A 50,000-nucleotide genomic window follows, 5' to 3' on the forward strand; every position below is an offset into this window, starting at 1 on the left:
CCCGCCATTGCCATCGCTGACCTGGAGCACCACCGCATAGACATTCCCACCATCAAAGCTCGAGGGGGCTTCATAGTCGGGCGCGGTGATAAAGCTGAGCGCTCCTGTGGCGCTATCAACCGTGAACAGATCCTTATCCGCCCCACCGGCAATCGACCAGACGAGCGTATCGCCGCTATCGACATCACTGGCGCTGGCAATCATCACATTGCTGCGGTTCTCGGTGATGGTCACCGCATTGCTGCTGGTGATGACAGGCGCATCATTGGCATCTGTCACACTCACCGTGATCTGCTGCACCGTGCTGGTGGTGCCATCGCTCACCGTCACTTCCAGCTGATAGGCATTGTCCCCATCGTCATCGCCGGGCGCTTCATAATCAGGCGCCACCTTGAAGGACAGCGCTCCGGTGGTGGCATTGATCGTGAACAGATCGGCATCCACCCCGCCCGTCAGGCTGAAGGTCAGATCATCCCCTTCATCATCACTGGCCGTAATCGTCCCCACAGTCTTGGTGTTCTCCGCCAGGCTCAGACCCGATGGACCCGTCAGTACCGGCGCATCATTGACATCATTCACCGTCACCGTGACGCTCTGCTGCGTGGTCGTCACACCATCAGACACCGACACAATCACATCATAGACATTGTCCCCATCACTATCGGCCGGATTTTCAAAGTCCGGCGCCGCCTTGAAGGACAATTCACCAGCGGCATTGATCGTGAACAAGGCTCCATCTGCACCTCCTGCAATCGCATAGCTCAAACTATCGCCATCACTATCGCTGGCCACCACGCTCAGCACCGCTGTCGTGTTCTCATCCAGACTGACCGAACCACCGCTCGTAATCTCTGGCGCAGAGTTCCCGGAATCAGAACCCGTAACAGTCACAGAAATGTTTTGCTGGACGACATTTGTCCCATCGCTGACTTCTACGGTCAGGTCATAAATATTGTTGGCCCCGCTATCTTGGGGGTTTTCGGCATCAGGCGCATTTTTAAACGAGAGAACACCACTGGAGCTTATCGTGAAAAAGGCAGCATCAACGCCGCCCACGATCCTAAAGGTCAGGCCACCATTTTCCGGGTCACTCGCTGTAATCGTTCCTGCCAAAGTACTATTGCTAGCCATAGCCAAATTGGCGGAACTCGTGATGATCGGTGGTTCATCCGCATTTTCCACAGTCACTGTCATGGCGCCCGTGGTCGTTTTATTACCGTCGCTCACCGCGACCAAGAGCTGGTAAACATTGTTATTGTCATCATCAGTGGCATTTTCGAAATCAGGTACCGTGGCAAACGACACTTGGCCTGTTTGGCTATCGATCACGAATAGAGCAGCGTCTGCCCCTCCCACGATTGACCATGTCAGCGCATCCCCCTCAGGATCACTGGCGTTCAGTGCGAAGATGGCACTGGCATTTTCTGCCTGAGAATAACTAAGGCTGCCCGTTATGACCGGCGCACCATTTCCCTCTATAATGGATACATAGATCAACTGCTGATTGACGGCGTCACCATCAGAAATTTCGACAATTACTTCGAAAACCCCATCACCATCATCATCTCCCGTACTCCCAATTTGGGGTTCGGTCAGAAATGAGAGCATTCCTGTTTCGTTGTTGATCGAAAAAAAGCGTTGATCGTCCCCTCCGATAATAGTCCAGAAGATTTGGTCCCCATCAACATCTTCAGCCGACACGATGCCAACATCCAACTCCCCTGAGCGCGCATCCATTTCTTCGCCGATAACAAAGTCAGGTGCATGATTCACAACAGCAGGAGAGGCCACAGCAGCGGCGGTGGCAAAACCACCTTCGCTTTCATTCTGATTGGAGGTTCCAGCGCTTAGCAGGCCGGCTCCTGCTCCACCGGTAACCAGCCCAGCAAGGCCCAGGTCAAATCCGCCAGAAGTTGAGGCTTGGCTAATCACCTCAGCATTACCCAAATAGCTTTGGGTTACAAAAAGCTGGCGGCCATCAATGTCAAATTGCCCGGAAGGAATTCTCAAAACATCGCCATTGACCAGAGTCACCTGCACCGAACCGTCGGCGAGCTTATGAAACTCAGCCACGCCTTCCATTGCCTGCAAATGCTCTCCATCACCTTGAGATGATGATGCGGTAGCCTTGCCTGCAACCCCTGCAGCCATCGCTGCCAGAGCAGATGAAATACCTTTTAAGGACCGACGCTTTTTGGTGGACATGCGAGAAGCTCCTATGAACGGGACGTTTCCGTTATTAAGCTCTACAGGTCCTTCAAATTAGCACTCAAAACAACCAAGTAAGTTAACTTATACGTACAATGCATTTAAGTATTTTTACTTAAAAAGTATGATTTCTATCAAAAATATTACAGCAGAATAGATTCCATCTGAATTTACGAAACTTGATCTCAACATATTACTCTCTTCAGCATTCGCCCTTGACGCATGTTCATTCGAGATGATGGAGGCTCAAGCATGGCGCTCATAAAGGTGGAAGGTGTGCTGATTGAGCGTCGCTTCCAAAACTTCAGCTTTCTGTGAACAGCTACAGCCTGCTCACCCCATGCGGGCAAACTGACTTGAAATAACCCACCAACTTCCACCGACCATGAGGCAAAGGATTAACCCGGTGAAGAGGATCAACTGCAGATCATCCCGGTGTGATTTCTTCAAATCAATGTGAAGAAAATAGCGGAAGTGACATAGTATCTGGACCAGAGCGAGCATCGCAATGCCTGGAAGGAGCCATGTGGTGGGCACAGGGCGGTACAGTATCAGCGCGAAACTAGCTAGGGTTAGTAAGGCAGCGCTCATGAAGCCGCGCACAACATCGTGAAATTCTTTAGAGGGGCTTTCACCTCCACTGAGAGGGGCTTTCTCATCGTGCATCACACGGCTCCATAAAGGAAAACGAAGGTCAAGATCGCTACCCACACAATATCGAGCATATGCCAGAACAACGCCAACCGCATAATGCGAAGCCGGACGAGATCTTCCAGCGCTTTGATCCGCATCTGAAACAGCAGGATTATCATCCACACAATACCGGCGGAAACATGCAGCGCATGACAGCCAAGTAGCGTGAAATGGGCTGACAAAAAACCGCTACGCTGCGGCACTACGCCTTCGGCAGCCAGTTTTGCGAAATCCCTGATCTCCATGCCCACAAAGGCGCACCCTAATAGAGCCGTTACCACTAACCAGATGACCAGCCGGCTTTGCCGGGAACTGTATTTTTGCGCCAGCGATGCCATCGCAAATGTGCAACTGGACAGGAGCAACAGAGCGGTTTCAATACCCGCGCTTGTTAAGTCAGTTATATCTTGAGGCCAGGGGCCACCAGCAATGCCGTGAAGGCTCATCGCGCTATAGGTGACCAGCAACAAGGCGAACAGCACCAGATCGCTCATCAGGAACACCCAAAAGCCGAACATAATCGGTTCAGCTTCCATATGCTGTTCTGGATCAGACTGGCCGATGTTAATTCCGGGGTGAAGGATCTTTTCTGTGGTCATTGCAGTGCTTTTGCCCGGCCAAGATTGGTGGGACGGCATTCATCAAAACGATCGACAGGTGCAATCGACCGGGCAAGACTGAGCCATTCCTCATGAGCGTCTCGCACATCATCTGCCGGAATAATACGTGTGGTTTCGACCTCTAAGCTGCGTAGGATGACACAAGCCCAAATTGCCAGAAATCCCGCCAAGGCAGCCCACCAAATGTGCCATGTAAGCGCGAAGGCGCATATAAAGCCGGCGACGCCAATCAGCGCAGGCAGGGCGGTGCGGCAGGGGACTGCAATGTCCTCATAATTTTCAGGGGAAATATACGCACGCGCTTCACGCTTCATGGCGGTGAAGGCTTCAGTATCTTCAATTTTTGGCAGGACTGCAAAGTTATATTCTGGCGGTGGGCAAGGAGACCACCATTCAAGGCTGTGCCCATCCCACGGATCACCAGCAGGCACGGCCAGCTCACGCCTTTTCCTGAGGCTGACATAGAATTGGACACCCAAAGCGATCGCACCACAAAGAATCAGCCCGGACCCGACCCATGCAGCCGTCATCCACATTTGGAATTCTGGTTGAAAGGTTTGCGCAGTGCGCCGCATCGCCCCCATCAAACCCAATACGTAGAGGGGCGAAAAGGCGATGATGAAGCCACTGCTCCAACAGGCCCAGGAAATCCGCCCCCATCGCTCATCCAGCCGAAAGCCGGATACTTTGGGAAACCAGTACATATACCCGGCAATCATGCCAAACAGAGTTCCGGGGATAAGCATATTGTGAAAATGGGCCACTAGAAACAGCGAATTATGGACGCTGAAATCAACCGGCGGGTTAGCCAATAGAATGCCCGAAAGCCCGCCCAGCACAAAGCAGAACAGGAAGGTGACAGCAAACAACATAGGTGCCGTCAGCCTGACCTGGCCGCGATACATGGTCAACAGCCAATCATAGACTTTTACCCCTGTCGGGATACCGATCAACATCGTCGCGATGCCAAACACCGCATTGACATTGGCACCCTGTCCCATCGTGTAAAAGTGATGGAGCCAAACCGTAAAGCTCAACACAGCGATGGACATGACAGCAATGACCATCGACTTATAGCCATACAGCCGTTTGCCAGAAAAGGTCGAGATAACTTCCGACCATACGCCGAATGCCGGCAGGATCAGAATATACACTTCGGGGTGCCCAAACAGCCAGAACATGTTGGCGTAATTCATCATATTGCCGCCCATGCCGTTGGTGAAGAAGTGGAACCCGCAATAGCGATCAAGGGCCAACATGGCGGTGGACAATGTCAGTGGAGGCATCGCAAAGATCATCAGGATAGATGTACATAATGCAGTCCAGCAGAACAGTGTCATGCGGTAGAGATGCATCCCCGGAGCGCGTTCTTTATACAAGGTCACCGCAAAGTTGATGCCTGTCAGCGTTGTTCCCAGTGACGCGAGAGTCACTGCCCAGATCCAGTAATCCACGCCTTCACCTGGAGAGAACGCCAATTCTGTATAGGGTGGATAGCCGCTCCACCCACCGGTGGAAAATTCACCGACCACAAGGCTGACCATCACCAGTGCCGCGCCTGCAGCCGTCAACCACAGCCCCACCGCATTCATAAAAGGAAATGTCAGGTCACGTGCACCAATTTGCAGCGGCATCACATAATTAATGATACCGGACAAAAACGGCATAGCCATGAAAAAGACCATGATCGAACCATGCGTCGAGAACAATTGCGCGAAATGGTCAGCGCCGACGATACCACTCGCATTCACCGCAAATGCCTGTTGGGTGCGCATTACCACTGCTTCGATCACTGCCCGGGCCAGCATCACAAATGCGGTAACAATATACATGATCCCGATCTTCTTGTGATCGAGGCTAGTAATCCACTCTTGCCATAGCCACCGCCAGCGCCGGGTTAGTGTCAACAATCCTGCCACCACCACGACACCCAGGATCGCGATTGAGGCGGCACCAGTTGCGATAATATTGGCTTTAGGGGGAAAGTCCGACCAACTCAAAAGGCCAAACAGCCAGTAGGTAAGGTCGTGTCCTGTCAAAAGCCTGCGCCTGCCATATGTCCACCGTGATGATATTTGTTAATGATCTCATCAAACAGGCCGTCAGAAATACCACCGAAATAGAGTGGTGAAGCAACCGTGGCAGGTTTGGCAAGACGGGCATAGTCGGCGCTATCTAACACCGGGTGAGCACGAGCCTTCGTCAACCACGCACGATAACCTGCTTCATTGCGCGCCTTTAAAACAAAGCTCTGTTCGGGGAAATGCGTCCCGTTGAACTGTGTGTTGAGCCCGCGATAGTCTCCGGTCTGGTCAGCGCTAAGATGCATCTGCGTTTTCATCCCTGCCATGGCATAAATCTGCCCGCCAAGACGCGGCACCATAAATGACATCATGGGGCCATCAGATGTAATTGTGAAAGCAACCTCACGCCCTGCTGGAATCACCAGCTCATTTACTGAAGCGACGTGCTCGTTGGGATAAATGAAGAGAAATTTCCAATCGAGGGCGACAACCTGCACTTCGATGGGGGCAGGCCCGGCCTTATCCAACCGTCGATAGGGATCGATCTGATGAACTGTGCCCCAAAGGGAATAGGCAAGCACACCCACGATGATGACTGGCACGCCCCAGATGAGAATTTCCATCGGCCACGAAAATTCCCAATCAGGGCGATAATCCTTGCGATTACGTGAAAGGCGATAGCGCCACAGAATCCAAGGCAAAGCCAAAAATACAGGCACAATCACTATCAACACCAGCAGCGTGGTCTGTAAAAGGTGGTCTCGCTGAATGTGCGCAACCTTGCCAGCTGCTGCGAGAATCCCGTCTTGATGAGAAGCGCAACCGGCCAGAATAACCGGCAGGAAAGAGAGCAATGCAAGGCGGATGCGGGGGATCACATCCTTTCCTTAACACCACTTGCGATTAGCAACCAGTTCGGAAAATAGGCGGTGACAAAGCCCGCTATCATGGCGAGTTGCATAGCAAACCAGAACAAAGGCATAGCTACATCGACTTGCGCTCCCAGCACGGTCTTAAACAACCAGAAATGGGCCACCGCCATCACTCCATACATGCCTATCTGCCAAGAGGTGAGGGATAGGGCATCAGCTTTTATGGCAGCGGTTATTCCTGCCTTGACGGAAAGGTCGCGCATCGGCGCGATCGCGAAATACTGGAAAGCGATTCCGATGCTGAAAGCCATGATAAAATCAAACGTCCAGGTCGCGTAAATCTCTTCGCCAAACAGCCAGCCTAACCCGAAAAAACTCAAAATTCCTGGTTGATAATGTGCCAGGGTTTCCGCGATCATATCCGCCAAGGCACATCCCGCCCCGCAGTGAAGAGCTCCTTTAGCAACACTCACGGCAAAAGGTTGTTCGCTATGCCCCCCTCCCCTTGTGAAGCGGTAATAAAACCAGACAACCAGAAGGCTTCCAAACAATGCACATAGCGGCCAGACGAACTTCATCACTGCCATTTTGGGCGGAGCACGAAACATGGCAATGATCATCCACAACGCCGACATCGCGCCCAGCCCCAAGGAGGCCGACGACAGAGTGCTAAGCCAATAGGGTATCAATGCTCAGGCCTCCTCCCCAACAGCTCACCGTCAGCAACCAAACACAGGATGCCTCAATGAACAATACCAGATATGTCCCATTACGCAGAGCCAGCGCTCAAACGAGTTAATGACACAGACGTAAGGGGGGAACTGGAGCGGGTAGCGGGAATCGAACTCGGAATTGGAAGTGAAGAAATCCCGGGCTTTCGTGGATTTCCGCAAAAATTCTGGCCCCCATTTTGGCCCCCAAAATAATTGGCTGCAAAGGGAATCGATGGGATTCCCTGGGACTGCGCACTGCACCGTGGCCCCTAATCGGTCTCGCTGGAGCTAACACAGGGGTTTGATTGACCGAAGCGACCAATCTGCCGCGGCTAGCAATTTATCGGGCCAGCAGCGGTAATTTCATGCGCCACTCGTCAACGAGTTTCAATGGCCCGAGCCACCTCCCGAAGTCCAAAATTGCACAACTCTCTGCCCACTCGCGCCTGTGTCAAGATTTCTGTCGAATATTCAATGCCGTATGGCGCCTTGAGTTGGCAGCAACTCGGCGCAAACCCGCTCAACTCGTAGACGGGTGTATTGTACGCAAAGCGGTATTTCGATTTTAATTCAATAGGTTATATCCCGAATTCGCGGGGTACGGTGTGCCCGGTCAACCGGGTTTCTGACTGCGTGTTCGGGTCCGGTCTCACTGCGATCAATGGCCTGAGAGTTTTGATCTATTTTCCAGTGGATTGACGCGCCTTCTAGCGGCAACCGAGCGGAAAATTTTCTCAAGATGGTTCCAAAGTCAGGGCCCAAAATCACGCTCTGTTCCGAAATGGGGACCAAATAGCCAACATGCATATCCTACCAACCGTCGGACGCACGCAGCCACTTCCAACTGCTTGCTTGACCCTATCGAAGAATTGTTGAACTAGAAGCACATGCTCATAGCGAAACTGCCTGCGCTGAATCATTCCTCCTTTGGCGACGAGCGGTTTTGCGCGCGCAATTACCGCGCCCTGCTGCCCAATCAAAACGCTGCGCCCTAGTTCGGACACCACCCAGACAAACGACGCAGCCCCGCCGAGAAATCGACGGGGCTTTTTTGTACCCGGATCGAGAAAATGCTTCTGACAATCTCCACCACTCACAGGCCTGCTACCGACCTCGGCTTCCTCCTGATGAAGCATCCGGAGAACGTCCATTCGGTCGACCTGCCGTTCGGATCAGCGACTCTGTTCTACCCCGAGGCCGGGGAGGATCGATGCACCGCCGCGATTACTCTGGAGGTCGATCCGGTCGCACTGGTCAGGGGCAAGGCAAGCATTGAGGATCAGTACGTCAACGACCGACCTTATGCCGCGTCATCGCTGCTGTCGGTCGCCCTTGGCCGCCTTCTCAATACCGCAATGGGTGGTCGATCGAAGCTGCGTCAGGAGCTTGCTGATACCGCGATCCCGCTTGAATGTTCTATTACGCCGCTCCCGGCAAGGGGGTCGGCTGACCTTCTGGCGCGCATGTTCGAACCGTTGGGATACTCGGTCGAGGCAGAAGCAATTCCGGTCGATCCGGCGCATCCAGAGTGGGGGGCTAGCCCATACGTGTCGCTGAGCATCAAAGGCACGGTAAGGGTTCAGGACCTGCTTACGCACCTCTTCGTACTCATTCCGGTGCTGGACAATTCCAAGCACTATTACGTGGGCGAGGATGAGGTCAAAAAGCTGCTGCAAAAGGGTGGCGAATGGCTTGAGGCACATCCTGAGAAGGAACTCATCGTTCGTCGGTACCTGCTCGGGTTCCGGTCGCTCATGCGGTCAGCAACCGAGCAACTAGAGGAGCGGGTTGAGGCGGAAGAACCGGAGGAACACGCGTCGCGCGATGCAGAGGAAGAAAAGATCGAAAAGCCGATCCGCCTCAACACGCAGCGCATGGATTATCTGGCGGGTTTGATCCGCAATCTCGGAGCGTCGAGCGTACTCGATCTTGGTTGCGGAGAAGGTCGGTTGTTGCGCCAGCTTCTCACGATCAAGGGTCTCGACCGCATTGTTGGTGTCGAGGTCGCGCCGCGCGTTCTGGCAAAGGCAGGTGACCGGCTGAAGCTGGATCACATGCCCGACATCAAGCGCAAGCGGATTGAGCTGATGCAAGGCTCGCTCGTGTACCGCGACGATCGACTCAAGGGTTTCGACGCGGCCGCCCTTGTGGAGGTTATCGAGCACATCGATGCAGAGAGGTTGCCAGCACTGGAAGCGGCCTTGTTCGGTCACGCGCGACCGGCAAACGTGATCGTGACCACTCCCAATAGCGAATACAACGTCCTTTTCGAAGGGATGGAGCCAGGCACCATGCGGCATTCGGACCATCGGTTCGAGTGGACGCGTTCCGAATTCCACCACTGGGCGGAATCAGTTGCGAAGGCGTACGGCTACGAGGTCCGATACGAAGGCATTGGGAGCGAAGATCCAACTTATGGTCACCCGACACAGGTCGCCATCTTTTCACGCGTCGATGCGGTGAAGGATGCGGCATGAAGATCGAGATTCCAGAATTCGCGCTTGTCCTTCTGGTTGGCGCGTCAGGTATGGGCAAGTCGACCTTTGCGTCGAAGCACTTCCTGCCGACTGAGGTCGTATCTTCGGATCGCATGCGTGGTTGGATTGCCGATGACGAGACTGACCAGTCCGCCACCGGCGACGCCTTCGACGTGCTGCATTTCATTGTCGAGAAGCGGCTCAAGAACCGGCGGTTCACGGTCGTTGATGCCACCAGTGTACAACCGGAATCCCGCAAGAGCCTGGTCGCGCTTGCCCGCAAATGGCACGCCCTGGTCGTCGCCATTACCTTCGAACTGCCTGAAGAGGTCGCACTTGCTCGCAACGCCGAGCGTCCCGACCGCCAGTTTGGTGCAGGACCGGTCCGTCGACAGATGCTCAATCTGAAACGCTCCATCAAAAGCATGGGGCGCGAAGGCATCCGCTACGTGCATCGCTTGCGCTCCATCGAGCAGGTGGAGGCGGTCGAGATAACGCGGACGCGCCTTTGGACTGACCGCCGCGAAGACTCCGGACCGTTCGACATTATCGGTGACGTGCACGGTTGTGCCGATGAACTCGAGACCATCTTGGACCAGCTTGGCTATCAAGTTTCGTGGGATGGCAAGGACGTCCATGTAACTCCACCTGAAGGTCGTAGGGCGATCTTCGTTGGTGATCTCGTTGATCGTGGGCCGCGTTCACCTGACGTCCTGCGTATCGCGAAGCACATGGTGGACTCTGGCACTGCCTTGGCCGTGGTCGGAAACCACGATGACAAGCTGAAGCGCCATCTGTCTGGCCGCAACGTCAAACCGACGCATGGGCTTGCCGAAACCATCGAGCAGCTTGGTAGCGAGCCGCCGGAATTCTTGGCTGAGATGCGCGAGTGGCTCGACGGTCTTTTGAGTCACTACCTGCTCGACGATGGGAAGCTCGTCGTCGCCCATGCCGGTCTTAAGGAAGAAATGCAGGGCCGCGCCTCTGGCGCGATCCGCAGCTTCTGCATGTATGGCGAAACGACTGGCGAGGTGGATGAGTTTGGCCTTCCCGTCAGGTGGGACTGGGCATCCGAATACAAGGGTCGCGCCAAGGTCGTTTACGGTCACACACCTGTGCTCGAAGCGAACTGGGTCAACGGCACGATTTGTATCGACACCGGCTGCGTGTTCGGTGGCAAGCTTACTGCCCTTCGCTACCCCGAACTCGAACTGGTATCTGTCGATGCCGAGCAGACGTACTACGAGCCGATCCGGCCCCTCGACGGCCCCGCAGCCGATACCGGGAGTACACCTGCGCATCAGCTCAACATTGCGGACGTGCTGGGAAAGCAGGTCATCGAAACTGGCCTTTATGGTCATGTGACGGTGCGTGAAGACAACGCCGCTGCCGCGCTGGAGGTAATGACCCGGCACGCAGTCGATCCGCACTGGCTGATCCATCTGCCGCCGACCATGTCGCCAGCGGAAACGAGCGCACAGGAAGGATGGCTGGAGCGGCCGGAAGAAGCCTTTGCCTATTACGGCTCGAAAGGCGCACCAAAGCTTGTGCTCGAAGAAAAGCACATGGGCTCACGCGCGCTCATTTTGCTGTCGAAGACCCAGGAAAGCGCGGCCAAACGTTTTGGTGTTCACGATGGCTCGCGAGGAACCGTCGTAACCCGGACTGGTCGGCGCTTTTTCAACGATGCCGAATTGGAGGCGTCGGTTCTACACCGCGTGGACCAGGCGATGGAAATTTCGGGCCTATGGACCGAACTCGATACCGATTGGGTTCTATGGGACTGTGAGATCATGCCTTGGAGCATGAAGGCCGGTGCGCTTGTGCGCGGCCAATACGCGTCAGTCGGCGCAGCCGCCAACTCTGGTTTGTCTGCTCTCGATGCCGCTTTGCAGGCTGCAATCGCGCGTGGCGTGGATGTCAAAGACTTGGGCGCGCGAGTGTCCCAGCGCGTCGAAGACGCGGCGAACTATCGCGAAGCCTACAATCGGTATGTCCACCCGTTCGAGGGCATTGCAGACCTGAAGATCGCACCTTTCCATCTTCTGGCATCGGAGGGTCAGGTACATTCTGACAAAGATCATCTGTGGCACATGGGAATGGCTCACAGGCTGTGTGCGGCTGATGCGAACCTGCTTCTTGCAACCGAATATAGGGCTCTCGATCTGGACGATCCTGTTCAGGTCCAAGAGGCAATCGACTGGTGGGAAGCCATGACTGCCAAGGGTGGCGAAGGCATGGTGGTCAAGCCGCTCGACTTCATCGCTCGCGGTCGGCGCGGTCTTCTGCAACCTGCCATCAAGTGTCGGGGGCGCGAGTATCTGCGGATCATCTATGGCCCGCACTACGACCGACCAGGCAACATCGAGCGGCTGAGAAAACGAGGACTTGGCCAGAAACGGTCGATGGCATTGCGCGAATTCGCGTTGGGGATCGAGGCGCTTAAACGGTTCGTCGACCACGCTCCGCTCACGCGCGTGCACCAATGCGTGTTCGGAGTGCTAGCGATGGAGAGCGAACCGGTCGACCCGAGGCTGTGATCAGCTAGAGCTTGCCTTAAACGAATTGGATAGTTGGTCGAAAGAGAGTGCAGTTGCCAGCGCAGGTTGCCGGACAGAGCTTAGGCTGGGGGCCTATTTTCCGCCCCGTGACGCACACATTTGAAGCTATAGATCGACTGGTCATCGTCGCCCACGATGCAGATTTCCGCGTCATCACCAAGGTAGGCAATCGCTGTCTGCTCGGCCTTGTTGAGGTCCTGATATTCGTCAACGAGCAGGTGCTTGAATTCGGATCGCTCGGCCGCCGCTGGATTGTCCTTGAGGTAACGGACGAGGTACGGAATCAGCTCACCAATCAGCATTGCGTGGTGAAACTCGAGCCACGCGAGAAGGGCAGCCTGAAACGCCTTTTCCTCGTTAGTTTTTGCGAAGCCCGGCTCGTCGCCTTGGCTCTGCGCCCAAGCCGCCGTGTAGCCCTGAATCATCTTCTTCGCGGCGCGCTTTCCACCGCTCGCTTCCGCAATGTCGCTGACAAGAGCCTTTACCTCGAAGGAATTGAGCGAGCGCGGCGTTCGTCCCACGGCTTCGAGGACGTGCTTCCGCGAGAGAATGCGCATGGCGAGGCTGTGAAGGGTCTGACCTTCGAGCTCCTCGCAAGTCTTCGCTCTCGTCTGCAATGCAACGCTGGCCATAGCTTGATACCGCTTCGAGAATGGCTGCCCAACAGACAGCGCCCATCGGCATTGATTGCATCGCGTCTGCGTATTCACTTTCGCCTGCGGTTTTGGCCGCACTTTCCTTCGCAGCGTCGGCAGCGGCAATCGCAGCTTTTACCTCGGCGTCGCGGCTTGATTGTGTCGTGCACGAGCCCAGCGAAATCGAGAAGGTCGCGGCGATCGCCAAAATTAGCCCTCCGGACGATTGCATCATTCCCACGAGAACACCGTGCGCAAATTGCAGCCCTCTGGCGTCTCGCCTTCCTCGAACAGGCGCACCCGCTCAATTGCTTCGATCTGCTGCCGGGTGAAACGGTTAGGAGAAGTGAAATAGGCGGCTCCATGCCGCCCGTTCCAGATGGCTATCTGATAGCGGCCATCCGTTCGTCGCTGGGCAAACCGGGCTGGCCGGGCGTCAGTTTGCTCGGAGACGATCCGGCCTTTCGGACGGCTTGCCCAGCCAATTCCATTTACCTCAAGTGATCCGAACGCTCCTTCCCAGCGGAAGCTGCCGCCATGAATGCCCCCTTGCAAGGTTACAACTGTCTCACCCTCGATAAGGTCTATGATCGGCGAGTAACCACAAAAGCGCGCTGGGCCGGCAAGCTCACCCGCGAATGCAGGAGCAGCGATTGCGAAGATGAAAGCTGCAAGAGACGTGGTCAGCATTCTTACGCTCGAGACTCTTGCGCTCATCGTCACGCCTTGCTCTCGAAACGGACTTCGAGATTTGCAAAATGTTCCTCGTCTGCAAATCCGCTTCCGAGATCGTAGAGGTAAAGAGTAACCGGGCATGGTTGGCTTTCAGCCCATTTCACCGCTTCGGCGACAGAAACAGCTTCAAGTGCTTCATAATCGACGGTCTTTGCGGGATCGCTTTCTGGCGCTTGATCGGCATCCTCGCAGGAATTGTCATGTTCTGTTGCCTCCACAATCGCATTCACTTCACGCCAGCGATAGGGCTTCGTTCGTTTGTCTATGACATTCCAAAGCATTGGCTACGAATATCGGCTTATTGGGTGAACGACAATCGCAATGACCAATTGGCTCTCGCGCATTTTTCACCCGTTCGCGACCGGAGCCGGTCAGCAACAGCAAAAAGATTGCCGCGCCCTCGCAGCGGGCGGTCAGGTCGTCGCTCTCACGCAGCTTCGCGAGCTCGATCCCCACGCGCCCAAGCTCCTCAACCGTCAGGAACCGCTCGCATTGACGTTTGCGGTTCGGTCGGATCGACCGGCACGGGTTGGTATTCTCCAGCCGATACCCCCACGCCTCTGCACGATGTAGACGTTGCGCCCGCTGGGATAGTGACGAATGCCAAAGCCGTGCTCAATCCCGAGCCAGGTCGTCGTCCGTGCCTTGCCTTTGGGAACGAGCCTGAAGTTTACCGATGCGCCAACCTCGGCCAGCGCCTCTTCGACAATGCGCTTGAGGCTGGCGGCTGTCATGACCGCAGTCCGATCGCCTGTGCCAGCGAGCCAGAAATGCGCTCTGCGGCATCGCCGATCACGTCATCGGACAGATGCGCGTACTTCGCTGTTGTTTCCGGCAAGACGTGGCCAAGCAGCTTACCGATAGTGGCGAGTGGCACATTGTCCATGATCGCGGTCGAAGCGAAGCTGTGCCGTAGATCGTGGACGCGCAAATCGGGCATCGCGCAGCGTCGGCGCAGATTGTACCACCACGGCTCGATGTTGACCGGGTGCTTGCCCCGTGAGTTGACGAACACCAGCGCGTCGTCTTCACCGCGGTCAAATCCTGCCAATACCTTCAGCGCCTGTGAGTTGAGCCAGATGACTTTTGGTCCGGTCTTGCTGTCGGGCAGCACGAGCCGGGGCGGTTTCACCATTCCCCATCGAAGAAATCTGATCTCGCCCAACCGTGCGCCGGTGAACATCAGCAGCCGCACTATTGCAACCGGGATGGGATGCTCAGCCTCGGCCTTGCGCAAATCCGCACCCAAGCGGCGATACTCTGCAGGTGTGAGGTATCGCTCCATCTTCGGGCGCTTGAAGCGCGGCATTCCCCGGCAAGGGTTCGATCCCTTGCGGCGCATTCGAAGCGCTTCGGCATACTTCATGAGCGAGGCGAGAACCGGCACGGCGCGGTTGAAGCTCGGCCAAGCGAAATCCGGCGATGCTTGCCGCGATGACGCACGCGGACAAACCAGAAGTAATTGCCGCTCGGCCTGACACGCAGGCCGAACCCGGCAAGCTCGGTATCCCAGATGCAATATTAGGTCTCGCGAAGCGGCAGCTTGCGCCGCGCGAAATTACCATCGAGCAGTGCCCGGCGCCCGGGCTTTCGCCGCCTGGGGACCATATGGCAATCGTCACTAGCAAAACTGCCCTCAAAAGTCGCGGAGTTACCGTCATTTGCGGGGACCGGATGGCCTTCAACAGCATGCCTGCTGCCGAGCACCCCCAACATCTCACGCACTGATTTTACGGCATTTTTTCCCATACCATGGCAGTCTTACTGCGTACGGTGTGCTCATGTTTCAAGCTGCGGTGGACGACCCAGAAATGTGGGGCAAAATGCTTGCCGGACACCCATCGTTCTCAGGTGGATTTGCAGCCTTGTTGGCGTCTGAGGCTACTTTTGGGCCAAAAGGAGATTGTCCGGAGCACAATGGCATCGAAGGGAAAGCTGCCATTCCGGCGCATCGAATCTCCGATAAATCACTGCTGCATAGATCAGACTGACCAAGCAGATCTAAAACTGACAAGATAGATTCCGCAAAGAATAATGCGGTGTCAATTGAGCGTGGATGTTGGCGCCCCTAGCGCCGACGCAGCGGCGGCCCTATATTCGCTTAAGTTACGAAAATTGCGCGTTGTCGCCTTGATTGGGGGCCAGTTTTGAAGGCTGTATTTGTCCATGTTTCCGACATTCATTTCGGTCAGGAGAAGGATGGCGGCATGGTCGCATCGAACGACGATGCAAAAAGGTGCTTGATTGAGGACGCTCGGAATGAAGTGGCCAATTTCGGCGTCGAGGCGGCGGGGGTCATCGTCACCGGCGACATCGCCTATTCGGGCAAAGACGCGGAATACTCTGATGCGGGGAAATGGCTTGCCGAACTGACCGACGCGATCGGCTGCGCACGCACCGACGTGCAAATGGTGCCAGGTAATCACGATATCGACCGGAATGCGATTACGAATACGTTGGAGACCGTACTCTTCGCCTTTCACGCCGGGGGAGAGGCTTGGCTTGATCGCCACCTCGATCATGCCGATGACTGTAAGTCGCTTTATGAGCGGTTTGACGCCTACAAAGGTTTCGCCTTGGACTACAGGTGCGAACTCGATCTGAACGGCGGCATCTCTAAGAGCGCAAAGCTATATCTAGCAGAGGGTCGAGCAATCAGGTTCGTCCGTTTGAACTCTGCTCTCACTTGTTCCATGAAAGACAACAAGGGGAAGCTAATTCTCGGCGCGCGGCAGCGCATCCTGCCGGAGGAGGACGGCGTTGAGATCGTCGTCCTGTCGCATCATCCCCTCAGCTGGTTTCAGGATTCCGACAAAGCACGCGGCTTCCTTCGCGGTCGCGCCCGCATATTCATATCGGGTCATGAGCACTTCCCGCACTTGGATGTGCATCAGGTAGAGGAAGGGCGTGACCTCATGATGCTGGCCGCAGGGGCAACGGCGCCAGATGATTTTAAGAACGGCTTCACATACAAGTATAACATCTTAGCCTTCGAGTGGGACGAAGCACAGGACTCGCTTGCCGTGACCATAAATCCCCGAACCTGGGACGAAGGCATGGCGCGGTTTAAGCGAGACGACGAATTCATGGAAAACCGGGACGAACGGCAGGTCCTGGCGTCGCCGAACTTCAAGAAGGCCCCTCCGCCCGAAGTCCAGAAGGACGGTCATGCGCAGATCGTACCCGAGCTCGTTGAGGAACCGTCGGCACAACTTCCCGAAGCGAAAGGTGACGGCATAGCGGAAATCGACGAGGGTGTTGGGCCATCCTATTCGGCGGACGACCGCTATGTGGCGGAGAAGGAGATCGAACCGGTCGAGCCTTTGGATCCGGTGTCGGCAGAGCCCGAACCTACGCAGGACACTCGTGATCTTCAGATCCGATTCTTCCAACTGCTGGATGACGAACAACGGCGGGCGGCATTCGTCGCATTTGGCATAATACGACAAGCCCAAGGCAGGATGGACCACTCGATGGAACGGCGACTGTTCCGTCGGGCGGTCAGACAAGGAAGGGCCGACGAAATCGAGCGGATGCTCGCGTCGGCTGAGATTGAACGCAAGGGGGAAACTGCATGAGCAGAATGGCCAAGTACGCCCAGATCATCTGGCCGCAGCCGACGGATGATGATGTTTTGGCCCGCAATCACGCGGTCGAAACGCTCACGACTAGCCTCTCCAAACTCACTACTCGAGAGGCCGTAGAGGCAGCGGCTGCCATCGCCGCAAGCTTTGGCGGCGCCGAGTTGGGCACAAATCTTTCGCAGGAGGCGGAGAAGGCTATCAGTGATAGGAGCGCCGCGTTCGTCCTGAATGGAAATGAGCAACAGGCAGTGATCTGTTTGGCGGTCGCCGCGCGCGTGTTGGTGCAGGAGGCAACCATTGACGGCAATGGCTGGAGCCCCGCGGACGCGCTCGCCGCATCCCTATGGTCGGCGTTGACGTTTCAGGACCAGCACGAGCATCCCAAGATGGAGGAGCTGCGCAAGGATCTGATCGAGGCTTGCCGCGCTCGCGTCAGGCATGTCGCGCATACCGCCAGGCAGCGGCAAGAGGTTCCTGATGTCGGTACACTCACGATCCCTGAGAACGACGCCGCTGGCTCACGCGCTAACTCAGCCTACAGAAAGGCGACGGCCCCCGTGATCAAGGCTCTTAAGGAGAACCAGGATCTGGATAGGGAAGAACTGGACTTCTTGTGGTGGGTGCTCGGCGAATACAGCGGCCTACTTGCGGGTTCGCTTTCCGATCGCAAGCCGTACTGTCGCGCGATTGCGTCGGGTCTCGAGGGAGCAACGCTGCTGCGCAGGCTGCCCGGCGATGGCTTCCGCCATGCCGTACTCCGCAGGGTCGACGTGACCGAACGCGTTTCATTGAAGGCGCTGGTGGAGGCGCTCGGCGCTGAGCGGGAGGAACTCGGCAAATCGCTTGAAGGCCAGTGGGCCGTGCAACTACCGGCCGTCTTTCCCTTGGTGGCGACACTGGCTTCTAGCGAAATCGCCAGCACCTGCGCCCTCGAGTTAGATGCAAGGGACTGGGGTGCTCGGGCGCTTCTTGAGGCCTCTATCATCGCGATGGAGCGCCGGACAGCTGGAGCGGCGTAATGCGCGGACCCTGCCAGAATTCCAGCTGCACCTTCAACGCCACGAAGACCTGCGTGCTAGGCAATCCGCCGGACGATTGTGAGAACCGTCCTATACTCGATGAGGGAAATGACAAAGACAAAGAGAACGAAAAGGATGCGGACGACGGGGCGGTTGACGTAGAAGACGAGGACGACGCATCTAGAGCAGACGCAGTTCACGTCGGCACTCCGGTGCTGACAGAGCCCGATGACGGTCTGCGCAGCCTGCCCGCAAGTCGCACGCTGGGTGTAGCGCAGGTCAATGCCATAACGGAAAGCAGGCCTGCTTGTTTGGTGGGTATCGTCGGGCTTGCGGGTGCGGGCAAGACCGCCGCCTTGGTGAGCGCTTACCTCCTACTGTCCAACGGCTCCTTTAAGGGATTTTCCTATGCCGACAGCGACACGCTGCGGGCGTTCGAGGAAATCACGCGAGCCAGCCGCACGTGGCAGAAGGGGAATCCACCCGAGCAGATCACAGTCCACACAACGCTTTCGAATGATCGCGAAGCGGGCTTCCTCCACCTCCGCCTCCGCCGCGATGAGGATGATCGCATATTTGATATGTTGCTGCCCGACCTGCCGGGCGAGTGGTCGCGCTTGCTCATCGACCGTGACGATACCGAACGTTTTGCATTTCTTGGGGCTTCGAGCGTGATCTGGATCATGGTGGACGGCCGACAGTTCGCCAACGCGGGACGAGTTGCGCATGCGAGATACCGGGCGAAACTCCTGATCGAAAGGTTGGCGAACCTGCTGAAAGAGACCCGTCCCCATCTGATTGTCGTGCCGACATGGCAAGACAAGGTGGCGTTCCCTCAGGCCGAGGCAGAGATCCTTCTCGAATGCGGTAGGAGCTTCGGTTTCGAGGTCGATATCGCCCCCATCGCCTCATTTTCCTGGAACGATGACATCGTTCCGGGTGAAGGCGTAGCCGAACTCTTCAACATGACCCTGACAGCAGGACCGCCTCCGCCTGACTTCTGGCCGGACACTGACCCCGCTTCAAATGATCGGAAGTTGGCATCTTACCGGAGGGATGTATGAAGAATGGATCGATCATTCTTGTGGGGGGACCAGCCTCGGGCAAGACGAACTACATCGCCCGGCTCTGGCTAGCCTTCGCCGCGAGGAAGGGTAAACTCCGGGCGAAGAACCTGCCGGCCAACATAGAATATGTGAATCAAGCGGTGGCGTATCTCCAGGCTCGCCAATTCGCTCCGCGCAGCGACACCAACATGGACGAGAGCGGGCGGCGCGACTTCAGCATCGAGGTCTGCGGCGAGGATGGTACAGGCGAGGTTCGAAATCTGACCGTCCCAGACATCACAGGCGAACTTTGGTCCCGGGCAATCAAGACCTACGAGTTGCCAAAGGACTGGATGGAGGCGCTTGAAGACTCGTCCTCGGCTATTCTGTTCGTACGCGCGCATTCGAAATTCAATCTGCAGCCCATGGATTGGGTCACGGCGCGCGAGATCCTCCAAGGCCATGAGGACGAGGATGACGACGACCTTGACGACGACGACGACACTTACGGTGACGATGAGGATGAGGACGGCGAGCCGATAGAGACCGCTAGGTCGCCAAAGGCGACTGTGCAGGAGGATGCGGAGGTGGAAACCGTCGTCGTCGCCGTGCCGCCGATGGAGGCCGAACCCGGTACCAAGCAGGCCGATGATGGAGATCAGTCTAATGTGGTACAGAAGCGGGATGTGCTCCCGGCGCAGGTCGGCTTCTGTGAACTCCTGCGCTACCTGGAGCTTCTGCTCCGCAAGCGGCCTGACGGCAGTAAGCCGCGCGTCGCGGTGGTGGTGACGGCCTGGGACATGCTCGACGGTGACGCGACGGCCGCCAGCCCGATGCAGTATCTTGAAAACGAGTTCCCCATGCTGGCAGGCAGGATCAAAACGCCCGGACGGCTGGACATCGAGTTGTTCGGAATGTCGATCGTCGGCGGCAACCTGCGGGGTGCACCGAACAAGCTGTTCCGCGATTCCCTCAAGGGACGGGATCTGTCAGAAGTGGGTTATACTGCGGTGATGCGGAACGGCGTTCTGGTTCACGACCCGGACGTCACGCTTCCGCTCGCCTGGGCCCTTGGTGACTGAGCGCGGACGTGATTATCGACCAGCAGCTTCATGGATATATGCACGGACACGAACTGCTGTCCGGCACCATTCGGCTGCCTGCACGAGATCAGGATCTCGTCGATCGGCTTTCGGACCTTGCCGGTCCGTTGGCGCCGGGGGAAAGGTTCGCACCGTATCTGACCTGCTACCCGCTGCCGAGCGGATCTCACTATGTGCTTGCGAAGACTTGGCATGACAGGGAAGCGCCTCGCGCCGGATGTGTCCGGACGCGATCGCTTCTCATCCCGATGCCGGACTGGATGTCAGGTTCAGATCCGGGGGCGCTAGCGGCGGTCGTCACCGAGGTGGGACCCACTCTCCCATGCAAGCGACTGTCTGTCGAAACATCGGAGGCTCGGCCTCTACCTTCGGTAGATGGCGCAGGGATCGAGTTGATTGAAGCACTCTTCCTAGAGGACGCGTCTGCGGTCGCGGTCTTCGGGGCGACGGCGCCCGATGCCATTGCGCTTCGCATCCTCACCGCCGCCTGGCCTTCTATGCGTCGCCGCTTCACCGTCTCGACCTTCTGTAACTCACCTCGGTCTATCGCGAAGAAGAGTTTCAATCTGGTCTTTGCCCCTGTCGATGCCCGACCCAACTTCTCCGACTGGAAGGGGCGTCGGATCGACGGCAGTAAGGTCAGTGTGCCCAGGCATCACTGGGCGTCGCGGATAGTCGACGCCGTCTTCCGAGCGCCACACCCATCCCTGTCGGGGCTAGATGTTTTTGGGGAGCTGGCAGAAGATGAAGAGGGGAGTCCACAAGCGCTGCGACTGTCTCTGCTCTGGGAAGAGCTGTCCGCGAAGGTCGATGACGAGCCGCATGCCGCATTAGGTCTGCTGGACATCGCCAACACGCGCTCTTCCCGGAAGGTGGACCTCGTCACGGGGCTTGAACCGGCACTTGCTAGAGCGGCACAGGCGGCGATTACCAATTTCCCACCAGCCGAGGCGTGGCGCTTCCTGCAGCTGCTCATCACGAAACTGGGGAACACGCGATGGCGCCTCTCGCTGGCGCGCTCGATTCGGTCGTTGACTTCCTCGCTGGCCACAGAGCACCCAGTCGATGCCGTAGCTGCCGTCCCGGTGCTACTGCGGGAGGACGGCGGAGACTTTCTCCTAAGCGGTATCGCTCGGGGGCTCTCAGCCGTCGAACCATTTCAGCCGGTGTTGCGGATGCTAGCGAACCTTTCCAGCAAAGATCTGATGAAGATTATGTTGGCGACGCCCGAGCTGATCCCCAAGTCTCTCAGATCAGACGCTGGGATTGAGGGGCCTCTAGCCAAAAGCCTGACCCAAGCTACGACGGAGGAGAGGTCACAGGCGCACCTCCGCATGCTGCCTCATCTTGCGGCAGACAGGCATTCGCAACTTCTGCGCGACTGCCTGTCGCAGTCCTCTGCCGACGAGGTCGCATCAGAGGCTGCCCAGTTACGTCGGCTGAATGGGCTCAGGAGTTCCGCACTCAACGACGTATTGGTGGAAGCTGCTTACAAGACGGGCGCAACGCGGACAGTGCGCGATATCGTCGTCGAGGCGGACCCGTCAGGTCCCGTCGATTCGATGATGATGGATCTGCTCCGACCGACGCCATCGGATGTTGACTGGATTCTCGACGTCCTCGATGATGCCGATCCGCGCCGTTCAACCCTGCTGCAAGGAGTTCTAGCTGGGGCGTCCGCAGGCCAGCTGCGGACGATCATCGACAGCCCTGAATCCCTTAGTAGGATTCGTGCAGCGATCAGTGGCTGCTCTGGTTCGAGCGAACTTCTAGCGCGCATCGTCGAATGTGTGCCTCTGCCTGCGGAAGAACTTCTGCCACTCGTTGCAGAGATCTTGCCGACGCTTGCCGGCCGCCGAGGCAGCGTCCTCGCTGCGAGGTGCATCGAGGAAGCGCTGGTCAGGAAGCCCGACCCGAGTGGAGACAAGCTGCTCGCAAACCTCCTAGATCGGGTGGGCGCGGAACTGGATGGCGCTCGCGCAATCCGCGTAGGGCTCACAGCCGCCACAACAGCGATCATGAATCGCAACCTGATCGCGCTGGATGCAGCCGCTCCGGTGACACGCAAGCGTCTGCTAGCGGACCCAGAACTGCTGGCAAATGCGATCATGGCTCGTCCGATCTTGGACATCTCATATCAGGCTGCGGAGGCTGCCTCCCGCCTGCTCTGGGACTCGGCCTCAGTGAACAAGCGGGGTTTCGTTCGCGCCGCCGCCCGGTTGCTGCCGTATGTCATGGAGCAAAAGGGGCCTTCGGCGTCGGCGCTGCTAGTGGCAGTGTTCCCGCCGGTATATAGGGAGCTACAGCAGGAGCGCCTGCCTGACTTCCTCTCGATCGTATTTATGTTTTTGGACTGGGACCGCTGCAAGATTGCGCGCAAGGCGTTGGTGGAGGCAGCCCTGCATTCGAAGTGGAGACCGAGAGATGTAGCGTTCGCAGCCGCAAGGGCCGGTGACGCGGAGCGCATCCTTGGTACAATAGCGAAACGGCACGACGGCAAATCGTTCCTCGCTTCTGTCAGGGACGATATCACATCCATTCCCGAGCCTTCGAAGAAGCAGGTGTGGCGCGCGATCAAGGCGGTTTCTCGCGGGACTGGTTCAAAGGGTAAATTGCCGTTGGACACGTGAGAAGACGTCAACTGAATAAATTTCTCTGCCCCAAACTGCAGGTCGATGATGCACTTTTGAACGTCCACAACGGGTAAGACAGGGAAGTCCACGCCGACGCTCTCGAAATCTTGCTTTTCCAACAGTGTAGCCGTTGCCTGCCAATCCGGCTCATCCAACCTTTTTAGCCTCGGCGCACAGCCACTTTCGATGTTTGCTTTCAGGCACGCGGGGGCGGAGCTTCAATGGCTGTGATTGGGCGCAATGCTGCCACTCGCGGCGCTCAATCGCCGCGCGGCTCTACCTCCACTCATCGCTTTCGAAAGGGTGCGGACAAAGGTTCTCGCTTTACCCAACGCACACTCGCGTCGAACGTAATCTGGCGAGCACACCCTACCCCGCGAATTCGGGATTTAATGCATTGGTTCATCGTCATAAATGCGTTTTGGGCGAAACTAACCCGCCAACGAGTTGAGCAGGTTTGCACTGATCCGCAGCCCACTCTCCTACGAATAACACATTGAAAATTTTTAACGTTCTTGGCCCACTGCATGAGTTGTCTAAGATCCACGGAATTTGGGCAGATTCTTGCGGGCCTTCAGCTTCTGCCAGCAGCGATCGGCACGACATCTGCGCCCTTCCGAAGCTGGTCGAGATAGTCGCTCCACCATTGGGCCATTCTCACGCGTTCATCCCAGTGCGCGCCACGATGGTAGGCAGCGCGGACCTTGTCGCTGTCTCCGTGGGCCAACGCGCGTTCGATGGCGTCGGGGTGCCATTTGCCGCTTTCATTGAGCAGGGTCGATGCCATTGCGCGGAAGCCGTGGCCGGTCATTTCGTCGCTTGTGTAGCCCAAGCGGCGTAAGCCAGCGTTGATCGTATTGTCGCTCATCGGGCGAAGCCGGGTTCGGATCGAGCGGAAGACATATCCGTCCGGGCCGGAAAACGCTTTGGCCTCTTCCAGGATCGCCACAGCTTGGCGAGAGAGCGGGACAAGGTGATCCTTGCGCATCTTCGTCTTGCTTGCCGGGATGGTCCACAGAGCGCTTTCCAAATCGATGTCGGCCCATTCGGCGTGGCGCAGTTCGCCGGGCCGGACGAACACATGTGGGGCAAGCTGCATGGCAAGCTTGCTGATCGGATGGCCGATGGAACCATCGAGCAGCGAGAGGAGGTACTCGCTTCGTGTCGCCGTGCTTTCCGCCCAAGCCTTCGCTCCATCCTTTCGCCGTTTCTTGCAGAACTCGTCGGCGATGGCCTTGAAGGTGTTTTCGGCCTGGAGCTGAGAGCGCAGCTTCTCGCGCTTCTTTTCTCGCGACGGGTCCCTACCCAGCGAAAGCAGGTCTCTTGCTTCGTCGCGGCGTTTACGGGCTTCTGCGAGGCCCAATTGCGGATAGGTTCCGATTGCCAATTTCTTCTCGCGACCCTCGAAACGGTATTTGAGGCGCCAGAGCTTTCCGCCTGAAGGCTGCACCAGCAGAAACAGCCCAAGCGTGTCGCCCAGCTTGTAGGGCTTCTCCTTCGGCTTTGCGTTTCGAATCGCGACATCCGTTAGCGGCATGATTTCAGGCCTTTCCCGCCAAGTGGCCCCCAGATGGGGGCCAATCGAATTGTCCGATTTGCCTGTGGCCCCCGCTTTGGCCCCCTCTGGCGGGAGATGCAGCGAGATTTTCAGAGCAAATTTGGGACCATAAACTCACGAAACCCAAAGGTTTCTGCGGGCTTTATAGGCTATCCGGGAAATCGTGGGAAGGGCGGCTGGAGCGGGTAGCGGGAATCGAACCCGCATAGCCAGCTTGGAAGGCTGGTGCTTTACCACTAAGCTATACCCGCTTGGGTGGCACCCGCTTGCCACCGAGATACCTCACTCGTCAAGCGTCAGGATTACTATCCGGGCTTTCAGGTGAATTTTTCTGTGGTTCAGTCGCCGGTTCGCTATTTTCAGGAGGGTCAATCCTTACATCAACACGCCGATTGGCCTTGCGGCCTTCCTCATCGGGTGTGCCGTCGAGCTTGGCATTGGGTTTGAGCGGGCGCTGTTCACCAAGAGCAATCACCTGAATGCGTGATTTGTCGACTCCATTATCGATCAAATAGTCGGCGACCGCCTGAGCACGCTTTTTCGATGCCCTGAGATTGGCTTCATCATTCCCAACAGAATCGGTATTACCGCGCAAAATAATCGGCCAGCCGCGAGACATCTGATCTGATGCCAGCACCCGCTGTAACTCCGCTATGGCCGCCCCATCCAGTTTGGTTCCGCCTTCAGGGAAGCCAACCAGTGTTTCAAGTGCCGGAGGGGGCACGTCAATCACCGGTTCTGGCGTGATGTCAGGCCGGATAATCGACGCTGAGGGGGTTTGCTCAACCTCTACCGGAGGGTTTTGCTGCACCGAGGGTTCTGGCGCAGGAGAGGCCTCTTGATGATCTTGGCAAGCTGTCACACTCAGCAACACAGCCATCATCGGCAATAGCAATGAAATCTCTTTGCTCATTGTTCTCTCCTCATGACCCTTGCTTTTTTCCGCCCGATCGCGCCGCTTTGCGCGCAGCCTGCTCCTCAGGGGTTTTCGTTCGAGGCGGCGCGAATGAAATTACCGTATCGCCAGGCCGCGGTTCTGGTGCGGAAGCATGCGTGAAAAACCGCATTTCTCCATCCGGGTGAAGCAACAGCAGCATATTGGCAGCATCAGGTAAATTTTCCTTAGCTGCCTTCATATCAAATCTGTCGGATAAGCGCGTCTTGCGGAATACCCATCCTTCAAGATGACGCTGATGGACGTCAGTAACGCTGAAACCCGATGTGAAAAGCGCACGTCCACGCAAGGAATCGGGCAAAGCTCTCGGATCTTCATCGCCCGCATTTTCGCCCAGTTGATACACAGCATCGCGTCCGATTTCGAAAGCGAATTCATTGCATACCAGCGCGTTATAAGCCTCATTCTCAGTGGCTGAAACGAGCACCTGAAATGGCGACAAGTCGAGATTATGTTCCGTTGCTTCGTTCAAAATCTCGCCATGGTAGGTCGGCAATCCAGCCGCTCTGGCAGGTTTCAAACGCTGCCAACTAGCATCCACCAACATCACTGGTGTTTCAAGATCATGTAACTGCTTAGCCAGCGAGATCGTCCAGGGCGTTGCACCAACGATCAACAGGCCCGGACGAGTGGCCCCCTTAACCTTCAGCCAGCGCGCCACAATATCCACGGTAAAACCATGCGCAACGATGGTAGCAACCACTACAGCGAAGCTCAGCCCAATGAGAATGGACCCGTCCGCATATCCCAACTCGCTGAGGCGCAATGCGAAAAGGCCTGAGATGGCGACAAGAACGATACCACGCGGTGCCACCCATGCGAGGAACAGCCGTTCATTCCACGGCACTTTACTGAACAGTAAGCTGATCAGCACCGTGGCGGGCCTCACAATAAAAAGCAGAGCAAGAAGGAAGAGACCGAAGCGCCACTCAAACTGACGCACCGCTTCATAATTGAGTGAAGCGGATAGGAGAATGAAAATTCCCGATACCAGCAGAACCGCAATGTTTTGTTTGAACGGATGGATGGAGCGCAGCGACTGCACATCCATATTGGCCAGCGCAATGCCCATAACCGTTACAGCCACCAAACCGGCTTCATGCTCGATCATGTTACATAGAACAAATACACTGACCACGGTGACCAGCAGGACCGGCACTTTCAGATATTCCGGGACCTTACCGCGCGGGAAAGCCCATGAAATGACCCATGCCGCAGCATAGCCAACAACACCGGCCAGCGCCGCTGCAATAAGCATAGGCGGAACAACTTCGAACACAGTTGCCCCATCCGCAGAAAGGCGGAAATATTCATAGGCAATCACAGCACATAATGCGCCGAATGGATCATTGACGATGGCTTCCCACCGCAGGATGGCCGCAGGGCGTTGCTGAATGCTGGACTGGCGCAGCAGCGGCATAACAACCGTAGGGCCTGTCACCACAAGAATCCCGGCAAACAGGATTGCAACTGGCCAGACCAGCCCGGCCACATAATAGCAGGCGAGAGAGCCAAAGAACCAGCCGAGCGGAACGCCGAAAATCACCAGGCGGGAAACACCCTCACCATATTTTTTCAACTCTCGAAAATCGAGGCTGAGCCCACCTTCAAACAAAATGAGTGCGACGCCGATGGAAATCATCGGTTCGAGCATTTCCCCAAAAGCAGCATTGGGGTTTATGATTCCGAAGATCGGACCAGCAAGGAAACCAGCAGCGAGCATCAGCACAATGGCTGGCCAGCCTGTGCGCCATGCGAGCCATTGGGCACCGATGCCAAGCATGCCCACAAGGGCTATGATAAATGCCTGATGTTCCATTACCGCCCGTTACCTATCGCCCAATTATGCAACGTCTTAATGTTTCGCCTTGGGAATCTATCCCGAGGTGCCATCAACACATCTGTTTGCTTACAATATTCTGAGTGCAGCCTGCCCTTTTTCAGCGCGCCTTGAAAGGGTTGTTCGTGTTTCGAAAAGTTCTGCATGTTTTATGCAGCTCCAAACGCGTGACGAAGGCAAGAGTGGCTATTCGCCGTCGAATTGCATGATAGCCTGAACATCGAGCCCTTCTTCGCGTAAAAGGTGACCACCCTTCAGTTCATGCAAGTCGATCACGAACAATGCATGATGCACACGTGCGCCCGCCTGCCGGAGCAGATCAACAGCGGCCAGTGCCGTTCCGCCCGTTGCCAGCAAGTCATCCATCAGCAGGACTTTTTCACCATCCTCTACAGCGCCCGGATCAAGCTCCAGCCGCGCTTCACCATATTCAAGCTGATAATCCACACCGATTGTTGGCATCGGTAGCTTGCCCGGCTTTCGCAGAGGAATGAAGCCAATCCCCAATCTCGCAGCAACCGCAGCACCGAAGATGAAACCACGCGCCTCAATCCCTGCAACCGCTGAAGCATCAGCCATCAAGGCACGGTCTACCAGACGATCAATTGTCGCGGCAAAGCCACGACCATGGGCGATCAGTGTGGTGATATCTCGGAATAATATGCCGGGCTTCGGAAAATCCGGAATAGTGCGGACAATCGCTTTCAGTTCTGCGGGGTCCATACAAGGCTCCAAATGAAGAACGCCCCTCTCACCAGTCAAGGTGAAGGGGCGCCCATTGTGCGTTTGCAGGATGAGATCAATCGTCCTGCTTGTTCTTTGCGGGCTTCACATTCGACCATATCTGCTGTTTTGCCATATAAGCAAGGATCGTGGCAAAAAGGAGAAAGCCCAGAACCGGCCAACCGGTTTGCTTGCGCTTGGGCATGGTCGGTTCAGCCGTCCATGTGAGGAATGCCGATACATCCTGCGCCATCTGATCGATGGTTGCCTTTGTGCCATCGGCATAAGTGACCTGCCCATCCATCGTAAGCGGTGGTGCCATCGCCAGATTGAGATTGGCGAAATAGGGGTTGTAATGCAGCCCTTCAGGCGTTTTCGCGGAGGGAAACTTTTTCAGCAATTCCGTCGGCTGCTGCTGAAATCCGGTCAGCAGCGAATAGACATAGGCTGAACCGTCGTGGCGCGCCTTGGTCATCAAAGACAGGTCTGGTGGAATAGCATTGTTATTGGCTGCCGCAGCGGCGACATTATTAGGATAGGGTGATGGGAAATAATCCGTTGGCTCCCCCGGACGGGTGGTGGTTTCACCTGTATTCGGATCAATCCCGGGTACAGTCCAACTGGCCGCCTCCGCTTTCACCTCAGCTTCTGAATAGCCGAGCTGTTCAAGGTCACGCATGGCGACAAATTTGAGCGAATGGCAGGCAGAGCAAACTTCCTTATAAACTTGATAGCCGCGCTGAAGCTGTTCCAGATTCCAAGTACCAAAGGGGCCATCACTGGCCAGATGAAGCTCCTTGGGATGTTTGTGAAAGGCGTGCTCTGCCGTTTCGGGTGCTGGTTCCGTCGCCGCCGAATAGGCGCCTGTGACGAAAGCCCAGAGAACCGAAAGGGCGAAGAAGGCGCCGGCTGCGATTCCGATAAAGCGGATCATGGCTGTTACTCTCCCCTCGCGCCCAATTAGACGGCAGATTTCGCGTTTTCGCTGAGAACGGCTTTATTATCCGATCCCAACACCGCTTCGGTGATAGAAAAAGGTAGCGGCTTAGGCTTCTCGATCCTCGACACAATCGGCAGAACGACAAGGAAATGCAGGAAGTAATAGGCTGTCGCCACCTGGCTCAGCATCACATAGGGTTCTTCCGCAGCCGCTCCCCCGCAGTAAAACAGTACAGCCATCGTTGGAATCAGGCCGAACCAGAAGAACTTACGGAACAGGGGGCGATAATGCCCCGAACGTACCGGTGAGTTATCCAGCCATGGCAGGAAAAACCACACCAGAATGGCACTGAACATCGCCAGCACCCCCATCAGCTTGGCAGGGATGAAGAAGATGTCTGCCGTGAAAGCGCGCAAAATGGCGTAGAACGGCCAGAAATACCACTCAGGCACAATATGCGCAGGCGTAGAAAGCGCATTGGCTTCGATGTAATTGTCTGGATGGCCGAGATAATTCGGCAGGAAGAAAACGAAAGCGCAATAGCAAATCAGGAAGACGCCCAGTCCGAAGCCATCCTTTGCCGTGTAGTAAGGATGGAATGGAACAGTGTCGCTTTCGCTCTTCACTTCAACTCCGGTTGGGTTGGTCGAACCGGGAATATGAAGCGCCCAGATGTGCAAGATCACAACGCCTGCAATCACAAACGGAAGCAAGAAGTGCAGCGAGAAGAAGCGGTTGAGCGCCGCATTGTCTGGAGCATAACCGCCTAGAAGCCATACCTGCAAAGGCTCACCCACCAGCGGAATTGCACTGAACAGGCCGGTAATCACCTTGGCCCCCCAATAGCTCATCTGCCCCCATGGAAGCACATAGCCCATGAAAGCGGTGGCCATCATCAGGAGAAAAATCACCACGCCCAGCAGCCAGATCATTTCCCGTGGCGCTTTATAAGAGCCATAGAAAAAACCGCGGAAAATGTGGAGATAAACAACGACGAAAAAGAAGCTGGCACCATTGGCATGGCCATAACGCAGCATCCAGCCCCAGTTTACATCGCGCATGATATGTTCAGTTGAACCGAAAGCGACCAGCGAATTTGGCGCATAATGCATCGCCAGAATCACGCCCGTTACAATCTGCAACAACAGACAGAAACCGGCAAGAACACCGAAATTATACATGTAGTTGAGGTTGCGCGGAACCGGATAGCCAGCACCGACGGCGTTATATACCAGCCGAGGAAGCGGAAGCTTTTCATCCAAGAAGCGCGTGAGCGGATGCTTGGGAGCATAATGCTTGGCCCAGGGGAAACTCATGATCTTTCTCCTTGCCTCAGCCGATCAGAATGGTGGTGTCAGTGGTGAATTGATAGTCCGGAACCACCAGATTGGATGGGGCCGGGCCTTTACGAATTCGCGCTGCCGTGTCGTAGCTTGAACCATGGCACGGGCAGAAATACCCGCCATACTCACCCTTGTTCTCACCCTCAGCCGCCCCTAGTGGAACGCAGCCCAGATGCGTGCATACGCCCATGGTTACGAGAAGGTTATGGTGGCCTTCTTTCGTCCGTTCAGCCAGCGTTTGTGGATCGCGCAGGATGGAAAGCGGCACGGCATTTGCCTCATCGATTTCCTTCTGTGTCAAATTGCGCACAAACACCGGCTGCTTGCGGAACACCGCTTTGATCGCCTGCCCCGGCTCGATTGAAGAAATATCCAGCTCAGTCGTGCTTTCCGCAAGAACGTCCTTGGAGGGAGCCATCTGGCTCACCAACGGGATCAGCGTTGCCACTCCACCAACACCAGCCGCCGAAACCGCTGCTATATTGATGAAATCACGCCGACGGACGCCATTCTCACCCGCTTCTGGGGCCACCGCATTTCCTTGCGGGGTGCCAGTGCTTGTTGCCATCAGCCATGCCCTACCCTGTTTGATCCTGCCCGCTTTTCAGAAGACAAAATCAGAAATCCATTACGAGCCGTGCTATGAGTTGCCCCCTCAGGAGACCGTAGCAAAACGATATTTCGTTCGCTTCACATGCCGACCTGATTATGATGAATAACCGAGCATGCCTTTATTGCCAACAGGCATTTTTTCTCACTATCCAAGGCTCAACCCTGCACACCTATTAAAGAAAACTGCCGTCCATATGTTGGCTCAGCCTTATGAGTTGCCCGGCGATAGGAGAAAAAACGATCCGGGTTTGTGTAGGTGTCCATCGCCAGTCCCGTGACACTGCCAATCGCTGCCGCCTGCAATCTGGCCATCACGTAACCTTCCAGGTTGAACTGCCAATGCCCTGCGGCGCCCGGTCTGAAAAAGACATCATCTGAAGCATTGAACTGCGCTTTGAAGCCATCGTCCACTTCGTAACTGTCTTGCGCGATGGCTGGGCCGACCGCTGCACAGATACGCCCTCTCACGGCGCCGAGCATCTCCATCAAATCGATAGTCGTTTCCAGAACACCGCCATGGGCACCGCGCCAACCGGCATGGGCCGCCGCGACAATACCGGCCTGGTGATCTGCGAAAAGTACCGGCGCACAATCGGCCGTCACAATCCCAAGCACAACGCCCGGCTGATCGGTGACCAAAGCATCGGCACGCGGCCGTTTATCAAGCGACCAGCCTCTTTCAGCAATCACTGCGCGAGCAGAATGAACCTGGTAGACAGTGGCAAGGTCAGCACCTGGCAAAACCGCCTCAACAGCCCGGCCGCGATTTTCACAAACGGTTGCCGGATCATCATCCGAGCCAATACCCACATTGAGCCCTGCGACAACGCCTTTTGAGGCACCACCCCGACGTCCGAAAAAACCGTGCGGCACACCCGAAAGCGTAGCCGCACGGAATATTTCAACTGGCTCAACCAAGGCTGCGGCTCACTTGCTCAAACGTATCGCGGGACAATTGCTTGGCATCAGCTATCCGTTCGAGCTCTGCCCGCATTAGTGCAGCGCGGCCCGGCTCAATACGCCGCCACCGGCCAAGTGGCGGGACAAAGCGTGCCGCAGTTTGCGGATTGATCGGATCAAGTGCCAGAATACAATCTGCAATCATCCGATACCCTTCCCCATCAGCGGCATGAAATGCATGAGGGTTGGCAGCAAAAGCCATATAGAGCGAGCGCACACGATTGGGATTCTTGAGTGTGAAATCTGGATGCTTAGCCAGCGCCTTTACATGCTCGATCGCCTTGGGGTGCAGTGATTGTGCCTGAATGGAAAACCACTTGTCGATCGCCAAGGCATCTCCCTGATAGCGCTTGTAGAAGGCATCCAGCACTTCCTCCCGCTCAGGCACGTCCAATCCGGCCAACGCAATCAGAGCGCTTTGCCGGTCAGTCATATTATCCGCTGAATGATATTGCGCCGCTGCCATTTTTGCTGCTTTTTCGGGGCAGCCAGCCGCGAGATAAATCAAGGCCTGAGCCTTGAGTTTGCGAAGCCCTCGGGCCGCTGCATCACGGCTATAAGCACCGCCACTAGCCCTCTGGTGCAGCGCTTCAAACTGGCCAGCACATTGCGTACCCAGCCACGCTTTCAGTCGCTCTCTCTCCTCGTGAATGGCTTGCGGATTGCTGGTTTCAAGCTGTTCGGACAGATAGGCCGGACTTGGCAGGATCAGCAATTCACCACGCATCAGATCATCGAGCGCAGAATCTTCCAGAATAGCTGAAAAGGCCTTCAGAATGGCTTCCTGACCGTCAGCTCGATCTGCATCAGACAACACCCCACGCAAAGCAGAAACCAGATGGCTGACGACCAGATCCTGCATCGCCTCATAGCGTGCGAAAGGATCATCATCGCGGGCGGCGAGGAACACAAGATCTTCCCGCGGGACATTGCGTTCAATGGAGATGGGGGACGAGAACCCTCGGTTAAGCGAGATGATCGGTGCTGCATCGTAATCGGAAAATTCAAAGCTCTGCTCAGCTTCATTCAGCACGATCAGTTCTTCACCGCGATGTTCCTCCGTTTGCCGATCAAACAGAGCAAGCGCCAAGGGAATGGGCATCGGCTTCTTGTCCATCTGGCCCGGCGTGGGCGGAACGCTCTGCGTCAGATGAAGCCTTGTTGTGGTGCCATCCTGTTCCTGCCGGACAGTCACCTTGGGTGTGCCTGCCTGACTATACCAGAGGCGGAATTGCGTGAGATCAAGCCCCGCGCCATCCTCGATGGATTGGACGAAATCCTCACACGTCGCTGCTTCGCCATCGTGCCGGTCAAAATAAAGATCCGTGCCTTTGCGGAAACGCTCTTCTCCGGCCATCGTCCGCATCATGCGGATGACTTCAGCACCCTTATTATAGATGGTGGATGTGTAGAAATTAGAAATCTCGCGGAAAGAATCCGGTCTGATCGGATGGGCCAGAGGGCCACTGTCTTCCGGGAACTGGATCGAACGCAGCACCCTGACATCTTCGATCCGCTTGACCGGGGCAGATCCCATATCCTGACTGAAAAGCTGATCGCGCAGAACCGTGAAACCCTCTTTCAGGGAAAGCTGGAACCAGTCACGACAAGTGATTCGGTTACCCGACCAATTGTGGAAATATTCATGGCCGATCACGCCTTCGATCGCATCGTAATCGCCATCGGTTGCCGTATCGGGTTCGGCCAGAACATATTTCGTGTTGAAAATGTTGAGGCCCTTATTTTCCATCGCACCCATGTTGAAATCGCTGACCGCGACAACATTGAACAGGTCCAGATCATATTCGCGGCCGAAGGCTTCCTCATCCCACTTCATCGCACGTTTGAGCGATTCCATGGCGTGTTCTGTACGCTCTAGGTCCCCTTCGCGCACCCATATGGCGAGTTCTACGTTCTTTCCGCTCATGGTGGTGAATTGGTCTTTTCTGGCCACCAGATCGCCTGCAACAAGTGCAAAAAGGTAAGAAGGCTTGGGCCATGGATCATGCCATTCTGCCCAATGCGTGCCATCCTGATGGCGCCCGCTAGCCACGCAATTGCCATTGGCCAGAAGCACGGGAAACTGCACCGAATCACCACTCATGCGCACGGAATAGGTGGAAAGGACATCGGGCCGGTCAGGAAAGAAAGTGATCCGCCGAAACCCTTCGGCTTCACATTGCGTGCACAACATTCCGTTGGACGCATAAAGCCCCATCAACTGGCTGTTGGTTGACGGGTTAATCTCAGTCACCACCTCAACCGCATGGGCTTCACCAGACAATGAAATCAGTAGTTTATCATCTTCTAGGACCCAGCTATTCACCACCTCCCCATCGATCAGAACCTCAAGGGGTGTAATCCCGTCACCGTTTAATTCCAGTACCGGGCTGGGGACTGCATTGGGGTTGCGCTGAACCTCCAACCGTGAAGAAACACGTGTCTTTTCAAGGCTAAGCTTAAAGTCGAGCGATACATCCGGCAAAAGCCAAGGGAACGGCTTATAATCTGATCGCAAAATAAGCTGCGGCTGCTTGGGTTGAGATGCGGCATCAGCCATTTCAGGGTTGCCTTCTGGTGAAGCGGGTGTGTGTGCAATATCCATGCTTGTGGCCTTAACGTTTTTCTCAGGCGCTTTCAGCCATTAGAATGCAGCCATGGCTTTTATGTTCATTTTTGGTCTTGGTTATTCTGCCAAGCGCATTCGCAACGCCGCTCTCAAGCAGGGCTGGCGGGTATCTGGCACGGGAAGCGATGGGGATGTCGATTTCTCTGACGCTTCGGCCGTAAAGCATGCTTTGGAGAGAGCGGATTACGTTCTTTCATCGGTTCCGCCGGCGGATGAGAGTGATCCGGTGCTCGATCAATATGGTACTTTTTTGGCGGATTTCCGTGGCTGGATGGGGTATTTATCCTCCTCTGGAGTTTATGGCGATGCTGGGGGGGCCTGGGTGGATGAAAGCTCTCCCACCGGAACCGGCAGACGGAAGGCGCGAGCCGTTGCTGATGCGGCTTGGCTGGAGCTTGGTGCGCGGGTTTTCCGCCTACCGGGAATCTATGGGCCGGGGCGGAGCGTGTTTGATCGCATCGCATCTGGTAAAGCGCATCGCATTGATTTAGCTGGACAAGTTTTCAGTCGCATACATGTCGATGACATTGCTGGAGGTATTATGGCGGCAATGCTGGCTGGTGAAAAAGCTCCGGCAGGAGCCTATAATCTGGCCGATAATTGCCCCGCCAGCCACAATGCGGTGACTGAGGAAGCATGCCGCTTGATGGGCGCAACACCCCCACCCTTGCAGAGTCTGGAAGAGGCCGGATTATCCCCCATGGCGCGCGGATTTTATGCAGAGAATCGCCGTATTGCGAATGAAAAAATTCGCCGTGCTCTAGATTGGTCTCCGCTCTATCCAGACTTTTCCGCAGGCTTGCGCGCCATTTGGGAGGGCTAGCTTTGAAATTTGGACTTGGGCGGGACTTGTTTTGCCCGCAAAGCCACAACCATTCCGAACAGGGCCAGAAAGGCACCTAAAAGGGCCAAGAAGGACCAAGCGTAGCCTTCGAACAGGGTGGACAGCAGCATGGCGACAATCGGCACGATCACTCCATTATAAGCTGCCCGGCCCGCCCCGATTTCCCGGATCAGGAAAAAATAGAGCGGGAAAGTGACCACTGATCCGATGATCGCGAGGTAGAATATCCCTGCCCAATATTCCCAGCTCGAGGGGAACACTGGCGGGCCGGCTGTTACCCACGCGACTACTAGGTCGGCGACGGTGCCCCATAGCATTGCCCAGAACAGCAGCACCACCAAAGGGCGCTTGGCGGCAATCGGGGCGGCCTGCATGACATTGGCGGTGGAAGCGGACAGCAGACCCAGCATTGCGAAGAGAACGCCCGGCAACACGTGATCGAGCGAAGCAGCCATATGCGCTTCATGGGCCATCAGCAGGACGATGCCGGCAAGGCCGATAATCGTGCCGAGCAAAAAGCGTGGCGTGATGGGTTGGCCAAGAAAAATGCGGGCAAAGATCGAATTGGGTAGCATCAAAAGGCTGAACACCACCGCGACCAGCCCGGAAGTGAGATACATCTCCGCGCGATAGACGAAATTGAAATTGAAGAAAAATTGCGTGATACCGATAATCATCGCCGCGACATGGCCGCCTGCGGTCATCCGGAAATCGCGCTTTTGGGCAATCACCAAAATGCCCATCCCGATGGTCGCCACGAGGAAACGCCAAGCGACCGACCAACTGGCAGGGGCCAGATCAAGCTGCCCCTTAATGACCAGCCAAGTGGATCCCCAGATCAGTGCCACCAGCATGAAGGGAATCGCCAGCCTTGGACGGAGCAGCGCATGGGGTGGGTTGTGCCCGATCATAATCTGCCAATTGCCCTCGATAATGCGCCAGCGGCCTCTGGCTTACTGTCCCAGCCGGCCACGAAGCGGGCGGCATATGCACCCCAATCGTAAAATTCGAAGCCTTGGCTGCGCAAAATTTCCCGCTCATCTGCCGAAAGGAGACAGAAAACCTCGTTCGCTTCCACCGGATGCAGCAAGCGATCCCCTACCCCTTCGGCAATCAGGCGCGCCGCAGCATTGGCCTGTGCAGCATTTGTCAGCCACAGGTCATTTTTCAGCATCGCGAGCAATTGCGCGGCCAGATAACGGCCCTTGGACTGAAGATGTCCGGCCCGTTTGCGGCGATAGCGTGCCACTGCCGCAAGATCAGGATCGAAGAACACAATGGCTTCCGCGCTCATCGCACCATTCTTCACGCAGCCAAAGCTCAGCGCATCCACCGGCCCTGCCGCTTCAGACGGAGAACAGCCAAGAAAGGCCACAGCATTAGCAAAACGTGCGCCATCCATATGGAAACCAAGCTTCCGGGCACGCGCCAATTCTCCCAAGGCCTGCAATTCATCCGGGCGATAGACACAGCCGCTCTCGCTCGCCTGCGTGATCGAGAGCGCATGGGCCTGCACCTGATGGACATCATCGCGGATCGGATCGAGCACAGCCTTCACGCTGTCTACGCTGACCTTGGCGTCTTCGCCTTCTGCCAGCAGCAGCTTGGCGCCGTGGAGGTAAAAGCCGGGTGCCCCGCCTTCATCCATTTCGATATGCGCTTCGTGATGGCACACCACCGCGCCATGCGGCTGAACCATGGTGGAAAGCGCCAGACAATTGGCGGCCGTTCCGGTGGCCACCCACAAGGCCGCGCAACCCCGTTCAAAAACATCGGAAAAAGCCGCATCAAGCTGTTGGCTCAGCCGGTCGCCATCATAGCCTGCATCAGAGCTATCAGCCGCACGCATGGCCTCCCAAACGAGCGGATGAACAGCGGCGGTGTTGTCAGAAAGAAACTGCATAGGAACGCCTATGCCAAGCCATCCGTTCAACGCCAAGAAGGAGACTAAAAAATCATGGAACAACCGATTGAGATCCAGCGTGAAGACCACACCACCCATGGGGCCTACACTGTCGCACTGAACGGCCTTGAAGAAAAGGCTGAACTGACGTGGCAGGCTGCAGGCGAATCACGCGTGGCTGACCACACCTATGTCCCCTCCTCCATGCGCGGAAAGGGCATCGCAGGGAAATTGGTCGATGCTTTGGTTGCCGATGCGAGGGAAAAGGGTTTCACCATTGTGCCGCAATGCAGTTACGTCGAAGCCGCATTCCGCCGCCATCCTGAATGGGCCGATGTACGGGCTGAAATCGAAAGCTGATCTGTTTGGAGAGAGACTGGCGGTTATGCTGCCAAAAAACGTTCGGATGGTGCTGCTAGGGAGGATTGAACTCCCGACCTCACCCTTACCAAGGGTGCGCTCTACCACTGAGCTACAGCAGCTTAACCATGCGAATGACCGGGGCGAAAAAGCATTGCCTCGGCAGGGGCGCGCTCTTGGCGTTAGTGCGCCCCCTTGTCAAGCGTTGCCGACACAGGCAGTGAAATTTGCATGGATAACAGAACCGACAAAACCCTTTCCAAGGAAGAGCGTCTGGCGGCCAAATTGCGTGAAAATCTGCGCCGCAGAAAGGCACAGGCACGCCAAATGGCCACCCCGATTGTGTCTTCAGAACATTCCGAAAATAATAAAAATGCTGCCACTTCGGGCAATGACGCAAAAGCGCCCCTTCCCAAAGACGTAGCGAAAAGCTAACTCGCCCTCCTTCCAATACCTTTCCGGCCCGTCAATCTGCAGGAGCGACACATTCCATGCCTACGCTAATCCTCGTTCGCCATGGCCAAAGCCAGTGGAACCTAGAAAACCGCTTCACCGGATGGTGGGATGTCGATCTGACCGAAAAAGGCGTAAGCGAAGCCTTTGCTGCCGGCGAGTTGATGGCGGAAAGGAATCTTCTGCCGACTCGCGCTTTCACATCTTTGCAGACCCGCGCGATCAAGACACTGCATCTGGCATTGGGCGCCTGCAACCGCCTGTGGATTCCTGAAGTGAAGGATTGGCGGCTCAATGAACGCCATTATGGCGGTTTGACCGGCCTCAACAAAGCTGAGACAGCGGAAAAGCATGGCGAAGAGCAGGTGCATATCTGGCGTCGCAGTTTCGACGTGCCGCCGCCTGTCATGGATAAGGGCAGCACGTTCGATCTCTCGGATGATCCGCGCTATGCCGGAATTGACGTTCCGCAGACTGAAAGCCTCAAGCTCACCATTGAACGCGTGCTTCCCTATTGGGAAAGCGACATCAAACCTGTGCTCGCCAGTGGCGAAACGGTGATTATCTCAGCCCATGGCAATTCTCTGCGCGCGCTGGTGAAGCATCTTTCCAACATTTCGGATGATGAAATCACCGACCTCGAAATTCCGACCGGCCAGCCGATTGTCTATGATTTTGACGAGAACATGCAGCCCGGCGAACGCCAGTATTTAAAGGATCGCTGAGCCATGGCTTCCATCCCTGCACCCAAAGTCGCCATCATTATGGGCAGCCAGTCTGACTGGCCGACGATGAAATGCGCCGCCAATGTGCTGGACGAGCTGGATGTGGAATATGATGCCCGCATCGTCTCGGCCCATCGCACACCGGATCGGATGTATGAATTTGCGCGCGGTGCAGCAGATGAAGGTTTTCAGGTGATTATTGCCGGAGCAGGCGGCGCAGCCCATCTGCCCGGCATGGTTGCAGCGCTTACCCATCTTCCCGTTCTGGGTGTGCCGGTGAAAAGCCGCGCGCTCAATGGACAGGACAGCCTGCTTTCCATCGTCCAGATGCCGGCTGGCATTCCCACCGGCACACTGGCGATTGGTGAAGCAGGCGCGACCAATGCCGGATTGATGGCAGCGGCTATTCTCGGCCTGCAGGATGCAGACCTTTCCCAACGCTTGCAGAATTGGCGCGCAGCTCGCAGCGCGGCAGTTGCAGAAAGACCTTCAGACGACTGATATGATCGAACCGGGTGCACGAATCGGAATTCTCGGCGGCGGCCAGCTTGGCCGGATGCTCTCCATAGCGGCAGCTCAACTGGGGTATAGCTGCCATATTTATGCGCCCGAAAGCGACAGTATCGCCGCAGAAGTCAGCGCGGAATTTACCAGTGCGCCATGGCATACAGAAGGCGCGCTGAGAGCTTTTGCCCGCAAATGCGATGTCATCACATACGAATTTGAAAACGTGCCTGTCGGCCCGCTGGCCGCCATCCCAGCGGAGAAACTTGCCCCCGGCCCGCTCGCACTCGAAGTGGCGCAGGATCGCCTGGCAGAAAAACGCTTTGCGCAGGAACTGGGTGGCCAGCCTGCCCCTTATGCCCCGGTTGATACGCGCGATGATTTGCTGGCCGCGTTTGATCGCTTTGGCCCCGGCATCCTCAAGACCCGCCGCGAAGGCTATGATGGCAAGGGCCAGTGGCGCTTATCCTCTCGCGAGGAAGCCGAAGCGCTGAACCAGCCCAATCGCGGGCTGATTTATGAAGGGCTGGTGGCCTTCGAAGCGGAGTTTTCCGTTATTCTGGTGCGTGGCCGGGATGGTGAAATCCGTTTTTGGGACAGTGCGCATAACAGCCATGAAAGCGGTATCCTCGCCCGTTCTGTCTTGCCGGCACCTGCTGTTATCACCCAACAGGTGGGGGATGCGCGCAAGCTTGCTGCGGCAGTGGCTGAAAAGCTGGGCTATATCGGCGTTCTGACGCTGGAATTCTTTGCCACGGCGGATGGTCCGATTTTCAACGAAATGGCCCCGCGGGTGCATAATTCAGGCCATTGGTCGATTGAAGGCGCGGTCACCAGCCAGTTTGAAAATCACATCCGCGCCATCTGCGGCCTGCCTTTGGGGGATACCTCGCTTACTGGCGATGCGGTGGAAATGCTCAACCTCATCGGCACCGATGGAGCAGAAGCGGCGCAATATCTCTCCGATGCCGATGCGCATCTCCATTTCTATGGCAAGGGCGATGCCAGGCCGGGCCGCAAGATGGGCCATGTGACTTACGTTCACCACAAGGCCAGAGGATGATCGCGCCGCAGATCACTCTGGTGGTTGCCCGCGCGACCAATGGCGTGATTGGCCGCAATGGCGATCTCCCGTGGAAAATCCGGGCTGACCTCCAGCATTTCAAGCGCATCACCAGCGGCACGCCGATGATTATGGGCCGCAAGACGTTTGAGAGCCTCCCCGGCCTGCTTCCCGGCCGCCGCCATATCGTGCTAACGCGTGATAGGCAGTGGCAGGCAGAAGGTGCCGAGATCGCGCATTCGGTGGAAGATGCAATGGCGATGGCGGCCAGCGTCAAGATTTCGGTCATCGGCGGCGCAGAAATCTATGCGCTGTTCCTGCCATATGCGACGCATATCGAACTGACAGAAATCCATGAAGACACACAAGGGGACACTGTGATGGCAGCGCCGGGGTCGGAATGGCATGAAACCGCGCGCGAGAACCATCCCGCTGGCGAGAACCACCCCGCCTTCTCCTTCGTCACTCTTCAGCGCCCGATTACGGAAAACACCCCATGACTTGGCTTGACCATCGCCAGCCCGTGCCCGCAGAGCTTCGCGGTGCCATTGTAGCCCTTGGAAATTTTGACGGCTTCCACCTCGGCCATCAAAAAGTGGTGGCCGAAACCGTGACATGGGCAAAGTCAGAAGGCCGCCCGGTGATTGTGGCGACATTTGATCCGCACCCTGTGCGCCATTTCGCCCCTCATATCCCGCCATTTCGGCTGACCACCCTGCCCCAGCGCCACGAATTGTTCCGCGCAGCCGGGGCCGATGCGATGCTGGTGTTCCATTTTGACGATGCTCTGGCGAATATGACCGCTGAAGATTTCGTCATCAAACTGCTTGGCGATCATATCGGTGCGACCGGTGTCGTTACCGGCAATGATTTCACTTTCGGCAAGGATCGTGGCGGCAATTGCGAGAAACTGGCCGCATGGGGCGCAAGCAAAGGCATCAAGGCCCGCACTGTCGATCCGGTGCTGGAAGGTGGTGCGGTCATTTCTTCAAGCCGGATTCGCGATTCCCTCAAGGCTGGCGAAGTCGAAGTGGCGGCCAAATTGATGACCCGCCCCTTCGCCCTGCGCGCCACGGTGCAGCATGGCGATAAGCGGGGCCGCGAAATCGGCTTTCCCACCGCCAATATGGATATCGGCCATTATCTGCGCCCGCGTTACGGGATTTACGCCATCACGGCGCGAATCATCGATACCGGACAGGAATTGAAAGGCGCGGCCAATATGGGCGTGCGCCCGACCTTCCAGCCCCCGAAGGAATTGCTCGAACCGCATTATTTTGATTTCAAGGGCGATCTGTATGGCCGCGAAGTGGAAGTGCGGCTGCACCATTTTCTGAGACCAGAGATCAAATTCGATTCGCTCGATGCGCTGATGGCGCAGATGGCACGCGATTGCGAAAAGTCCCGCATCCTGCTCGGCTGATTATCAGCCACGCAAAAAAGCGCCATTTCATAGCCTCAAGCAGCACGCTAATGACAGTGCCATATTGCCGCACAGGCCGATAGCGCGTAAGCGCCCGGCTCTATGGCACAGCAGAGCGACGACACAACACGGGACTGGCGCCCGACAGTATTCCTTCCCAAGACCAGCTTTCCGATGAAAGCCGGCCTTCCGCAGAAGGAACCCGGCATTCTGGAAAAATGGCAGAGTGAAGATCTGCATGGCACATTGCGTGCGCAGCGTGCAGGCCGCGAAAAGTTCATTCTCCATGATGGCCCGCCCTATGCCAATGGCGACATGCATATCGGCCATGCGCTCAATCACATTTTGAAAGACATGGTTTGCCGCTCGCAAACCCTGCTCGGCAAAGATGCGCCCTATGTGCTCGGCTGGGATTGCCACGGCCTTCCGATCGAATGGAAAGTTGAAGAGCAATACCGCAAGAAGAAGAAAAACAAGGACGAGGTTCCGGCCAAGGAATTTCGCGCCGAATGCCGCGCCTATGCCGCCCATTGGGTGGATGTGCAGCGCGAGCAGTTGAAGCGCCTCGGCATCCTTGGCGATTGGGATCATCCCTATCTCACCATGGACCCGCAGGCTGAAGGCACCATCGTTGCTGAATTGCTGAAGTTTGCTGAAAGCGGCCAGCTCTATCGCGGCGCAAAGCCCGTGATGTGGAGCCCGGTTGAAAAGACCGCACTGGCTGAAGCTGAAGTCGAATATGAGGATATCACCTCCACCCAGATCGACGTGGCGTTTGAGATTGCCGAAAGCCCGATCAAGGAATTGATCGGTGCTTATGCGGTAATCTGGACGACAACGCCCTGGACGATCCCGGTCAATCAGGCTTTGGCTTATGGCGATGAGATTGAATATGTCGCCATTTCTGACGGTGGTTCTGTTAGAGTTCTCGCGCGCGATTTGATCGGGCAAGCCGGTCAACGCGGGTGGCTTGATACAACTAACCTGAAGTTCGTCTGGGAAGGCAAAGGCTCCGACCTCGCCGGAACCAAAGTTCGCCACCCGATGCACAAACTCGGCGGCTTTTTCGAAACGCTGCGCCCCATGCTGGCCGGTAATTTCGTCACGACTGACGCCGGCACCGGCATCGTTCACCTCGCGCCAGATCATGGCGAGGACGATTTCGATCTGTGCAAGGCCCATGGCATCAATCCTGTGTTCGCCGTGGAAGCCGATGGCGGCTATCGCGCAGACTGGCTCTGGCTGCCGCGCACGGATGAACGCTCCGGCAGCGTCATCAATGCCAAATTCACCGCACCCGATGGCCCGATCTGCGAAGATCTGCGCAGCGTCGGCGCCTTGCTTTCGGCCAAGAATGACGCAAGCACGCTCCATTCCTACCCGCATAGCTGGCGCTCCAAAGCCAAAGTAATCTATCGCTGCACGCCGCAATGGTTCGTGGCGATAGACAAGCCGTTGGGCGTGCTGGAATTTGGCGCAGCTCCGCTCGATGGCATTGGTGGTGCCATTGCCGCGACTGTCTCCGGCCCCAGCGCCACTTTGCGTGAAACAGCCCTGAAGGCACTGTCCGAAACGCGTTTTGTGCCTGAAAAGGGCCGCAACCGGATTCGCTCCATGGTGGAAGGCCGCCCCGATTGGGTGTTGTCCCGCCAGCGCGCATGGGGCGTGCCGATCACGCTGTTCGTCAACCGCGAAACGGGTGACTATCTGGTCGATCCGGAGGTCAACGCCCGCATCATCGCCGCGATCACCGCAAATGGTGTGGATGCGTGGGATGAGGAACATGCCCAAGAGCTTCTCGGCAGCAAATATGACCTCGCAGATTACGAACGTGTCAGCGATATTCTCGACGTGTGGTTCGATTCCGGCTCCACCCATGCCTTTGTGCTGGAAAGTGGCCGCTGGCCTGCGCTGACCCGCCCTGAAGGCTATGAAGGCCCGCTGGCCGATGTCTATCTTGAAGGATCGGATCAGCATCGTGGCTGGTTCCAGTCTTCGCTGCTGGAAAGCTGCGGCACGCGTGGCCACGCGCCCTATAAAGCTGTGGTGACCCATGGCTTCACGATGGATGCCAAGGGCAAAAAAATGTCCAAGAGCCTTGGCAACACAGTCAACCCGCTGGATGTGATGCGCGATTATGGCGCAGACATTATTCGCCTGTGGGCCTTGTCGGTCGATTACACTGAAGATCACCGGATCGGCCCGGAAATCCTCAAAGGCGTGGCCGATCAATATCGCAAATTGCGCAATAGCTTCCGCTATCTGCTCGGCGCATTGGCTGATTATGATGAAGCAGAAGCGCTGCCCGTCGATCAGATGCCCGAGCTGGAACGCTATATGCTCGCCCTGCTGGGCGATCTGGACATCACTCTGCGCGGCGCTGTCGAAAATTACGATTTTGACCTTTACACCCGCGCATTAGCGGATTTCTGCAATGAAGACCTCTCGGCCTTCTTCTTCGATATCCGCAAGGATCGGCTCTATTGCGATGCGCCGGGCAGTATCGAACGCCGCGCCTATCGCACTGTGCTGGACATGCTGTTCCACGCACTGATCCGCTATGCCGCGCCAGTGCTGGTGTTTACATCAGAAGAAGTCTGGCAAAGCCGCTATCCCGATAGTGACAGTGTCCATCTGCTCGAATGGCCCGAATTGCCGGACGTGCAGGCTGATAAGGCCCGCTGGGAAAATCTGCGCAGGCTGCGTGAACAGGTGATGGAAGCCATCGAACCCCTGCGCCGTGAAAAGCACATTCGTTCAGGTCTCGAAGCGGAAGTCACGGTGCCCGGAAGCGCCGTACCTTACGAATTTTCCGATGCTGACCTGGCCGAATTGTTTATCACCGGCACCGTGACACGGGCGCAGCAGGATGGTGTTTCGGTTGCGAAAACCACCGATGCCAAGTGCGGCCGCTGCTGGCGCCACCTGCCCGAAGTTGCCGAAGACGGCGCTTTGTGCAATCGCTGCGCAGATGCCGTGGCCGATATGGATATGCCTGAATGAACAATGTGCTGCGTAACCGGCTGATGGGCTTTGTGCTGGCCATCGTGATTTTCGCGGTGGATCAGTATGTCAAATGGCTGATGATCGGCCCGCTTCGGCTGAACCACATCGGCCATATCGACCTGCTACCCTTCTTCGACCTCACATGGACGCAAAATTTCGGCGTGTCGCTCGGCATGTTCACTGCCACATCGATGGAAACACGCTGGATTCTGGTGGCTGTCACCGGGCTGATCGCTCTGGTCGTGTTCGTGTGGATTTTGCGAGAGCGCCGTCTGGGCGATATTGCCGGCCTTGCGCTTGTTCTGGGCGGGGCTGCGGGCAATATCCGTGACCGCGTGGAATTTGGCTATGTCATCGACTATGCCGATTTCCATATTGGCACATTCCGGCCGTTCCTTATTTTCAATATCGCTGATGCCGCCATCACGATCGGTGTCCTGATTATCCTTGCTCGTTCGCTGTTCATGGGCGAGAAACCCTCGACACCCCAAAGCGAGGCCAAAGCGGACAAACCCGCGGAGACGAATTGATGCGCAACACCACCCGATTTACCCTTATTGTCACAAGTTGCTCGCTGTTGGCGGCTTGCGGCGGCGATGGGCTTTTCAATCGCCAGCGGCCCGATGAATTTGCCGTCCAGCGCCAAGCTCCCCTGGTGGTTCCGCCAGACTTTGAACTCACCCCCCCTGCTCCTGGCGCACCGCGCCCGGCAGAAGGCACAGCCAGCCAGAGAGCGCTTGATACGCTGTTTGGCGGTCCTGCAAACCGCAGCAGTGTAGAAAACAATGCTCTGAGCCGTGCTGGTGATGCAGACCCGGGTATCCGTTCTGAAGTGGGTTCGGAAAAGACCAATACGGTCGACAAGGGCACAACCACCCGTGCGATCCTCTCTGCCCCTGAAGGCGATGGCCAGGCTGCACAGGCTTCCATCCCGAATTAAGCAACCCATCTTTGGAATGAAAAGGCCGGGAAATGCCCGGCCTTTTTTGTTACCGACAAGGTGGCTTAATCGCCCGAAATATCGTCGCCTTCATCATCCTGTGTGACCTTGCTGACCAATAGTTTGTCAATCTTGCGGCCATCAAGATCGACCACTTCAAACCGCCAGCCCTGTTCTTCAAACACTTCGCCTTCCTGTGGCAATTTGCGCAGGATAGAGAGCACAAAGCCGGCAGCGGTCGCAAATTCACGCCCTTCTGGTAGCCCGATACCCAAATGGGTGATGAGCGCATCCGCAGGCAAAGCCCCTGAAATCAGCAGCGAACCATCAGCCCGCTCGACAATATCAGGCCCATCTCCTTCATCCTGATAGCTGGCAAAGCTCCCGGCAATCGCGCTCAGCAGGTCAGCCGGTGTGACGATACCTTCAAGATGGCCATATTCATCATGCACCATGGCCATGCCCGTTCCCGATTGCTGAAGGATGCGCAAAGCATCCAACGCATCTAGCTGATCAGGCACGACTTCGGTTTTGCAGATCAATTCGTCCAACCGCACTTCTTTGCCGAGCAGCATCAACGCGAGCACTTCGCGCACTTTGATAACACCGATCAATCTGTCAGCCGATCCATCAGCCACCGGAAGCAAGGAATGGGGTGAGTCTTCAATCGCAATGCGCAGCTCTTCCTCGCTCGCTTCACGATCAATCCAGTCGAGCTCAATACGGGGAGTCATCAGGTCACGCACTTTGCGATCCGCAAGGCGCATGACGCCCGACAGCATCGCACCTTCCTCCTCCTCGATAACGCCAGAGCGGGTGGCTTCGGCAAACAGCATCTGCAGCTCTTCCGCTGTCAGCGATTGCTCTCCACTATGCCGAACCCGCAGGAGACGTAAGGCAAGGCTGGAGGATCGATCCAGCACCCAGACAAAAGGCGCACCGACCATGGCAAGGAAAGCCATCAGCGGCGCCACCACAATCGCCACAGGCTCCGCTGCACGCAAGGCAAGCTGCTTGGGCACCAATTCCCCGGCCACCAGACTGAAATAGGTGGTGAGGACGATGACAAGGGCAAACCCCATATCATCAGCATAGCGCGCAGGCACTCCCAGTGCCGCCAGACGCTCTCCTACAGGGCCGCCAAGCATAGCCCCTGAATATGCGCCTGAGACAATCCCGATAAGCGTAATACCGATCTGAACGGTGGAAAGGAACTTGCCAGGATCAGATGCCAGAAGAAGCGCAGTTCTTGCAGCACGGTTGCCTTTGTCGGCCGCCATTTGAAGCCGCGCCCGCCGCGCTGACACAATCGCCAGCTCCGACATGGAGAAGACCCCGTTCAAAATAATGAGCGCGGCAAGAATGCACAGATCGAACCAAGGAAAAGGTGTCACGCCCAATTGCTAGCAGAGTTTCAGGCAAGCGCGAAGATCAGAATTTGCGCTTAAGGAACGGCCGTTCATGTTAAGCGTATATAGCCAAAGGCCAGGCACCCGCGTGAACAGCGGGACAGGCCTGTTAGTTGTTCAGGAGGAACCCAAAATGCAAACGTCCCGCTATTTCCTTTCGGGTCTGGCCGCTCTTTCCCTCGTCGCTGTTTCCGGCTGCGTCACCGATCCCAACACCGGGGAACGCAAGATCTCCCGCACCGCCATCGGCGGTGTAGGCGGTGCTGGCCTGGGTTATCTCCTGGGTGGCCTGATCGGTGGAGATACAGCACGAATCATCGGCGCTGGCATTGGCGGTGTTGCTGGTGGCGCAGTTGGCTATCAGATGGATTCGCAGATCAAAGAACTGAAGGAACAGACCGCCGGTTCTGGCGTGGATGTGACACAGACACCCGATGGCGATGCCATTTTGGTTAACCTTCCCGATGTCACTTTCGCCGTGGACAGTACCGCGATCAGTCCCAGCTTCCGCTCCGCGCTCGACGATGTGGCTGCCAGCCTCGCAAAATATCCCAACAGCCTGGTCGACGTGATGGGCCACACCGATTCGACAGGGTCTGCGTCTTACAATCTCGACCTCTCACGCCGCCGTGCCGAATCCGTTGCCAACTACCTCGTATCCCGCGGTATCTCGCGCGCGCGTATCGAGACCATTGGCTATGGCGAACAATATCCTGTGGCTGACAACACAACCGAATCTGGCCGCGCCTTGAACCGTCGTGTGGAAGTGAAGATCACGCCGATCACGCAAGATCAGGTGCGTGAAGCCCGCTCTGGCTCCTGATTGGATGCCTATCACTGAAACAAAAGGGCCGCTCACAGAGCGGCCCTTTTTTATAGCGTTTCAGCAAGTCCCCTGACGCACAATGCAATTTAACGAATGGAATCCAGACGTTCGCTAAATTTCATCCAGGACGCTTCCTGCTCTGCCAGTTTGTCGACCAGTTCAGCCCGCTTCTTGCCAAGATCACCGATGGAGAGTTTCGCCAACGGCCCCTTTGCATTTGCTGGATCAGCCAGAATCGCATCGATCTCAGCACATTGCGCTTCAATATCAGCCACCGCTTTTTCGGCCGCCTTGATGTCCTTTTTCAACTGACGCGTTTCCTCGCGCCAATTGCTGGACTGTTGGCTACGCCTGGGCTTGCCTTGCGCTTTGCTTTCGGACTGCGGCTGATTTCGTCCAAGGACGAAATCGATATAATCCATCATGCTGCCATCATATTCTGTCGCCGTGCCACTATCGACCAGAACCAGCCTGTCGGCAGTCAATTCGACCATATGCCGATCATGGCTGATGAGAATCACCGCGCCCTGATAGTCGTTGAGCGCCTGCACCAGTGCTTCGCGCGCATCCACATCAAGATGATTCGTCGGTTCGTCGAGGATCAGAATGTGGGGCGCTTCGCGTGTCACCAACGCGAGCGCCAGCCTTGCACGTTCGCCACCCGATAGCTGGCGGACATTCGTCATCGCCTTGTCGCCGGAGAATCCAAAGCGGCCAAGTTGCGCCCGGACCTTTTCAGGTGGCTTGCCTTCCATCGCCCGGCTCATATGATCGAACGGTGTGGCATCACCCGCCAGTTCTTCCACTTGATATTGCGTGAAATAACCGATCCGCAACTTCGGCGTGCTGCTCATCCCACCTTCCATCGGGGGAAGCTGGCCTGCCAACAGGCGCGCCAATGTGGTCTTACCGTTGCCGTTGCGGCCCAGAAGCGCCAGACGGTCATCTGGATCAATCCGAAGATTGAGCCGCTGGAGAATGGGTTTTTCTTCCGTATAGCCAACCGCTGCCAGATCCAGCGTCACCAGAGGTGGGCGCAATTCTTCCGGATCAGGGAAGCGAAAGCTCATTTCCGGATCTTCGATCATCGAAGCAATCGGCTGCATCCGAGCGAGCATCTTGGCCCGAGACTGCGCCTGTTTGGCGGTGGAGGCACGGGCACTGTTTCGCGCCACGTAATCTGCCAGCTTTGCGCGCTGTGCTTCCTGTGCGGCTCTGGTTGCTTCAATTTGCGCTGCACGCGCTGCCCGCTGCTTTTCAAAGCTGTCGTATCCACCAGGGTAAAGCATCAGCTTTCCGCCCTGAAGGTGGAGAATATGATCCGCCACATTGTTCAGTAAATCACGTTCATGGCTGATCAGCAGAATTGTCGCAGGATAGCTCTTGAGAAAATTCTCAAGCCATAGGGTCGCTTCGAGATCAAGATGGTTGGAAGGTTCATCAAGCAGCAACACGTCAGGCGCCGAGAAGAGCAAAGCCGCCAGAGCGACCCGCATTTTCCAGCCACCTGAGAAATCATCCAGCTTCTGCTGCTGCATTCCTTCATCAAAGCCCAGTCCAACAAGGATTCGGGCCGCTCTTGCAGGCGCACTATAAGCATCGATCGCCAGCAGGCGTTCGTGAATATCGCCCATCCGATTGAGATCTGGGTCGCATTCCAGTTCCGCCATCAGTTCAGCACGTTCGATATCTGCAGCCAGCACCGTTTCAAATGGTGTGGAATCACCGGCAGGCGCTTCCTGTGCGATATAGCCAAGCTTCGCACGGCGCGGCACATCAATGCTCCCTTCGTCAGGGTCGATCTGACCGATCAGCGCTTTCATCAGCGTTGACTTGCCAGCTCCATTACGCCCAACCATCCCCACCCGACCATTCGGGGGAATAGAAGCGCTCGCCTTATCGAGAATAGTACGGCCACCAAGGCGTACGGTGATGCTATTAATTGTCAGCATGAGCGCGCCTTAGCAGCGTCTCTGTGAAAGCGCTATGGACTGCATTCAGATAGATGAATTTCGTGCCGAACCTTGCTGGTCTGGCGATCCTTTAGATTCCCTGAGGGGG

At 56.5% G+C, this 50,000-nt stretch carries 45 protein-coding genes, 2 tRNA genes and 1 pseudogene; 21 read left to right on the forward strand and 27 right to left on the reverse strand.

The window, feature by feature from the left end; all coding sequences use genetic code 11:
• The 6 genes from GRI39_RS13955 to GRI39_RS13980 form a co-directional block, all read right to left on the reverse strand.
• Positions 1-2,205: cadherin repeat domain-containing protein (locus tag GRI39_RS13955; protein WP_160740356.1), on the reverse strand; the 2,205-nt coding region annotated here is incomplete at its 3' end.
• A 336-nt stretch (positions 2,206-2,541) separates the two neighbouring features.
• Complete coding sequence (locus tag GRI39_RS13960; protein WP_211371636.1) at positions 2,542-2,874, reverse strand: cytochrome o ubiquinol oxidase subunit IV; 333 nt, start codon at positions 2,872-2,874, stop codon at positions 2,542-2,544.
• Positions 2,874-3,500, reverse strand: a complete 627-nt coding sequence (locus tag GRI39_RS13965) for a cytochrome c oxidase subunit 3 (RefSeq protein WP_160740357.1) — start codon at positions 3,498-3,500, stop codon at positions 2,874-2,876. Before GRI39_RS13965 ends, GRI39_RS13960 begins: the two co-directional genes overlap by 1 nt.
• Positions 3,497-5,560 carry a cbb3-type cytochrome c oxidase subunit I gene (locus tag GRI39_RS13970; protein ID WP_160740358.1) on the reverse strand — a complete coding sequence of 688 codons (2,064 nt, stop codon included), beginning with the start codon at positions 5,558-5,560 and terminating at the stop codon, positions 3,497-3,499. Before GRI39_RS13970 ends, GRI39_RS13965 begins: the two co-directional genes overlap by 4 nt.
• Complete coding sequence (locus tag GRI39_RS13975; protein WP_160740359.1) at positions 5,557-6,423, reverse strand: COX aromatic rich motif-containing protein; 867 nt, start codon at positions 6,421-6,423, stop codon at positions 5,557-5,559. Before GRI39_RS13975 ends, GRI39_RS13970 begins: the two co-directional genes overlap by 4 nt.
• Positions 6,420-7,037 (reverse strand): DUF4396 domain-containing protein, encoded by a 618-nt coding sequence (locus GRI39_RS13980; RefSeq protein WP_246205100.1) that lies wholly within the window; start codon positions 7,035-7,037, stop codon positions 6,420-6,422. Before GRI39_RS13980 ends, GRI39_RS13975 begins: the two co-directional genes overlap by 4 nt.
• A gap of 1,163 nt (positions 7,038-8,200) precedes the next feature.
• Here GRI39_RS13980 and GRI39_RS13985 point away from each other — a divergent pair.
• Both GRI39_RS13985 and GRI39_RS13990 read left to right on the forward strand, forming a co-directional pair.
• Positions 8,201-9,607, forward strand: coding sequence for a 3' terminal RNA ribose 2'-O-methyltransferase Hen1 (locus GRI39_RS13985; RefSeq protein ID WP_160740361.1), 1,407 nt, complete (start codon positions 8,201-8,203; stop codon positions 9,605-9,607).
• Positions 9,604-12,147 (forward strand): polynucleotide kinase-phosphatase, encoded by a 2,544-nt coding sequence (locus GRI39_RS13990; protein WP_160740362.1) that lies wholly within the window; start codon positions 9,604-9,606, stop codon positions 12,145-12,147. Before GRI39_RS13985 ends, GRI39_RS13990 begins: the two co-directional genes overlap by 4 nt.
• A gap of 80 nt (positions 12,148-12,227) precedes the next feature.
• Here GRI39_RS13990 and GRI39_RS13995 read toward each other — a convergent pair whose 3' ends face one another.
• The 6 genes from GRI39_RS13995 to GRI39_RS14790 all read right to left on the reverse strand — a co-directional run bounded on the left by GRI39_RS13995 (position 12,228) and on the right by GRI39_RS14790 (position 15,053).
• A complete protein-coding gene (locus GRI39_RS13995) occupies positions 12,228-12,800 on the reverse strand; it encodes a UvrD-helicase domain-containing protein (protein ID WP_160740363.1) in 573 nt (190 codons plus the stop codon).
• A gap of 234 nt (positions 12,801-13,034) precedes the next feature.
• The gene (locus tag GRI39_RS14000; RefSeq protein ID WP_246205101.1) at positions 13,035-13,520 is read right to left on the reverse strand and encodes a hypothetical protein; all 486 of its coding nucleotides are present in this window, start codon (positions 13,518-13,520) and stop codon (positions 13,035-13,037) included.
• Between the two features lie 2 nt (positions 13,521-13,522).
• Positions 13,523-13,819, reverse strand: coding sequence for a hypothetical protein (locus GRI39_RS14005; protein ID WP_160740364.1), 297 nt, complete (start codon positions 13,817-13,819; stop codon positions 13,523-13,525).
• A gap of 195 nt (positions 13,820-14,014) precedes the next feature.
• Positions 14,015-14,272 carry a hypothetical protein gene (locus GRI39_RS14010; RefSeq protein WP_160740365.1) on the reverse strand — a complete coding sequence of 86 codons (258 nt, stop codon included), beginning with the start codon at positions 14,270-14,272 and terminating at the stop codon, positions 14,015-14,017.
• Positions 14,269-14,880, reverse strand: coding sequence for a tyrosine-type recombinase/integrase (locus GRI39_RS14015; protein WP_246205102.1), 612 nt, complete (start codon positions 14,878-14,880; stop codon positions 14,269-14,271). The genes GRI39_RS14010 and GRI39_RS14015 overlap by 4 nt, the downstream gene beginning before the upstream one ends.
• A 20-nt stretch (positions 14,881-14,900) precedes the next feature.
• Positions 14,901-15,053 (reverse strand): Arm DNA-binding domain-containing protein, encoded by a 153-nt coding sequence (locus GRI39_RS14790; protein WP_343033355.1) that lies wholly within the window; start codon positions 15,051-15,053, stop codon positions 14,901-14,903.
• A 266-nt stretch (positions 15,054-15,319) separates the two neighbouring features.
• Here GRI39_RS14790 and GRI39_RS14020 point away from each other — a divergent pair, with 266 nt between their 5' ends.
• The 7 genes and pseudogenes from GRI39_RS14020 to GRI39_RS14045 all read left to right on the forward strand — a co-directional run bounded on the left by GRI39_RS14020 (position 15,320) and on the right by GRI39_RS14045 (position 22,920).
• Positions 15,320-15,529 (forward strand): hypothetical protein, encoded by a 210-nt coding sequence (locus GRI39_RS14020; protein ID WP_160740366.1) that lies wholly within the window; start codon positions 15,320-15,322, stop codon positions 15,527-15,529.
• Between the two features lie 156 nt (positions 15,530-15,685).
• Positions 15,686-17,116 carry a metallophosphoesterase gene (locus GRI39_RS14025; protein ID WP_160740367.1) on the forward strand — a complete coding sequence of 477 codons (1,431 nt, stop codon included), beginning with the start codon at positions 15,686-15,688 and terminating at the stop codon, positions 17,114-17,116.
• A complete protein-coding gene (locus GRI39_RS14030; protein ID WP_160740368.1) occupies positions 17,113-18,141 on the forward strand; it encodes a GTPase-associated system all-helical protein GASH in 1,029 nt (342 codons plus the stop codon). Before GRI39_RS14025 ends, GRI39_RS14030 begins: the two co-directional genes overlap by 4 nt.
• Positions 18,141-19,205: a TRAFAC clade GTPase domain-containing protein gene (locus GRI39_RS14035; protein ID WP_160740369.1), complete on the forward strand. Its 1,065-nt coding sequence runs from the start codon at positions 18,141-18,143 to the stop codon at positions 19,203-19,205. The genes GRI39_RS14030 and GRI39_RS14035 overlap by 1 nt, the downstream gene beginning before the upstream one ends.
• Positions 19,202-20,269 (forward strand): TRAFAC clade GTPase domain-containing protein, encoded by a 1,068-nt coding sequence (locus GRI39_RS14040; protein ID WP_160740370.1) that lies wholly within the window; start codon positions 19,202-19,204, stop codon positions 20,267-20,269. Before GRI39_RS14035 ends, GRI39_RS14040 begins: the two co-directional genes overlap by 4 nt.
• Before the next feature lie 8 nt (positions 20,270-20,277).
• A pseudogene (locus tag GRI39_RS14845) lies at positions 20,278-20,571 on the forward strand (GAP1-N1 domain-containing protein); the annotation flags it as partial.
• A 111-nt stretch (positions 20,572-20,682) separates the two neighbouring features.
• Positions 20,683-22,920, forward strand: coding sequence for a hypothetical protein (locus GRI39_RS14045; protein ID WP_160740371.1), 2,238 nt, complete (start codon positions 20,683-20,685; stop codon positions 22,918-22,920).
• A 577-nt stretch (positions 22,921-23,497) separates the two neighbouring features.
• Here GRI39_RS14045 and GRI39_RS14050 read toward each other — a convergent pair.
• From GRI39_RS14050 to pepN, 10 genes are all read right to left on the reverse strand, one after another.
• Positions 23,498-24,460 carry a tyrosine-type recombinase/integrase gene (locus tag GRI39_RS14050; protein WP_160740372.1) on the reverse strand — a complete coding sequence of 321 codons (963 nt, stop codon included), beginning with the start codon at positions 24,458-24,460 and terminating at the stop codon, positions 23,498-23,500.
• A gap of 198 nt (positions 24,461-24,658) precedes the next feature.
• Positions 24,659-24,732: transfer RNA gene (locus GRI39_RS14055), tRNA-Gly, on the reverse strand.
• 38 nt (positions 24,733-24,770) lie between these two features.
• A complete protein-coding gene (locus GRI39_RS14060) occupies positions 24,771-25,394 on the reverse strand; it encodes an OmpA family protein (RefSeq protein WP_160740373.1) in 624 nt (207 codons plus the stop codon).
• 10 nt (positions 25,395-25,404) lie between these two features.
• The gene (locus tag GRI39_RS14065; protein ID WP_160740374.1) at positions 25,405-27,255 is read right to left on the reverse strand and encodes a cation:proton antiporter; all 1,851 of its coding nucleotides are present in this window, start codon (positions 27,253-27,255) and stop codon (positions 25,405-25,407) included.
• A 207-nt stretch (positions 27,256-27,462) separates the two neighbouring features.
• A complete protein-coding gene (locus GRI39_RS14070) occupies positions 27,463-27,999 on the reverse strand; it encodes an adenine phosphoribosyltransferase (protein ID WP_160740375.1) in 537 nt (178 codons plus the stop codon).
• A gap of 76 nt (positions 28,000-28,075) precedes the next feature.
• On the reverse strand, positions 28,076-28,933 hold the full coding sequence (locus GRI39_RS14075) for a cytochrome c1 (RefSeq protein ID WP_160740376.1): 858 nt from the start codon (positions 28,931-28,933) through the stop codon (positions 28,076-28,078).
• A 26-nt stretch (positions 28,934-28,959) separates the two neighbouring features.
• Positions 28,960-30,255 carry a cytochrome b gene (locus GRI39_RS14080; protein ID WP_160740377.1) on the reverse strand — a complete coding sequence of 432 codons (1,296 nt, stop codon included), beginning with the start codon at positions 30,253-30,255 and terminating at the stop codon, positions 28,960-28,962.
• A gap of 16 nt (positions 30,256-30,271) precedes the next feature.
• The gene (gene petA / locus GRI39_RS14085) at positions 30,272-30,850 is read right to left on the reverse strand and encodes a ubiquinol-cytochrome c reductase iron-sulfur subunit (protein ID WP_160740378.1); all 579 of its coding nucleotides are present in this window, start codon (positions 30,848-30,850) and stop codon (positions 30,272-30,274) included.
• Positions 30,851-31,050: 200 nt separating this feature from the next.
• Complete coding sequence (gene pgeF / locus GRI39_RS14090; protein ID WP_160740379.1) at positions 31,051-31,812, reverse strand: peptidoglycan editing factor PgeF; 762 nt, start codon at positions 31,810-31,812, stop codon at positions 31,051-31,053.
• On the reverse strand, positions 31,805-34,459 hold the full coding sequence (gene pepN / locus GRI39_RS14095) for an aminopeptidase N (RefSeq protein WP_160740380.1): 2,655 nt from the start codon (positions 34,457-34,459) through the stop codon (positions 31,805-31,807). Before pepN ends, pgeF begins: the two co-directional genes overlap by 8 nt.
• A 52-nt stretch (positions 34,460-34,511) precedes the next feature.
• On the opposite strand from pepN, the gene GRI39_RS14100 reads away from it, so the two are divergent.
• On the forward strand, positions 34,512-35,306 hold the full coding sequence (locus tag GRI39_RS14100; protein WP_160740381.1) for a Rossmann-fold NAD(P)-binding domain-containing protein: 795 nt from the start codon (positions 34,512-34,514) through the stop codon (positions 35,304-35,306).
• Here GRI39_RS14100 and GRI39_RS14105 read toward each other — a convergent pair.
• Both GRI39_RS14105 and GRI39_RS14110 read right to left on the reverse strand, forming a co-directional pair.
• Positions 35,303-36,238: a DMT family transporter gene (locus GRI39_RS14105; RefSeq protein WP_160740382.1), complete on the reverse strand. Its 936-nt coding sequence runs from the start codon at positions 36,236-36,238 to the stop codon at positions 35,303-35,305. The genes GRI39_RS14100 and GRI39_RS14105 overlap by 4 nt on opposite strands.
• The gene (locus GRI39_RS14110) at positions 36,235-37,230 is read right to left on the reverse strand and encodes a threonine aldolase family protein (RefSeq protein ID WP_160740383.1); all 996 of its coding nucleotides are present in this window, start codon (positions 37,228-37,230) and stop codon (positions 36,235-36,237) included. Before GRI39_RS14110 ends, GRI39_RS14105 begins: the two co-directional genes overlap by 4 nt.
• A 54-nt stretch (positions 37,231-37,284) precedes the next feature.
• On the opposite strand from GRI39_RS14110, the gene GRI39_RS14115 reads away from it, so the two are divergent.
• Positions 37,285-37,590, forward strand: a complete 306-nt coding sequence (locus GRI39_RS14115; RefSeq protein ID WP_160740384.1) for a GNAT family N-acetyltransferase — start codon at positions 37,285-37,287, stop codon at positions 37,588-37,590.
• 47 nt (positions 37,591-37,637) lie between these two features.
• Here GRI39_RS14115 and GRI39_RS14120 read toward each other — a convergent pair.
• Positions 37,638-37,712 (reverse strand) — tRNA-Thr (locus tag GRI39_RS14120).
• A 109-nt stretch (positions 37,713-37,821) separates the two neighbouring features.
• Between GRI39_RS14120 and GRI39_RS14410 the strand changes: the two genes are divergently transcribed.
• The 9 genes from GRI39_RS14410 (at position 37,822) to GRI39_RS14160 (ending at position 45,704) form a co-directional block, all read left to right on the forward strand.
• Positions 37,822-38,025, forward strand: coding sequence for a hypothetical protein (locus tag GRI39_RS14410; RefSeq protein ID WP_170324295.1), 204 nt, complete (start codon positions 37,822-37,824; stop codon positions 38,023-38,025).
• Positions 38,026-38,081: 56 nt separating this feature from the next.
• Entirely contained in the window at positions 38,082-38,768 is a 687-nt protein-coding gene (gpmA, locus tag GRI39_RS14125; RefSeq protein WP_160740385.1) for a 2,3-diphosphoglycerate-dependent phosphoglycerate mutase, read from the forward strand.
• A 3-nt stretch (positions 38,769-38,771) separates the two neighbouring features.
• A complete protein-coding gene (purE, locus tag GRI39_RS14130) occupies positions 38,772-39,269 on the forward strand; it encodes a 5-(carboxyamino)imidazole ribonucleotide mutase (protein ID WP_160740386.1) in 498 nt (165 codons plus the stop codon).
• A 1-nt stretch (position 39,270) separates the two neighbouring features.
• Positions 39,271-40,335, forward strand: a complete 1,065-nt coding sequence (locus tag GRI39_RS14135) for a 5-(carboxyamino)imidazole ribonucleotide synthase (protein WP_160740396.1) — start codon at positions 39,271-39,273, stop codon at positions 40,333-40,335.
• On the forward strand, positions 40,332-40,835 hold the full coding sequence (locus GRI39_RS14140) for a dihydrofolate reductase (protein ID WP_160740387.1): 504 nt from the start codon (positions 40,332-40,334) through the stop codon (positions 40,833-40,835). Before GRI39_RS14135 ends, GRI39_RS14140 begins: the two co-directional genes overlap by 4 nt.
• The gene (locus tag GRI39_RS14145; RefSeq protein ID WP_160740388.1) at positions 40,832-41,758 is read left to right on the forward strand and encodes a bifunctional riboflavin kinase/FAD synthetase; all 927 of its coding nucleotides are present in this window, start codon (positions 40,832-40,834) and stop codon (positions 41,756-41,758) included. The genes GRI39_RS14140 and GRI39_RS14145 overlap by 4 nt, the downstream gene beginning before the upstream one ends.
• Positions 41,759-41,860: 102 nt before the next feature.
• Positions 41,861-44,761 carry an isoleucine--tRNA ligase gene (ileS, locus tag GRI39_RS14150; protein ID WP_160740389.1) on the forward strand — a complete coding sequence of 967 codons (2,901 nt, stop codon included), beginning with the start codon at positions 41,861-41,863 and terminating at the stop codon, positions 44,759-44,761.
• The gene (gene lspA / locus GRI39_RS14155) at positions 44,758-45,294 is read left to right on the forward strand and encodes a signal peptidase II (RefSeq protein WP_211371637.1); all 537 of its coding nucleotides are present in this window, start codon (positions 44,758-44,760) and stop codon (positions 45,292-45,294) included. The genes ileS and lspA overlap by 4 nt, the downstream gene beginning before the upstream one ends.
• Positions 45,294-45,704: a DUF3035 domain-containing protein gene (locus GRI39_RS14160; protein ID WP_160740390.1), complete on the forward strand. Its 411-nt coding sequence runs from the start codon at positions 45,294-45,296 to the stop codon at positions 45,702-45,704. Before lspA ends, GRI39_RS14160 begins: the two co-directional genes overlap by 1 nt.
• 65 nt (positions 45,705-45,769) lie before the next feature.
• Here GRI39_RS14160 and GRI39_RS14165 read toward each other — a convergent pair whose 3' ends face one another.
• Entirely contained in the window at positions 45,770-47,098 is a 1,329-nt protein-coding gene (locus GRI39_RS14165; RefSeq protein WP_160740391.1) for a CNNM domain-containing protein, read from the reverse strand.
• A 148-nt stretch (positions 47,099-47,246) separates the two neighbouring features.
• On the opposite strand from GRI39_RS14165, the gene GRI39_RS14170 reads away from it, so the two are divergent.
• Positions 47,247-47,936 carry a YiaD family glycine zipper/OmpA-like lipoprotein gene (locus GRI39_RS14170; protein WP_160740392.1) on the forward strand — a complete coding sequence of 230 codons (690 nt, stop codon included), beginning with the start codon at positions 47,247-47,249 and terminating at the stop codon, positions 47,934-47,936.
• Positions 47,937-48,025: 89 nt separating this feature from the next.
• Here GRI39_RS14170 and GRI39_RS14175 read toward each other — a convergent pair whose 3' ends face one another.
• Complete coding sequence (locus GRI39_RS14175; protein ID WP_160740393.1) at positions 48,026-49,891, reverse strand: ABC-F family ATP-binding cassette domain-containing protein; 1,866 nt, start codon at positions 49,889-49,891, stop codon at positions 48,026-48,028.
• Positions 49,892-50,000 lie beyond the last annotated feature (109 nt).

It is taken from the genome of Altericroceibacterium indicum, from assembly GCF_009828105.1.
Taxonomy (GTDB): domain Bacteria; phylum Pseudomonadota; class Alphaproteobacteria; order Sphingomonadales; family Sphingomonadaceae; genus Altericroceibacterium; species Altericroceibacterium indicum.

Bases quoted from the DNA above. Each gene is read 5' to 3' on its own strand.
- GRI39_RS14115 (WP_160740384.1), top strand. From the start codon at position 37,285: ATGGAACAACCGATTGAGATCCAGCGTGAAGACCACACCACCCATGGG.
- gpmA (WP_160740385.1), top strand. From the start codon at position 38,082: ATGCCTACGCTAATCCTCGTTCGCCATGGCCAAAGCCAGTGGAACCTA.
- GRI39_RS14035 (WP_160740369.1), top strand. From the start codon at position 18,141: ATGCGCGGACCCTGCCAGAATTCCAGCTGCACCTTCAACGCCACGAAG.
- GRI39_RS14020 (WP_160740366.1), top strand. From the start codon at position 15,320: ATGTTTCAAGCTGCGGTGGACGACCCAGAAATGTGGGGCAAAATGCTT.
- lspA (WP_211371637.1), top strand. From the start codon at position 44,758: ATGAACAATGTGCTGCGTAACCGGCTGATGGGCTTTGTGCTGGCCATC.
- GRI39_RS13995 (WP_160740363.1), bottom strand. From the start codon at position 12,800: ATGGCCAGCGTTGCATTGCAGACGAGAGCGAAGACTTGCGAGGAGCTC.
- GRI39_RS14140 (WP_160740387.1), top strand. From the start codon at position 40,332: ATGATCGCGCCGCAGATCACTCTGGTGGTTGCCCGCGCGACCAATGGC.
- GRI39_RS13985 (WP_160740361.1), top strand. From the start codon at position 8,201: ATGCTTCTGACAATCTCCACCACTCACAGGCCTGCTACCGACCTCGGC.
- GRI39_RS14145 (WP_160740388.1), top strand. From the start codon at position 40,832: ATGACTTGGCTTGACCATCGCCAGCCCGTGCCCGCAGAGCTTCGCGGT.
- GRI39_RS14175 (WP_160740393.1), bottom strand. From the start codon at position 49,891: ATGCTGACAATTAATAGCATCACCGTACGCCTTGGTGGCCGTACTATT.
- GRI39_RS14135 (WP_160740396.1), top strand. From the start codon at position 39,271: ATGATCGAACCGGGTGCACGAATCGGAATTCTCGGCGGCGGCCAGCTT.
- GRI39_RS14005 (WP_160740364.1), bottom strand. From the start codon at position 13,819: ATGCTTTGGAATGTCATAGACAAACGAACGAAGCCCTATCGCTGGCGT.
- purE (WP_160740386.1), top strand. From the start codon at position 38,772: ATGGCTTCCATCCCTGCACCCAAAGTCGCCATCATTATGGGCAGCCAG.
- GRI39_RS14110 (WP_160740383.1), bottom strand. From the start codon at position 37,230: ATGCAGTTTCTTTCTGACAACACCGCCGCTGTTCATCCGCTCGTTTGG.
- GRI39_RS14410 (WP_170324295.1), top strand. From the start codon at position 37,822: ATGGATAACAGAACCGACAAAACCCTTTCCAAGGAAGAGCGTCTGGCG.
- petA (WP_160740378.1), bottom strand. From the start codon at position 30,850: ATGGCAACAAGCACTGGCACCCCGCAAGGAAATGCGGTGGCCCCAGAA.
- GRI39_RS14100 (WP_160740381.1), top strand. From the start codon at position 34,512: ATGGCTTTTATGTTCATTTTTGGTCTTGGTTATTCTGCCAAGCGCATT.
- GRI39_RS14105 (WP_160740382.1), bottom strand. From the start codon at position 36,238: ATGATCGGGCACAACCCACCCCATGCGCTGCTCCGTCCAAGGCTGGCG.
- GRI39_RS13965 (WP_160740357.1), bottom strand. From the start codon at position 3,500: ATGACCACAGAAAAGATCCTTCACCCCGGAATTAACATCGGCCAGTCT.
- GRI39_RS14010 (WP_160740365.1), bottom strand. From the start codon at position 14,272: ATGACAGCCGCCAGCCTCAAGCGCATTGTCGAAGAGGCGCTGGCCGAG.
- pepN (WP_160740380.1), bottom strand. From the start codon at position 34,459: ATGGATATTGCACACACACCCGCTTCACCAGAAGGCAACCCTGAAATG.
- ileS (WP_160740389.1), top strand. From the start codon at position 41,861: ATGGCACAGCAGAGCGACGACACAACACGGGACTGGCGCCCGACAGTA.
- GRI39_RS14065 (WP_160740374.1), bottom strand. From the start codon at position 27,255: ATGGAACATCAGGCATTTATCATAGCCCTTGTGGGCATGCTTGGCATC.
- GRI39_RS14030 (WP_160740368.1), top strand. From the start codon at position 17,113: ATGAGCAGAATGGCCAAGTACGCCCAGATCATCTGGCCGCAGCCGACG.
- GRI39_RS13980 (WP_246205100.1), bottom strand. From the start codon at position 7,037: ATGATCATTGCCATGTTTCGTGCTCCGCCCAAAATGGCAGTGATGAAG.
- GRI39_RS14050 (WP_160740372.1), bottom strand. From the start codon at position 24,460: ATGCCGCTAACGGATGTCGCGATTCGAAACGCAAAGCCGAAGGAGAAG.
- GRI39_RS14080 (WP_160740377.1), bottom strand. From the start codon at position 30,255: ATGAGTTTCCCCTGGGCCAAGCATTATGCTCCCAAGCATCCGCTCACG.
- GRI39_RS14170 (WP_160740392.1), top strand. From the start codon at position 47,247: ATGCAAACGTCCCGCTATTTCCTTTCGGGTCTGGCCGCTCTTTCCCTC.
- GRI39_RS13960 (WP_211371636.1), bottom strand. From the start codon at position 2,874: ATGCACGATGAGAAAGCCCCTCTCAGTGGAGGTGAAAGCCCCTCTAAA.
- GRI39_RS14075 (WP_160740376.1), bottom strand. From the start codon at position 28,933: ATGATCCGCTTTATCGGAATCGCAGCCGGCGCCTTCTTCGCCCTTTCG.
- GRI39_RS14015 (WP_246205102.1), bottom strand. From the start codon at position 14,880: ATGCGCCGCAAGGGATCGAACCCTTGCCGGGGAATGCCGCGCTTCAAG.
- GRI39_RS13990 (WP_160740362.1), top strand. From the start codon at position 9,604: ATGAAGATCGAGATTCCAGAATTCGCGCTTGTCCTTCTGGTTGGCGCG.
- GRI39_RS14040 (WP_160740370.1), top strand. From the start codon at position 19,202: ATGAAGAATGGATCGATCATTCTTGTGGGGGGACCAGCCTCGGGCAAG.
- GRI39_RS14070 (WP_160740375.1), bottom strand. From the start codon at position 27,999: ATGGACCCCGCAGAACTGAAAGCGATTGTCCGCACTATTCCGGATTTT.
- GRI39_RS14160 (WP_160740390.1), top strand. From the start codon at position 45,294: ATGCGCAACACCACCCGATTTACCCTTATTGTCACAAGTTGCTCGCTG.
- GRI39_RS14060 (WP_160740373.1), bottom strand. From the start codon at position 25,394: ATGAGCAAAGAGATTTCATTGCTATTGCCGATGATGGCTGTGTTGCTG.
- GRI39_RS14000 (WP_246205101.1), bottom strand. From the start codon at position 13,520: ATGAGCGCAAGAGTCTCGAGCGTAAGAATGCTGACCACGTCTCTTGCA.